General features: G+C 69.1%; 48 protein-coding genes, 1 tRNA gene and 1 pseudogene (1 of these 50 only partly in view). 24 read left to right on the top strand and 26 right to left on the bottom strand.

Annotated elements, in window-relative coordinates:
• The 4 genes and pseudogenes from TU34_RS23850 to TU34_RS03040 all read right to left on the bottom strand — a co-directional run.
• A pseudogene (locus TU34_RS23850) lies at positions 1–735 on the bottom strand (hypothetical protein); the annotation flags it as partial.
• A gap of 61 nt (positions 736–796) precedes the next feature.
• Entirely contained in the window at positions 797–2335 is a 1539-nt protein-coding gene (locus tag TU34_RS03050) for a flavin-containing monooxygenase (protein ID WP_045821391.1), read from the bottom strand.
• Positions 2336–2340: 5 nt separating this feature from the next.
• Positions 2341–3240: an SDR family NAD(P)-dependent oxidoreductase gene (locus tag TU34_RS03045; RefSeq protein ID WP_045821364.1), complete on the bottom strand. Its 900-nt coding sequence runs from the start codon at positions 3238–3240 to the stop codon at positions 2341–2343.
• A gap of 1 nt (position 3241) precedes the next feature.
• Entirely contained in the window at positions 3242–4213 is a 972-nt protein-coding gene (locus tag TU34_RS03040; protein WP_045821363.1) for an alpha/beta hydrolase, read from the bottom strand.
• 102 nt (positions 4214–4315) lie between these two features.
• Here TU34_RS03040 and TU34_RS03035 point away from each other — a divergent pair, with 102 nt between their 5' ends.
• The gene (locus TU34_RS03035) at positions 4316–5035 is read left to right on the top strand and encodes a MerR family transcriptional regulator (protein WP_045821362.1); all 720 of its coding nucleotides are present in this window, start codon (positions 4316–4318) and stop codon (positions 5033–5035) included.
• Between the two features lie 2 nt (positions 5036–5037).
• On the opposite strand, the gene TU34_RS03030 is transcribed toward TU34_RS03035, so the two are convergent.
• The 5 genes from TU34_RS03030 to TU34_RS03010 form a co-directional block, all read right to left on the bottom strand.
• The gene (locus TU34_RS03030; protein WP_045821361.1) at positions 5038–6393 is read right to left on the bottom strand and encodes a UDP-glucose dehydrogenase family protein; all 1356 of its coding nucleotides are present in this window, start codon (positions 6391–6393) and stop codon (positions 5038–5040) included.
• A gap of 110 nt (positions 6394–6503) precedes the next feature.
• Positions 6504–7073 carry a dCTP deaminase gene (gene dcd, locus TU34_RS03025; protein WP_045821360.1) on the bottom strand — a complete coding sequence of 190 codons (570 nt, stop codon included), beginning with the start codon at positions 7071–7073 and terminating at the stop codon, positions 6504–6506.
• A gap of 22 nt (positions 7074–7095) precedes the next feature.
• On the bottom strand, positions 7096–8568 hold the full coding sequence (locus TU34_RS03020) for an HNH endonuclease signature motif containing protein (RefSeq protein ID WP_052688670.1): 1473 nt from the start codon (positions 8566–8568) through the stop codon (positions 7096–7098).
• Between the two features lie 117 nt (positions 8569–8685).
• The gene (locus TU34_RS03015) at positions 8686–9732 is read right to left on the bottom strand and encodes a PHP domain-containing protein (protein WP_045821359.1); all 1047 of its coding nucleotides are present in this window, start codon (positions 9730–9732) and stop codon (positions 8686–8688) included.
• Positions 9733–9785: 53 nt separating this feature from the next.
• Complete coding sequence (locus tag TU34_RS03010) at positions 9786–11339, bottom strand: carboxylesterase/lipase family protein (RefSeq protein ID WP_160298500.1); 1554 nt, start codon at positions 11337–11339, stop codon at positions 9786–9788.
• Positions 11340–11546: 207 nt separating this feature from the next.
• Between TU34_RS03010 and TU34_RS03005 the strand changes: the two genes are divergently transcribed.
• A tRNA-Gly gene (locus TU34_RS03005) sits at positions 11547–11620 on the top strand.
• A 440-nt stretch (positions 11621–12060) separates the two neighbouring features.
• Here the strand turns inward: TU34_RS03005 and TU34_RS03000 are convergent.
• Positions 12061–12330 carry a hypothetical protein gene (locus TU34_RS03000; RefSeq protein WP_045821358.1) on the bottom strand — a complete coding sequence of 90 codons (270 nt, stop codon included), beginning with the start codon at positions 12328–12330 and terminating at the stop codon, positions 12061–12063.
• A 162-nt stretch (positions 12331–12492) separates the two neighbouring features.
• Between TU34_RS03000 and TU34_RS23845 the strand changes: the two genes are divergently transcribed.
• The 3 genes from TU34_RS23845 (at position 12493) to TU34_RS02985 (ending at position 16883) form a co-directional block, all read left to right on the top strand.
• On the top strand, positions 12493–13725 hold the full coding sequence (locus tag TU34_RS23845; protein ID WP_160298499.1) for a hypothetical protein: 1233 nt from the start codon (positions 12493–12495) through the stop codon (positions 13723–13725).
• A gap of 253 nt (positions 13726–13978) precedes the next feature.
• Positions 13979–15322, top strand: a complete 1344-nt coding sequence (locus tag TU34_RS02990) for a lipase family protein (protein WP_238981145.1) — start codon at positions 13979–13981, stop codon at positions 15320–15322.
• Between the two features lie 295 nt (positions 15323–15617).
• Entirely contained in the window at positions 15618–16883 is a 1266-nt protein-coding gene (locus tag TU34_RS02985; protein WP_045821356.1) for a hypothetical protein, read from the top strand.
• Here the strand turns inward: TU34_RS02985 and TU34_RS02980 are convergent, their stop codons facing one another.
• Positions 16884–17870, bottom strand: a complete 987-nt coding sequence (locus TU34_RS02980; RefSeq protein WP_045821355.1) for a GlxA family transcriptional regulator — start codon at positions 17868–17870, stop codon at positions 16884–16886.
• Between the two features lie 70 nt (positions 17871–17940).
• On the opposite strand from TU34_RS02980, the gene TU34_RS02975 reads away from it, so the two are divergent.
• Both TU34_RS02975 and TU34_RS02970 read left to right on the top strand, forming a co-directional pair.
• Positions 17941–19281, top strand: a complete 1341-nt coding sequence (locus TU34_RS02975) for an MFS transporter (RefSeq protein ID WP_045821354.1) — start codon at positions 17941–17943, stop codon at positions 19279–19281.
• 8 nt (positions 19282–19289) lie between these two features.
• Complete coding sequence (locus TU34_RS02970) at positions 19290–19721, top strand: SRPBCC family protein (RefSeq protein ID WP_045821353.1); 432 nt, start codon at positions 19290–19292, stop codon at positions 19719–19721.
• 68 nt (positions 19722–19789) lie between these two features.
• Here TU34_RS02970 and TU34_RS22190 read toward each other — a convergent pair whose 3' ends face one another.
• The 3 genes from TU34_RS22190 to TU34_RS02955 all read right to left on the bottom strand — a co-directional run bounded on the left by TU34_RS22190 (position 19790) and on the right by TU34_RS02955 (position 24107).
• Positions 19790–21043 carry a PE-PPE domain-containing protein gene (locus TU34_RS22190; protein WP_052688666.1) on the bottom strand — a complete coding sequence of 418 codons (1254 nt, stop codon included), beginning with the start codon at positions 21041–21043 and terminating at the stop codon, positions 19790–19792.
• Positions 21044–21183: 140 nt separating this feature from the next.
• Complete coding sequence (locus tag TU34_RS02960) at positions 21184–22884, bottom strand: cellulase family glycosylhydrolase (RefSeq protein ID WP_150116361.1); 1701 nt, start codon at positions 22882–22884, stop codon at positions 21184–21186.
• Between the two features lie 650 nt (positions 22885–23534).
• A complete protein-coding gene (locus TU34_RS02955) occupies positions 23535–24107 on the bottom strand; it encodes a nucleotidyltransferase family protein (protein WP_238981144.1) in 573 nt (190 codons plus the stop codon).
• Between the two features lie 190 nt (positions 24108–24297).
• Between TU34_RS02955 and TU34_RS02950 the strand changes: the two genes are divergently transcribed.
• Genes TU34_RS02950 through pucL form a run of 4 tightly spaced genes read left to right on the top strand, consistent with a single transcriptional unit; the run spans position 24298 to position 28054 of the window.
• Positions 24298–26277, top strand: coding sequence for a solute carrier family 23 protein (locus TU34_RS02950; protein ID WP_045821351.1), 1980 nt, complete (start codon positions 24298–24300; stop codon positions 26275–26277).
• A gap of 2 nt (positions 26278–26279) precedes the next feature.
• Complete coding sequence (uraD, locus tag TU34_RS02945) at positions 26280–26801, top strand: 2-oxo-4-hydroxy-4-carboxy-5-ureidoimidazoline decarboxylase (RefSeq protein WP_045821350.1); 522 nt, start codon at positions 26280–26282, stop codon at positions 26799–26801.
• 10 nt (positions 26802–26811) lie between these two features.
• On the top strand, positions 26812–27135 hold the full coding sequence (uraH, locus tag TU34_RS02940; protein ID WP_045821349.1) for a hydroxyisourate hydrolase: 324 nt from the start codon (positions 26812–26814) through the stop codon (positions 27133–27135).
• 10 nt (positions 27136–27145) lie between these two features.
• The gene (gene pucL / locus TU34_RS02935) at positions 27146–28054 is read left to right on the top strand and encodes a factor-independent urate hydroxylase (protein ID WP_045821348.1); all 909 of its coding nucleotides are present in this window, start codon (positions 27146–27148) and stop codon (positions 28052–28054) included.
• Between the two features lie 97 nt (positions 28055–28151).
• Here the strand turns inward: pucL and TU34_RS02930 are convergent, their stop codons facing one another.
• On the bottom strand, positions 28152–29543 hold the full coding sequence (locus TU34_RS02930; protein ID WP_045821347.1) for a guanine deaminase: 1392 nt from the start codon (positions 29541–29543) through the stop codon (positions 28152–28154).
• Positions 29544–29589: 46 nt separating this feature from the next.
• Here TU34_RS02930 and TU34_RS02925 point away from each other — a divergent pair, with 46 nt between their 5' ends.
• From TU34_RS02925 to TU34_RS02915, 3 genes are read left to right on the top strand one after another with little or no spacing between them, the layout of a single operon-like run.
• Positions 29590–30969 carry an 8-oxoguanine deaminase gene (locus TU34_RS02925; RefSeq protein ID WP_045821346.1) on the top strand — a complete coding sequence of 460 codons (1380 nt, stop codon included), beginning with the start codon at positions 29590–29592 and terminating at the stop codon, positions 30967–30969.
• A gap of 7 nt (positions 30970–30976) precedes the next feature.
• On the top strand, positions 30977–31786 hold the full coding sequence (locus TU34_RS02920) for an FAD binding domain-containing protein (RefSeq protein WP_045821345.1): 810 nt from the start codon (positions 30977–30979) through the stop codon (positions 31784–31786).
• Entirely contained in the window at positions 31783–34440 is a 2658-nt protein-coding gene (locus TU34_RS02915; RefSeq protein ID WP_045821344.1) for a molybdopterin-dependent oxidoreductase, read from the top strand. Before TU34_RS02920 ends, TU34_RS02915 begins: the two co-directional genes overlap by 4 nt.
• Positions 34441–34546: 106 nt before the next feature.
• Here TU34_RS02915 and TU34_RS02910 read toward each other — a convergent pair whose 3' ends face one another.
• From TU34_RS02910 to TU34_RS02890, 5 genes are all read right to left on the bottom strand, one after another.
• The gene (locus TU34_RS02910; RefSeq protein ID WP_045821343.1) at positions 34547–35101 is read right to left on the bottom strand and encodes an HdeD family acid-resistance protein; all 555 of its coding nucleotides are present in this window, start codon (positions 35099–35101) and stop codon (positions 34547–34549) included.
• A 162-nt stretch (positions 35102–35263) separates the two neighbouring features.
• Positions 35264–38668: a pyruvate carboxylase gene (locus TU34_RS02905; RefSeq protein WP_045821342.1), complete on the bottom strand. Its 3405-nt coding sequence runs from the start codon at positions 38666–38668 to the stop codon at positions 35264–35266.
• Positions 38669–38677: 9 nt separating this feature from the next.
• Positions 38678–39562 (bottom strand): aldo/keto reductase, encoded by an 885-nt coding sequence (locus TU34_RS02900; RefSeq protein ID WP_045821341.1) that lies wholly within the window; start codon positions 39560–39562, stop codon positions 38678–38680.
• Between the two features lie 19 nt (positions 39563–39581).
• Positions 39582–40298: a response regulator gene (locus TU34_RS02895; RefSeq protein WP_045821340.1), complete on the bottom strand. Its 717-nt coding sequence runs from the start codon at positions 40296–40298 to the stop codon at positions 39582–39584.
• 64 nt (positions 40299–40362) lie between these two features.
• Positions 40363–41979, bottom strand: a complete 1617-nt coding sequence (locus tag TU34_RS02890) for a sensor histidine kinase (RefSeq protein ID WP_045821385.1) — start codon at positions 41977–41979, stop codon at positions 40363–40365.
• Positions 41980–42125: 146 nt separating this feature from the next.
• Between TU34_RS02890 and TU34_RS02885 the strand changes: the two genes are divergently transcribed.
• Genes TU34_RS02885 through TU34_RS02875 form a run of 3 tightly spaced genes read left to right on the top strand, consistent with a single transcriptional unit; the run spans position 42126 to position 44184 of the window.
• Positions 42126–43523, top strand: coding sequence for a cation:dicarboxylate symporter family transporter (locus TU34_RS02885; protein WP_045821339.1), 1398 nt, complete (start codon positions 42126–42128; stop codon positions 43521–43523).
• Between the two features lie 55 nt (positions 43524–43578).
• A complete protein-coding gene (locus TU34_RS02880) occupies positions 43579–43782 on the top strand; it encodes a hypervirulence associated TUDOR domain-containing protein (protein ID WP_045821338.1) in 204 nt (67 codons plus the stop codon).
• Positions 43783–43791: 9 nt separating this feature from the next.
• Entirely contained in the window at positions 43792–44184 is a 393-nt protein-coding gene (locus TU34_RS02875) for a PPOX class F420-dependent oxidoreductase (RefSeq protein ID WP_045821337.1), read from the top strand.
• 13 nt (positions 44185–44197) lie between these two features.
• Here TU34_RS02875 and TU34_RS02870 read toward each other — a convergent pair whose 3' ends face one another.
• Positions 44198–45535 (bottom strand): YibE/F family protein, encoded by a 1338-nt coding sequence (locus TU34_RS02870; protein WP_150116366.1) that lies wholly within the window; start codon positions 45533–45535, stop codon positions 44198–44200.
• 119 nt (positions 45536–45654) lie between these two features.
• Between TU34_RS02870 and TU34_RS02865 the strand changes: the two genes are divergently transcribed.
• Genes TU34_RS02865 through TU34_RS02850 form a run of 4 tightly spaced genes read left to right on the top strand, consistent with a single transcriptional unit; the run spans position 45655 to position 49161 of the window.
• Positions 45655–46167 (top strand): hypothetical protein, encoded by a 513-nt coding sequence (locus TU34_RS02865; RefSeq protein ID WP_052688665.1) that lies wholly within the window; start codon positions 45655–45657, stop codon positions 46165–46167.
• A gap of 35 nt (positions 46168–46202) precedes the next feature.
• Positions 46203–47492, top strand: coding sequence for an MFS transporter (locus TU34_RS02860; protein ID WP_082079777.1), 1290 nt, complete (start codon positions 46203–46205; stop codon positions 47490–47492).
• Entirely contained in the window at positions 47489–48325 is an 837-nt protein-coding gene (locus TU34_RS02855) for an acyl-CoA thioesterase domain-containing protein (RefSeq protein ID WP_045821336.1), read from the top strand. The genes TU34_RS02860 and TU34_RS02855 overlap by 4 nt, the downstream gene beginning before the upstream one ends.
• Complete coding sequence (locus tag TU34_RS02850; RefSeq protein WP_045821335.1) at positions 48322–49161, top strand: alpha/beta fold hydrolase; 840 nt, start codon at positions 48322–48324, stop codon at positions 49159–49161. The genes TU34_RS02855 and TU34_RS02850 overlap by 4 nt, the downstream gene beginning before the upstream one ends.
• Positions 49162–49164: 3 nt before the next feature.
• Here TU34_RS02850 and TU34_RS02845 read toward each other — a convergent pair whose 3' ends face one another.
• Positions 49165–50337, bottom strand: a complete 1173-nt coding sequence (locus TU34_RS02845; protein WP_045821334.1) for an ATP-grasp domain-containing protein — start codon at positions 50335–50337, stop codon at positions 49165–49167.
• Positions 50338–50476: 139 nt separating this feature from the next.
• Here TU34_RS02845 and TU34_RS02840 point away from each other — a divergent pair, with 139 nt between their 5' ends.
• Entirely contained in the window at positions 50477–51433 is a 957-nt protein-coding gene (locus tag TU34_RS02840) for a hypothetical protein (protein ID WP_045821381.1), read from the top strand.
• 21 nt (positions 51434–51454) lie between these two features.
• On the opposite strand, the gene TU34_RS02835 is transcribed toward TU34_RS02840, so the two are convergent.
• Genes TU34_RS02835 through TU34_RS02825 form a run of 3 tightly spaced genes read right to left on the bottom strand, consistent with a single transcriptional unit; the run spans position 51455 to position 53680 of the window.
• Positions 51455–52021, bottom strand: coding sequence for a DUF305 domain-containing protein (locus tag TU34_RS02835; RefSeq protein ID WP_045821333.1), 567 nt, complete (start codon positions 52019–52021; stop codon positions 51455–51457).
• A 52-nt stretch (positions 52022–52073) separates the two neighbouring features.
• Entirely contained in the window at positions 52074–52493 is a 420-nt protein-coding gene (locus TU34_RS02830) for a hypothetical protein (protein WP_045821332.1), read from the bottom strand.
• A complete protein-coding gene (locus TU34_RS02825; RefSeq protein ID WP_082079776.1) occupies positions 52490–53680 on the bottom strand; it encodes a phosphatase PAP2 family protein in 1191 nt (396 codons plus the stop codon). Before TU34_RS02825 ends, TU34_RS02830 begins: the two co-directional genes overlap by 4 nt.
• Positions 53681–53852: 172 nt before the next feature.
• Here TU34_RS02825 and TU34_RS02820 point away from each other — a divergent pair, with 172 nt between their 5' ends.
• Both TU34_RS02820 and TU34_RS02815 read left to right on the top strand, forming a co-directional pair.
• Complete coding sequence (locus TU34_RS02820; RefSeq protein ID WP_045821331.1) at positions 53853–54791, top strand: alpha/beta fold hydrolase; 939 nt, start codon at positions 53853–53855, stop codon at positions 54789–54791.
• Between the two features lie 10 nt (positions 54792–54801).
• Positions 54802–56400, top strand: a complete 1599-nt coding sequence (locus TU34_RS02815; protein WP_045821330.1) for a GMC family oxidoreductase — start codon at positions 54802–54804, stop codon at positions 56398–56400.
• 1 nt (position 56401) lies between these two features.
• On the opposite strand, the gene TU34_RS02810 is transcribed toward TU34_RS02815, so the two are convergent.
• Positions 56402–57344: the 3' portion of a WS/DGAT/MGAT family O-acyltransferase gene (locus tag TU34_RS02810; RefSeq protein WP_045821329.1), read on the bottom strand. 461 nt of this gene lie beyond the right edge of the window; the window shows 943 of its 1404 coding nt (coding positions 462–1404); its start codon lies beyond the right edge, outside the window; the stop codon is at positions 56402–56404.

Genomic DNA, 57344 nt, shown 5'->3' with positions numbered 1-57344 from the left:
GTCGAGGGGAGGCGCCGCGGGGACAGAGGTGTCGAGGGGAGGCGCCGCGGGGACAGAGGTGTCGAGGGAGGGCGCGGCGGGGACAGGGGCGTCCGGCGATTCGTCGTCCCTGCGGCGCCGGGCACCGATGGCGGGGACCTCGGCCGCGGGTCCGGGGTCCCGCAATGCGACGGCCGGTATCGGGGCGAGGTGCGACAGCGTCGGGAACAACCCCGGCCACTGCTCGTGCTCGGGCATGAAGACCAGGGCACCGACCGGCGGTGCGGAGTTGAGAGCCACTGCCTGCCACAGACTCTGGGCCGCCAGCAGGTGCGGCTGCAGTCCTGCGTAGTAGTCGCGTCGCGACACGCGGAACATCGCGACGTGGCGCGCGCCCATCGCGAACGCGCCGTCGGTGACCGCGAGCCGTGCGCGGATGTCGGGCATCAGGTCGATCAGCTCGGTTGCCCATTCGAACGACGCCGGACGCTCGACACGACCTGACCGCACCAGGTGGTCGGCCATCGACAGATCGAGCATGCGGGGACAGAGTTTGCCGTCACCGCGCTCGACGAGGCTCGCGCCGGTCGAGCTGTCGACGACGGCGGTCCGCAGGCCACCCTCGTTGAGTTCGACCAGCACGAATGCGGCGCAGTCGGTGATGCCCGAGGCGGCGAGCGTCCGCTGCACCTCGTGCAGCAGCGACTCGTCGAGCATGACCGCACCGGAATGCGGCGCGCGTTGCGCAGTGGACATCTTCCCCCCGAGACACGACCGTCGCCATCCCCACGGCGCCGATCGCGTTCGAGATTATCACTCAGACGCGGGACACCCGGGCGTGTGATGCGCGGTCGTCGAGGGCGACCGCCGTGAAGTCCCGGGTCAGGTCGACCCCGCGCATCTGTGCGACGTACTGGGTGGCGAAACCCGGGTACATCGTCGCGTTGAAGCCGTCGGCGGTGAGATACCAACTGCTGCATCCGGAGTTCCAGGTGGTCTTCGTCAGGCGACGCTGGATGTCGGCGTTGTGCCGATCCTGGGCGTCGCGCCGTACGTCGAGCACCGCGAGTCCTCGCCGCAGCACGGTGGTGACGGCCATCGTGATCGCGTCGATCTGGGCCTCCATGTAGACCAGGGCCGAGCTGTGCCCGGGGCCGGAGTTGGGGCCGAAGGTGAAGTAGAGGTTCGGGTATCCCGAGACCGCGAAGCTCCGGTAGGCGTAGGCGCCGCGCGCGAACTCGTCGCCGAGCACCCGTCCCTCGCGACCCGTGATGGGGATCGGTGAGCCCTGCTTGGACACCTCGAAGCCGGTCGCGAACACCAGGCAGTCGAACTGGTGCTCCACACCCTCCACCGTGCGCACACCGCGCTCGCTGATGCGGGCGATGGGCCAGGTGATGAGGCGGCAGTTGTCCTTCTGCAGCGCGGGGTAGTACTTGCTCGTCATCAACAGGCGCTTGCACCCGGCGCGGAAGTCGGGGGTGAGCTGGCGTCGCATCCACGGATCGCTCACCTGCGCACGCATGTTCGCCTTCGAGACCGCCTCGACGACCCGGGTGAGCGGCGAGTTCCACACGACACCCAGCGCGACCGACTCGTGCCCCCAGTACCAGGCGGTGCGCGCGGCCGACTGCAGGAGGGGGATCCGCTTGTAGGCCTTGCGGGTTCGTGAGCTCACCGCCGGGTTGAGGCGCGGCAGCACCCAACCGGGGGTCCGCTGGAACACCGAGACCTGCGCGGCGCGGTCGACCAGTTCGGGGATGATCTGCACCGCGCTGGCGCCGGTACCGATCACACCGACCTTCTTGCCCGTGAAGTCGTAGTCGTGGTCCCAGTCGGCGCTGTGCATGCGCGTGCCCGCGAACTCCTCGATGCCGCGGATGTCGGGGTACCCCGGTGTCGACAGCGGACCCGACGCGACGACGACCGTGCGCGCGAAGACCGGATCGGCACCGGCGATGGCCACCTCCCACACACCGTTGGGCTCGTCGAACACGACGCCGGTCACGGTGGACCGGTAGCGGATACGGCGGTCGAGATCGTGGTCGGCGACCATGCGGTCGATGTAGCGCAGGATCTCCTCGCTGCCCGAATAGGTGTGTGACCAATCGGGATTGGGCGCGAACGAGAACGAGTAGAGGCGCGAGGGGATGTCGCACGCCGCACCGGGGTAGGTGTTGTCGCGCCAGGTGCCGCCCGGTCGGGTGTCGCGCTCGATGAGCACGAAGTCCTCGACGCCGGCCTGCTGCAGCCGGATCGCCGTACCGATGCCGGCGAACCCCGCACCGATGATGACCGTCTCGTAGACGGGTGAGTCCACGAGATCGCGGGGGTTGGTGGTCGAATCGTCGGCCATGCGGGTCACACTCCTGGGGCGGTGGTCGTGGATGTCGGTTGTGTCGCGAGCGCGGTGGGCGCCGTGGTGGGGGCGACCGCCGGCAGCAGACGGTTCAGCAGGCCCGCACCGGCGGTGTAGGTCCGGGGCAGATGACGTTTGGCGGCCCAGATGGCCTTGGCGTCGAGCTGCGGGACGACGTAGAGCTGCCCGCGGTCGTGGGCGTCGAGGGTGCCGCGGGCGACCCGCTCGGGCGACAAGCCGGTCCAGCGCATGAGGGTGCCGGCGAGGCGGCTAGCCTCGGCGGTGATGCGGCCGTCGACGGCGACGTTGGTCTTCACGAACGTCGGGCACAGCACGGTGACCGCGAGGCCTGTCCCGCCGAGTTCGGCGGCGATGGTCTCCGACAGGGCCAGCACCCCGGCCTTGCCGACGTTGTAGGCGGCCATACCGGGGGCGGCGGAGAACGCCGCGGTCGAGGCGACGTTGATCAGCCCGCCGCGACCCGCGCGTCGCAGCTGCGGGACGAACTTCTCCGAGCCGTAGACCATGCCCCAGAGGTTGATCCCCAGCGCCCACTGCCAGTCCTCGAGACCGATCTCCCCCACCGGCTTGCCGCCGATGCCGACACCGGCGTTGTTGATCATCAGCGAGGTAGGTCCGCCGAGCAGTTCCTCGGCGCGCTCGGCGAGGGCGTCGATGTCGTCGGTGCGCGAGACGTCGCAGAACACCGCGTGCGCCGTTCCCGACCCCGCGCGCTCGATCATCTCGACGGTCTCGGCGATGCGGTCGTGATCGATGTCGGAGCAGACGACCTGGCCGCCGCGGCGGGCGAGTTCGAGGGCGAAGGCGCGGCCGATGCCGCTGCCCGCGCCGGTGACGACCGCGCGCGCCTGGCGCGTGCGGGGGGTGGTTCGGGGACTCATGTCATGCACTCCGTCGGTGTCCGGTGGTCGAGTGGTCGCGTCGTAGCGCGGTGGTGAGGAAGACCGCGGCCGCTGCGACGGCGCGGTCGGCCTCGGGGATGAGGCGGTCGAAGGCCTGGAAGACGTGCATCTGACCGGGCCAGATCTGCAGTTCGCACCGTCCGCCGGCCGCGGTGACCACCTCGGCGACCTTGCGCGCGTCGGCGCTCAACATCTCGGCTCCACCGGCCTGCACCAGCATCGGCGGCAGCACCGACCCCTTCGCCAGGTCGAGTCGCAGTCGCGGGCCGTCGTGGTCGGCGCCGCGCGTGTAGTGGCCGACCAGGCGGGCCGCGGCGTTCGCCGAGATCATCGGGTCGCGGCGTACGCGTTCGCGCTCGGCGGCCAGCGCCAGCGTGAGATCGAACAGCGGCGACATCATCACCACCGCACCGGGCTGGGGCGCGTTCTCGCGGGCATTGCAGGCCAGCAGGTCGAGGATGAGGTGACCACCGGCGGAGTCGCCGGCGAGGACGATGTCGGCGGGTTCGTGTCCGGTGGCGATCAGCCATCGGTAGGCCGCGGCGACGTCGTCGGCGGCGGCCGGGAAGAGATGCTCGGGGGCGAGGCGGTAGTCGACGCTGAACGCCGCGATCCCCGACGCCTTCGACAGTCGCGCCACGAGCGCGCGGTGGGTGGCCGCCGAGCAGATGGCGAACGCCGAGCCGTGGACGTAGAGGATGACTCGGCGGGTGTCGGTGACGCGGCGGTGGCGCACCCACTCGCCGCGGACCGGTGACCCGTCGTCGGTGGCGGTCCGGACCCGGTCGACCTGGGTGCCGGCGGGCACCCGCCCACCGAGTCGCATGGTGGTGGCGACGAGTCGTCGGGTGAAGCGCACGCCCTGCGGCGTGGCGGGGACGCGCTCGGCGAGCGGCGGCAACCACAGCGCGGTCGAGGTGACCAGGGCGCGTGATCGGAGGGAGCTTCTCACGCCGACGAGATCACCACAGATGGTTACACTTGTCAATGTCACGTTTGATCATGAGACAAACGCAAATGGCAGTGGTCGACCTGGCGGTATGCTTCTGCGCTGATGACTGAGTATCGGATCGACGACCTGGCCCGCGCCGCCGGGACGACCACGCGCAACGTGCGTGGCTATCAGGACCGGGGGCTGCTACCCCGTCCTGCGAAGCGTGGTCGGATCGCGATCTACACAGACAATCATCTCGCCCGTCTGACCCTGATCAACAACCTCCTCAAGCGCGGTTTCACCGCGCGCCACATCGCCGATTTCATCCGCGGGATGCAGCGCGGCGACGGCCTGGCCGAGGTGCTCGGCATCGAGGAGATCCTCGCCGAGCCGTGGGCGAAGACCCCCACCGAGCGGATCTCGGCCGAGGCACTGGAGTCGATACTCGGTTCCTCCGAGGCCGCCGACTACGCCGCGATGGTCGATCTGGGCCTCATCGAGCGCGACGGCGACGACTACATCCTGCTCGACCGCGACACCGTCTACGGCATGGGGCGACTGATCGAGCTGGGTCTCGCGCTGCGCTCGCTGGTCACGGTGTTCGGCAAGCTCGACGAGAACCTCGACGGCGCCGCACAGACCCTGATCTCGGCGGCGCGCGACGAGTTCGTGGCCCGGCGCGGCGACGGATGGATCCCGCGCGGCGACGAGGAGTCGGAGTGGGCTGCGGTGCTCGTCACCGAGATGCGCGCGGTCGCCACCAAGACCGCGCACAACGCGCTCAACCGTGCGCTCGATCGCACGCTGAAGGAAGAGCTGAAGGACTACCTCGGGAGCTGAGGTCAGCGGGTATGCGACGACGGGGCGACGACGCGCGGCGTGCCGCCCAGGCCGTGGTACTCCCAGCCGGCGTTCATCCACACCGCCGGGTCGAGGCAGCGCCGCCCGTCGATGATCACCTTCTTGCGCACCACCGGTTCCAGATCGGCCGGCTTGAGTTCGAGGAACTCCGCCCACTCGGTCAGCACCAGCACCGCGTCGGCGAGGTGGCAGGCCTCGCGCGCGGAGTCGGTGTAGTCCAGGGTCGGGAACAGCTTGCGCGAGTTCGCCATCGCCTTCGGGTCGTAGACGCTCACCGCGGCGCCCTTGAGCTGTAGCTGTCCCGCCACGTTGAGGGCGGGTGAGTCGCGCACGTCGTCGCTCTCGGGTTTGAACGCCGCTCCGAGCACTGCGATGTTCGACCCCAGGAGGCTCCCGCCGCACGCCACGGTCGCCAACTCCACCATCGCCGTGCGACGCCGCATGTTGATCGAGTCGACCTCACGCAGGAACGTCAACGCCTGCGACGCACCGAGTTCACCGGCACGCGCCATGAACGCCCGGATGTCCTTGGGCAGACACCCGCCACCGAAACCCAAGCCCGCGTTGAGGAATCGGCGTCCGATGCGCTGGTCGTAGCCGATGGCGTCGGCGAGGGTCGACACGTCGGCCCCGGCGGCCTCGCACACCTCACTCATCGCGTTGATGAACGAGATCTTCGTGGCCAGGAACGCGTTCGCCGACACCTTCACCAGCTCGGCGGTCGCCAGATCGGTACGCAGAAAGGGAGTTTCGGCCGCGAGGATCGGTGCGTACACCTCCTCCACCTTCGCCACGACGGCGTCGGGATCGCCGTCGGGGTCGAGCCCCAGCACGATGCGGTCGGGCCGCAGGGTGTCGGCGACCGCGAAGCCCTCGCGCAGGAACTCGGGGTTCCAGGCGACGGAGATGTCGGCGGAGGTACCGGTCGCCGCGATCCGCTTCTTGATCTCCACCGACGTACCGACGGGCACCGTCGACTTGCCGATCAGCAGGTGCGAGCCCGTCAGACGCGCCGCGAGTTCGTCGACCACCGAGAACACGTACTTCAGATCGGCGGCGTACTCACCGCGCTTCTGCGGCGTACCGACACCGAGGAAGTGGACGTCGGCGAACGCGGCCGCCTCGTCGAAGTCGGTCGTGAAATGCAGCCGACCCGACTCGAGGCTGCGGGCGAGCACCTCCGGCAACCCCGGCTCGTAGAACGGCACCTCGCCGCGGGCGAGCATGGCGACCTTCTCGGCGTCGACGTCCACACCGAGGACGTCGTGGCCCAGCTCGGCCATACAGGCGGCGTGGGTGGCACCGAGATAGCCGCACCCGAAGACAGTCATCCTCATGAACCGCGACTGTACAAGGCGAATCTCGTTGGTCGCCAACCCAACAGTGCGGTGTGGAACGTACGCGTGAACGCGATCCGACGCCGGCGTTACCGGCGTGTGTCATCGGGTCAGGAATTGCCGAAGTTCAGATATGCCTTCGATGGGGTGGGGCCGCGCTGGCCCTGGTACTTCGATCCGACCGAGGCGCTGCCGTACGGGTTCTCGGCGGGGCTGGAGAGTCGGATGAGGCACAGCTGGCCGATCTTCATCCCGGGCCACAGGGTGATCGGCAGGTTGGCGACGTTCGACAGCTCCAGCGTGATGTGGCCGGTGAAGCCCGGGTCGATGAAGCCTGCCGTCGAGTGCGTCAGCAGTCCGAGGCGCCCCAGCGACGACTTGCCCTCGAGGCGCCCGGCCAGATCGTCGGGAAGGGTGCAGACCTCGAGTGTCGATCCGAGGACGAATTCGCCGGGGTGCAGGACGAACGGTTCGCCCTCGGGCGGCTCGACGAGGCTGGTCAGCTCGTCCTGCCGCTGCGCCGGGTCGATGTGGGTGTAGCGGGTGTTGTTGAACACCCGGAACAGCCCGTCGAGGCGCACGTCGACGCTCGACGGCTGCACCAACGCCGGGTCGTAGGGGGCGAGCGCCAACCGGCCGCTGTCCAGCTCGGCACGGATGTCTCGATCGGAGAGCAGCATGCGCACGAGGTTAACGCAGCGGTCAGGTGACCCACGGGTCGCGCCGTGCGGGACCGGCACGGTCGTCGCAGACGCGTTCCCACGCCTGCGCGAGCAGCTCGTCGGGGTGATGGGCGTGGTTGATGCGCGGCCGTCTCTGAGGGTCGATCGATGCGGGCGGGATCCATGCGACCCGGCCGCGGTATCGCCCCTCGGTGACCAGCTCGGTGCGCCACTGGTGGGGCTCGTCGCCGGCCATCGGGTGGTGGTCGAAGCATGCGGCGCCGAGATTCGTGATGTCGGTGGGCCCGCCGTTGCGCCACTCGTCGAGGTGGTGGGCCTGCGTTCGGGTCTGTGCCACCCGGCATCCCGGGAAGGTGCAGCCCCGCGACCGCAACCACTCGGCGATCCGCTGAGCCACCGTGGCCAGTCGCCGTGTACGACCGAGATAGAGCGGCATCCCTGTCGGATCGAGGATGCCGAGCAGCGCGTTGTTCTCCTTCGCGAGGTCCACGAGGTCCTCGACCGGCATCTGCGACGCGGTCATCGTGTCGGCGACACCCGACATAGCGATCAGTTCGTCGAGTGTCATGGTGGCGACGACCTGGGCGGGCGAACCGCCGTGCGAGCCGAGGGTGCCGGTCGCGATCACGCGCGACAGCATCGCCGAGAGTGCATCGTGCCGTCGCTGCGGGGCCGAGCGGGTGTCGCGTCCGGCGGCGGCCTCGGCCAGGTCCCGATCGGTGTCGGGGTCGGTGCGTGATCCGGCCGGCGACGCGGGGTCGTCGGGGTTGTTCATCCCGGGCGCGGCCCAGGCATCGAGGAGGACGTCGAGCATCGCGCGGGTCGCGGGGTCGAGGGTGGCGGTGAGCTTCGACATCAGCGCGGCGTCCTGAGCCGACACCGACAGCCCACGCTGCAGCGCACGGTCGCCGTCGCCGGTCAACGAACCGTCGGGATCGAGGTGGGCAAGTAGTCGGTCGCCGACACCGCTGACCTCTCGCGGTGAGAGGTCACGGGCGAGCTCGACCATCGTCGCCTCGGCCGAGACACGGACGTCGTCGTCGACCGCCGAGGGGATCTTGTCGAGGACGGTCAACACGGCGTCGGCGCTCTGTTCCGACAACGTGCCGTCGTAGATCCCCATCGCGACATCGAAGTGGCGCGGTTCGGTGACCTCGCCGGTGATGCCTGTCGTGGGGCAGGTCGCGGCAGCCACGCGGACGCGCCGATGCGCCTCCGCCGACGACAGATGGAGTTCGCCGGTGAGCATCGATGTGACCCTGCGATAACCCCATTCGGAGTAGGAGCCCCGCGAGGCGACCTCGGTGACCACGTTGTGCGATACGACTCCGAGCTTGCGTCCCACCCGCTCCACGCTGTGCATCAGCTCGCGCAGCTCGGCGTCGGCCAGGGCCGACATCGGTGCCGACTGCATCTCCTCGACCGTCTCCTCGAGCGCGCGGAGCATGTCCGAGACCGCGAAAGGTTCGACAGGCCAGGCGATCACCGACATCTGTCCACCCCTTCCCGACCGGAACCGCTCCCCCGAGCGACTCCCATCAGTGTAGAAGAGGGGTCCGACAACACCCGAAAACCGTTGCTCGGCCTGTGGACAACGCCGATCGGTGCACTACCGATCCGATGCCCACTCGCGTACCCGTTCCACCGGCCAGGTGGTGACGATACGCTCGGCCGGGATCCCGTGCTGCTCGGCCCGTTCGCATCCCAGCGACTTGAAGTCGAGCTGCCCCGGCGCGTGGGCGTCGGAGTCGATGGCGAACAGGCACCCGAGGTCGCGCGCGATCTCGATGAGGTCGTCGGGTGGGTCGACGCGTTCGGGTCGGGAGTTGATCTCCACCGCGGTACCCGTCAGCGCGCAGGCCTCGAACACCACGTGCGGATCGAAGCGCGATTGCGGTCGCTGGCCGCGCCCGCCCGTGACCAACCGCCCGGTGCAGTGGCCGAGGACGTTGACGTGCGGGTCGCTCACCGCGGTCAGCATGCGTCGGGTCATCGGTCCGCGATCCATCTTGAGGTTCGAATGGACTGATGCGGTGACGATCTCGAGGCGGTCGAGCATGTCGTTGGTCTGGTCGAGGGCGCCGTCGTCGAGGATGTCGACCTCGATGCCGGTGAGCAGACGGAAGTCGTCGTCGCGGGCGGCGTTGATGTCGGCGACGACCTCGATCTGGTGGGTGAGCCGTTCGGCCGAGAGTCCGTTGGCGACCCGCAGCCGCGGCGAGTGGTCGGTCAGGGCCATCCATTCCTGGCCGAGTGCCGCTGCCGCATCGACCATCTCGTCGATCGACGCTCCGCCGTCACTCCAGTTCGAGTGGGCGTGGAGATCGCCGCGCAGCGCCTCGTAGAGGTCGGCACCGCCCTCGGCGAGTGGGGCGGTCTCGGTCTGCAGGGTGTGCAGGCGGGCCGGCACCTTCCCGCGTATCGCCTCGTTGATGACCGTTGCCGTGGACGTTCCGATCCCGCTGATCTCGCCGATCGCGTGACGCTCCACCCGCGCGCGGGTCTCGTCGAGGCCCAGCTGCGCCACGATCCCGGCCGCCTTGCGGAACGCCTCGACACGGTAGGTGCTCGCACGGGCACGCTCCATGTGGAACGCGACCCGCAGCAGCGCGTCGTACGGCGTCATGGGGGCGGTCAGGTCGGAGACGGGCCTCATGCGTCCAGTCTCCCACCGCCCTCAGACGTGGTGCGCTGCCCTCGTCCGGGGATTCACGCTCCCCAGACCCCGCAGTGGTGCAGCGCGTCGAAGCCGGTGCGCATCGACGACGCCGAGGTGTCGATCGAGAGGAATCGCCCGTCGGGCGTCCACGAGGGCAGACCGGGACCGTTGGGCCGGCCGGTGCGGGCGAAGGTCGTCCACTGCGCCTTCATCTGTCGGGCCAGGGCCGCCGAGGCCCCGGTCCACGGGATCGGCACGCCGCCGAGGCGCGAGAACAGGAACGGGATCTCCGAGGCGTGGAACGCCCCCGACAGCAATGGATTCGACCGGCCGAGGGGCGCTGCGGTGAACCGGTACTGCCACACCGTCGCGCCGACCGCGCGTGCCGCGGCGGTGGTCGCCGAGGCGGCGCAGGCGAACAGGGAGTCGGTGTAGACCGCGGCCAGCGCGTCGGCCGGTGTGCGGTATCGCGAGAGCGGGTAGGCGGCGAGTACGGCATCGGCGCGATCGGGGTACACCGTGCGCACCGTGGAGCGGAAGCTCTCCGCCGTCGGGATACGACCGTTCGCGTAGTCGAACAGCGCCACGAACAGGCGGCCCTCGTCGGCGTTGCTGCCGATGATCAGCGGGATGTCGGCCGCTGCGCCGTTGCGCAGTGCCTCGTCGGGGGTGGTGGTCAACACGACGTCGTCGATGAACGGCGTCCACGTGGCCAGCGGCGAATCGAACTTCGTCGTGGGCGAGTCGAGGAGTTTGTCGATCGGCAACCTGCGCAGGCACGCGAGGCGGGTGCGCGGGTCGGTGCAACCCGTGCTCGCCGCGTACTTCTCCGAACGCTGGTAGCCGATCTCCTTGCGGGGCGGCACGAGTGGGCTGCGCACACACGGACCGCTCTCGATGATCGCCTTCTGAAACAGTCCGCGCGATCCTGGTGCCGAGATCTGGGTGCACACGCTCATCGCACCGGCCGATTCCCCGAAAAGGGTCACATCGTTCGGGTCGCCGCCGAAGCGGCCGATGTTGTCGCGCACCCAGCGCAGCGCGAACTGTTGGTCCTGGGTGCCGTAAGTACCGGTGGCGCCGCCGGATTCGGCCGCGAGTTCCGGTAGGGCCATGAAGCCGAACGGTCCGAGTCGGTAGTTGGGCACGGCGATGATGACGTTGCCGGTGCGGGCCATCTCGGCGGGCGAGTCGTACTGCTGGTTGGAGCCGAGCACGTAGGCGCCGCCGTAGAGGTAGACCATCACGGGGAGTCGTTGCGTCGCAGCCGAATCAGGTACGTAGAGGTCGACGCTGAGGCAGTTCTCGCTGTTGGTGAACGGCGACAACGCCGGCGGGATGCCCCCCGGCAGCGACTGCGGGCACTGTGGGCCGTGGGTGGTGGCGCGCCTGACCCCGGGCCACGGCGCCGCAGGGCGCGGTGCAGAGAAGCGCGCCGCCTGGGCGAACGGCACCCCGAGGTACTGCGTGATGCCGTCGACGCGGGCGCCGCTCACCGCGCCTCCGGCCACCGACACCACCGGCGTGCGCGCGGATGCCGCCGGCGCGACCAGGAACGAACAGATGACGGCGGCCACCAGGGCCACATACAAGCGAGTGCGCACGCTGCCTCCATAGGCGTTGAGTTCGTCCATCAAGCCATGGGGACACTCCTTGTCGGCATGGTTTTGTGGTGAAACTACTACCGGTCACACTTCCGCTGCCACCGCTTGTCACATCGCACAGTCGGCCCGGACCGCCCGCCTGAGCAGCGCGATCGCCGACCGCCACCCCGGGCTTTGCTAGGCTTTCACCGCGCGGTCACCGCGCACGCCGATGTAGTTCAATGGCAGAACATCAGCTTCCCAAGCTGAATACGCGGGTTCGATTCCCGTCATCGGCTCCAGGTTCATCCCAGCCCGGCGCCTTCCACTCGCCGTCACCCCGATGCGCGCGCGGCTCGATGCATCCGCGCGGAAGCGACACGCTCGACGAGCTCAGCGAGGGTCCGTGGGCTCACGAGAAGGTGCGAATGACTCCGGTCTGCGGATCGTCTACAGGTGGGATATCCGCGTCGGCCGCGCACGGTGTCGCGTCTTGAGTGGTCGAAGTCGGGATCACATCAGGAGGCATTTTCCTCCAGCGCGCGGGGGTCATGGTCATGTCGCTCAATCTCTTCTTCGGACACAGCACCCGCTCTCCTGTTCCTCTGGCCTGACCGACGCTACGCGCTCCTCATCGCAGGTGGGCGATGTGTTGAACCGCTCCCCACCCAACCCGATTCGGCGCGACAGGCCGGAACGGGTGCGGCATTCGCCCCGCCGCCTCGAGATGCGGCGTCACCGTTCACGCGCGATGCGGATTCCGACGGCCGATCACGAGACGCGCTGCAGTGGCGAGCAGAACGAGCACACCGAGGACTGCCACGACGATCCCTGTGCTGCTGGGGTCGTCACAGTTGGCCAGAACCGACGCTCCGGAGAAGCGATTGAGATCGGGTGCGAGGCATCGGTCGTGCTCGCGCACCGCAGCAACGCGGAGCGCGACACCGACGACCACGAGCACGACACCGGCGGTCGTCCCGATCGCGAACGCGATCCGACTGTTCGTCGTCACGGCTCGCAGGCCGCCTTCCTGTGGATGTCATCCGAACGCGCTAATAGCTGCTGACCGCCGCTTTCGCTGAATATGCCTGTATTTCGATTTTAGGTACTACCGCGTACTAACGGTGCTACCTTCCGCTCGCCCCCCAGGTCAGAGCGAAAGGTCCCCCTCCCCATGACTGCCATCCTCCGAAGCCGTAGGACACTCGTCCCCCTTGCCGCCGCAGCTGCCGCCGGCGCCATCCTGTTGCCCGCCGCGATCCCCGCATCCGCCGCCAGTGGCTTTGCCACACAGGTGGTCTCCGAATCCCGGGCGCTCGTCGGATCGGCGACCAACACCGTCGTCACGTCGGCGGCGAGCCTCATCGCCGAGACGCCCACCCTGCTGCGCACACTCCCCCTAAACGACACCGCCAGCATCATCGCCGCGCCGACGAACCGCGCACTGCTCGGCCCGGCCCTCGCCGCCGCATCCGACCCGACGGCCGATCTGATCGCCGCACTGCAGTCCGCGATCACCAAGCTCGGCACGGCGCTGTCGGACGCGCCGCGCAACCTCACCATCACGGCCGGACAGCTCCTCGACGGCAATGTCCGGGCGGCGCTGCAGACGTTCTCCAACATCCTGATCCAGCCGATCGTCCTGATCGGACTGCTCGACCTGCCCAACATTGCCTCGGCGTCCTCGCAGCTCAACCCGTTCCTCGCGCCGGTCTTCAACGCGCTGCCCAACATCGCGATCAACATCGTGGTGACCGCGCTGCAGCTGTTCACCAACGCCCGCGAGGGCGTCGCCACCATCTACGAGGGCATCCGCGACGGACTGAAGGCCGGCGACATCGGCGCGGCGGGCGCCGCCATCACGACCGGGATCTCGAACATCCTGGCGCAGGGCAGCACCGATCTGTTCGGCGAGAACGGCGTCATCGCCGCCCTCAAGCAGTCGGGCGACGACTTCCTCAACGCGATCGGCCAGCTCGGCAAGCCGGCACCGACCGCCACGAACTTGCTGCGCGCCACGAGCAACGCCGCCGTCGCCCCGAGCACCACCCCGGCGACAGAAGCGTCCGCGCCGGCCGAGACCACCTCGACGACATCGAAGGCCGCCGACACCACGTCGACGGTGACCGCGCCGGCCACCACCGCGCCCGAGACGACCACGTCGACGCCCGCGACCTCGACGCCGGAGGCCACCACGCCGTCGACGTCCGGCACGGCGCCCGCCGAGAGCACCTCGACCCCCGTGGCGGCCGAGTCGGGTACGGCAGCAGCCGCGTCCGGCACGGCTACGTCCGGTGACGCCGCGGCGGGGTCCACCGCCTCGGCGACCTCGCCCGAGTCGGCCGCGCCCGCGGCGTCGAAGGCGGGTGCTTCGGCACCGGCTGCGTCCGCGTCGACGTCCCACTGACACCTTCTCGTCCGGTCTGACACGACACGACACCGACCGCGGCGTCGTCCGCCCGCGTGGGAACGTCCCCACGTGCGGCGGGCGGCGCCGTGTTCGTCGTTTGTGACCGGTTCCCAAGCGATCTCGCGAACCGCTGTTCGGTGCCACCACAGGGCGCCGGTTCCTCCATGACACGCCACACACAGGCCGTGAGCCTGTCTTATAGTCAGCGCGAAATCTGCAGACCGCTGACGACGTGAGGGATCACCCCATCGTGACCGACGATCGACTCCTGCTCCGACGAGCACGCACCGCATGCCTGGCCATCATGACCGCGACCGCGCTCACCACAGGCGTGGCGGGTGTCGCGCAGGCGGCCCCGGCTCTGGCCCCCGCACCCACCCCGGCCGCCTCGCCGGTGAACGACTCCTTCTTCACCCCGCCCAGCCCGCTCCCTGCGGGCAAGCCCGGAGACATCATCCGGTCGGAGAACCTGCCCACCGCGATCACCATCCCGAGTCCCGAGGGAGCGGTGCCCGCGAAGGCGACTCGCATCATGTACCTGAGCATCGACGCGAACGGCGAACCGATCGCCGTCACCGGTTACTACCTGCAGCCGGTGAGCGAGTGGAAGGGCCCCGGCCCGCGTCCGGTCGTCGCCTACGCGGGAGGCCTGCACGGCCAGGGCGACCAGTGCGCCGCCTCGAAGTTGTTGCAGGAAGGCGTGACCTTCTCGTTCCCCGGCGGGCCGATGGCCGAGATCGAACAGATCGTCACCCTCAATCTGGTGAAGCTGGGCTACGGGGTCGTCTCGAGTGACTACATGGGTGGCGGCACCCCCGGCACGCACACCTTCGGCAACCGCGTCGATCAGGCACACGCCGTCATCGATGCGGCGCGTGCCGCCCTGCATCTGCCCGAGGTGTCGCCGGACGCGAAGGTCGCCCTCGCCGGATACTCCCAGGGCGGCGGGGCGACCGCGGCCGCAGCCGAACTCGTCGATTCGTACGCCCCGGAGCTCCCGCTCGTCGGCATCTACACCGGCGGCGTCCCGGCCGACCTCCTGCGCGAGATGAACTACCTCGACGGCAACCGGCTCGGCGGCGTCATCGGTTACGCACTGAACGGCGCGAGCTACCGCTACCCCGAGTTCAAGGAGCGCGTCTCCACGGTCCTGAACCCCTACGGCAAGCAGACGATGGCGCAACTGTCGGGGGAGTGCATCGTGCTGACCTCGGCACGCGGCAAGCCCAGCACCCGTGACTGGACGGTGTCCCACAAGTCGTTCGGGCAGCTCGTCACCGAGGACCCCATCCTCAGCAAGTACGTGCACATGCAGGACATCGGGAACCTCAAACCCACTGTGCCGGTGCTGCTCACGGGAAATCCCGATGACCCGACCGTGCCGATCGTCCAGGAACGCGAGCTGTACTCGAAGTGGTGCGCGAAGGGCGCGACCTCGCTGCAGTACGAGGAGATCCCCTTCCCCATCCGACTGATCGGTGGTTCGACGTTCGGCCATGTCGCCGGTGGGATCAGCGGCTTCCAGCGCGCGGTGTCGTGGTTGTCGGATCGCTTCGCGGGCAAGCCCGCGGTCACCGGCTGCTCGCGGGGCTGACGTCCTCGCGGAGACCTCTCCGCCCGACCGGTGATGTCTGCCGACCGTCGTCTCGAAGATCAGCCGCGATCGTTAATCGACGTGATCACTGGTTAGGCGCGAGAAGCCCGGGGGCACAGGCTTTCCCCCGTTCCGTGGTGTCGGCACCACCCACCGGGATGTCTTGCTACATTTCCGCGGGAACGGACGCGGGGTCCGGTCATCGCAGTCGGGAGCGCACGTGGCGTCGTCAGTGTCAGCAGGTAGGAACCGTCGGTCGAAGGGACGCCATCGCGTCCACACGCAGTCGACCGCGGTGACCGCCGCGGCGTCGGCCGCCGTGGTCGCCGGGCTCGTCTCCGGGGGCGGGACCACCGCCACGGCGGCGCCCTACCAGCTCGTCCAGGACTGTGTCGCGGGAAGCAACGCGGTGACGTCGAACGTCGACTGCTCGGGATCGACCGCTCCGGTCATCGGCACGCTCGTCAAACAGCTGGTACCCGCGCAGGTCTCGCAGATCCTCACCACGCTCGGCATCGGCGTCGACAGCAAGGCCGTCGTCGCGTTCGGCAACGGCACCGCGTCGATCAAGGGCAGCGGATTCACGATCGCCGCGAACACACTGTCGGGCGGCCTCATCTTCCCGACGGGCGGAGCCGCGAAGGCCACCGCGGTCGATCCGTTCAGCGGCGCCGTCGCCATCAGCACGGGCAGCGGAAACGCCACGTCCACCGGCATTCTCGGCGTCGCGATCACTGCAGCGGGCTCGGACCAGACCGCGAACGCGTTCGCCCTCGGGGGCCTGGCGAGCGCGATCAACGTCACCGTCCCACTGCTCTCACCGGTCACCAACGTCAGCTGCCTCGCGGTGTTCGGCCATGCGAGCGCGAGCGGCGTCGGCAGCTGCACCAGCGTCCTGTTCATCTTCACCCAGACCAACGCCGCCGGATCGCCCATCACCTACTTCTCGATCGCCGACCCGACGTCGTTCACCCTCGGCGACGGCGTCATCCCGATTCCGCGGTTCACCCGCGACCTCGTCCGCATCGGCGTCGGCGGCCCGAACGGCATCACCGTCGAGAGCGGCGCCGCACCGCAACTCGGCACCGGCGGAGGCACCCTCTCGTCGTCGCGCAAACTCGTCACACTGTCGGCGCCGCAGGCCCTCGGCAAGATCAGCACCACGAACCTCCGAACGGCCATCGCGCCTGCGGCGCAGAGTGCATCGCCGGTGGACACCCAGAACGATCCGGTGCCCGCAGCCGACGACTCCACCGCGTCGACCGACACGACCACCGAGACCGGTCCGGTCCTCCCGGCATCGGTCACGCCGCCGCCGGCCCAACCGTCGTCGATCACCCCAGGGCCCCAGACAGGGACCGTCGCCACCACACAGACGACGGACTCGACGACGGGGACCCACCGCAAGCCCGACACCGACACGTCGACGGGCTTCAGCATCACTCCCCCGAGCACCTCTCCGGGACCCGCGACGGCGCCGAGCAGTTCTGCCGCAACGGGTTCGGGCACCACCGGTGGCACCTCGACCATCACCGCATCGGCGTCGCAGGCCCCGGCCTGATCAGCCGACGCCGGTGAAGGTGCGACGGTAGGCCGACGGCGACATCCCGATCCCTCGGCGCAGGTGGTGGCGGAGGTTGTCGCCGCTACCGAGGCCCGCGAGGGTCGCGACGGCGTCGATCGAGAGGTCCCTGCGCTCCAACAGCTCACGGGCGCGGTCGATCCGGCGTTTCCGGACCCAGGTTCCCGGTGCGTCGCCGGTCTCCTCGCGGAAGCGCCGGTTGAAGGTGCGGGTGCTCATCTGTGCGTGCGCGGCGAGCTGGGACACGGTCAGGGGTTCGGTGAGGTTTGCCAGGGCCCATGCGCGTGTCGCGGCGGTCCCCTGGTCACCCGGGTCGGGCATGGGAGCCGAGATGAACTGCGCCTGACCACCTTCCCGCCACGGTGGCACCACGCAGTAGCGTGCGACATCGTTGGCGACGGCGCTGCCGTGGTCGGCGCGGATGATGTGCAGGCACAGATCGATGCCGGCGGCGAGACCGGCCGAACTCAACACGCGGCCGTCGTCGACGAACAGGACGGCCTCGTCGAGGTCGACGTCGGGATAGACCGCACGGAAGTCGGCCGCGGCACGCCAGTGGGTGGTCGCGCGGCGGCCGGCGAACAACCCGGCCGCGGCCAACACGAACGCGCCGGTGCAGATCGACACGATGCGCGCGGTCGACGGGACACGTGCCAGAGCGGCAGCGAGTTCCGGTGAGAGGACGCCGTCTCGGCGCACCGAGGGATAGCGCGTCCCCGGGACCACCACGGTGTCCGCGTTCGCCAGCAGTTCGGGACCGCCCGTCGGCATGAGGCCGTATCCGGTGGTGGTCGCCACCGGACCCTCATCGAGTCCACAGGTCGCCACGTCGTAGAGCGGATGGCCGGAGGCGTCGACCGCCTGACCGAACAGCGCCGAGGGGATGGTCGCGTCGAACCCGACCGCAGGGGCGAGAAGCAGGACCACCACACGGTGCGGGGCCGGGGGATGCGGATCGACAGTCATGGCACGATCTTCACACATTGTGGCATTGCTGCCAATGGCGCGGTGGAGGGCCGTGGCGCATATTTGTCCGATGACGTTCACTCCTCGACGGTCGATCGCACCGGGCCGACCCCGCCTGCACCGGGCGTGGATCGTGGCCGCGGTCAGTTTCGTCGCCATCCTCGGCGCCGCCGGATTCCGCGCGGTCCCCAGCGTGATGATGGACCCGCTGCACATGGAGTTCGGCTGGTCGCACGCCACGGTCGGCGCCGCGATGTCGGTCAACATGATGTTGTTCGGTCTCACGGCCCCGTTCTCGGCTGCGCTGATGGACCGTTTCGGGGTTCGACCCATCCTCGCCGTCGCGCTCGTGCTGATCGCGACGGGCACCGGGGTCGGCACGGTGATGACGGCGAGCTGGCAGATGCTGCTGTTGTGGGGCGTGCTCGTCGGTCTCGGCACCGGATCGATCTCGATGGGCTTCGTCGCCACCGTCTCGACGCGGTGGTTCGTGGAGAAGCGCGGACTGGTCACCGGCATCCTCACCGCCGCCAGTGCCACCGGCCAGCTGATCTTCCTTCCGGTGGTCGCCGCGGCCACCGACCGCTTCGGATGGCGCTGGGCTTCGCTGATCGTCACCGGAGCCGCACTCGCCGTCGTCCCCCTCGTCCTGGTGTTCATCCGCGACCGACCGGGCGATGTCGGGCTGCGCCCCTTCGGCGCGACGGCCGACGTGGCACCCGCACCGCTCGCGGCGGGGAGCTTCTCGGCGGCGTTCAACGGTCTGCTGCGCGGCGCCCGGGTCCCGGTGTTCTGGCTCCTGGCAGGGAGTTTCGCCATCTGCGGGATGACCACCAACGGCCTCATCGGGACGCACTTCATCCCCGCCGCGCACGATCACGGCATGCCCACCACCGTCGCCGCCGGCCTTCTGGCCACCATCGGCGTCTTCGACGTCGCAGGCACCATCTTCTCGGGCTGGCTCACCGACCGCGTCCGACCGCAGGTGCTGCTCGTCGTCTACTACCTCGGCCGCGGGGTGTCGCTGATGCTGCTGCCCGCACTGTTGTCTCCGCACGCCGAGCCGAGCACCTGGGTCTTCATCATCTTCTACGGCCTCGACTGGGTCGCGACGGTGCCGCCGACCATCGCGATCTGCCGCGCCTGGTTCGGCGACGCGACCCCGGTGGTGTTCGGCTGGATCTTCGCCGCACACCAGATCGGTGCTGCCGTCGCGGCTTTCGGGGCCGGCGCGATCCGCGACGCCCACGGCGACTACGATCCCGCGTTCTGGGTGGCCGCCGGGTTGTGTGTGGTCGCCGCGGCCGCGTGCCTGGCCATCCGCATGCCGAGCGTCGACGCAGACGACCACGACGAGATCGGGACGACAGGTCCCACGAAAGCTATGTATCGCTCTACGTTGTCACGTTAGGGTGACGCATGGTCAGCGGACACAGCAGTATCGACATAGCAGCCCCTATTCCCGAGATCCTCGACGCGATAGCCGATCTCGAGTCCTACCCGTCATGGTCTCCGATCCACAAGGAGGTCGAGATCCTCGAGCGCGACGACAACGGACGGCCCGCGAAGGCGCGGATGACGGTGTCGTTGATGGGCATCAACGACGAGCAGGTGCTCGCCTACACGTGGTCGGACACCGGCGTCAGCTGGGATCTGGTGGAGGGCACCCAGCAGAAGGCCCAGCACGCCGAGTACTCGCTCACCGAGTCCGACGGCGAGACCCACGTCGAGTTCGAGATGAGCCTCGACCCGAAGATCCCGGTGCCCGGGTTCCTCATGAAGAAGGGCAAGAAGACCATCATCGACATGGCCACCGTCAGCCTGCAGGAGCAGGTCGCGAGCCGCGCCTGAACCACGATCGGCCCCGAATCACCCTTCGACGCACCAGATCCCCGCAGACGGTCGTCCCGCCCCGCCACTCAGGCGGCCGGGGCGACCGTTCGCGTCGGTGAGGAGTCGTCGTCCGACGACCCCGCGCCGGACGTGCCCGACGTCGTCGGGGTGGACGGACGGGTGGTCGTGGCCTTGGTCGACGCCGACGTGGGAGTCCCCGAGGTCGTGGTGTCCTCGCCGCCCGGCGACGTGGTCGTCGAGGTCGAACTCGTCGTCTCGGTGGTGGCGGAGGGCGAGGTCGCCGAGGTGCTCGACTCCGTCGACGACGCCGGTGTGGCCGACGTGGACGTCGTGGTCGACGTGGATGGGGTGGTCGACGCGGAGGCCGTGGTCGACGCCGTCGACAGCGACGACACCCGGCGCGCCGCGGTCACGGTGGAGACCACCGGCACCGAGCGGTCGTAGGCCTTCTCGATCTCCGAGCGCAGGAAGCTGTCGAGTCCGCTCAGCAACTGCGGTGGGATGCCGAGGCCGTAGAGCCCGGCGAGCAGCGGCAACGAACTCTTGAGCGTGACGTAACGGGTGTTGCCCTCGGTGTAGTCGCTGACGATGTTGTCGGGATTCGACGGGTCGGCGTCGTAGTAGAAGCCGTGCAGCGTCACGATGCCGATCAGCGCGTTGACGACCGCGAGCAGGTTGCGGGTGTCCTTCGGGAAGTCGGCATAGCCGTCGTACTGCCACGCGATGTCGGTGACCTTGTAGTTCGAGGGGGCGCTCTCACCGTCGAAGGTGATGTCGAACGGGAACGGGATCTTCAGTCCGGCGAAGCGGCCGAGCAGACCACCGGTGGGGCGGTTGGGGTTGCCGAACACCAGGAAGCTGACGTTCGCCGGTGACGGGGTCCCGGGCGTGCCGCTCTCGGCCTGGAGCTTGCGCACCAGCTTGGTGATGACGTTCGCGCTCGACGAGTACCCGACGACCACGATCTGACCCTCGGGGTCGGCCGCGAGGGTGCGCGCGATGGCGGCGGAGATCTTCTCCACGCCGTCGGCCTGCGAATCGTCGTAGGTCTTGCCGCCGAAGAGCAGGGAGACACCGCCCGACGTCGCGGTCCACGGGACCTTGGTGAGCGTGTAACCGGCGTACGGGGTTCCCTCGGCTCCGGAGAAGTAGCCGCTGAGCTCCTTCTCCATGTTGGCGCCGCCGCCGTTGTCGTTACCGCCCATGACCAGCAGGGTGTTGGCGCCGGCGGAGGCTCCGAGCACCGTCTGCAGCGCGAGGAGGAGTGTCGCGGCCAGGGCGACGAGGGTCAGTCCCGCTGTCCGTACGAATCGCTTCATCGGTTTCCCCCACCGTTCGATCCCCGCGCGACATCAAGGATGCGTCGCGACTGATCGAATATGTCACAACTCGGGCCTGCTCATTTACATATGAGCAGGCCCGAGCTGTGAATCCGTGCGATCGGGGGACAGATGGCGCGTCAGGACACCGGGGTCGTGGCGGCCACCTTTCCCGAGGTCGACGCGCCGGCGGTCGACGGTGCACTCGTCGACGGCGTGCCGGTGGAGGCGGCCGTCGTGGGCGAACCGGTCGCGGTGGTCGCCGCGGTGGTCGCCGCGGTGGTCGCCGCGGTGGTCGCCGGGGTGGTCGCCGGCGGGGCCGAGGTCGTCGTCGCCGTGGTGGTCGGCGAGGACACGGAACGCTGCGCGGTGGTCGTCGCGGTGGTGGGTGCCACCGCGGCGGTCGTGCTCGACGGGGTGGTGCCCGACGGTGCGGTCGACGACGAGGGCGTGCTCGACGAGGTCGGCGCGGTCGAGGCGGCCACGGTGGGCGTCGACGTGGAGGTGATCGCCACGGTGTTGGCCGTCGCGGTCGCCACGGTGGTCGCCGGTGCAGCGGCCACGGTTGCGGTCGGCGGTGCGAACGCTGCGGCGAGGGCCGCCGCGAGTGCCTGCAGCCACTGCTGGAGCGCGGCCCCGAGGGCAGCGGCCAACGCATCACCCGGGTTCGCCGGCGGGGTCACGACCGGCGGCGTGGTCGGGGTCGTCGGATGCGCGGCGATCCAGTCCTTCACGACCTGGGCGGCGGGCTTCATCGTCCAGTCGTCGCGGTAGAGGCCGAAGGTGGCCTCACCGTCGGTGGTGTTCGACGACGACCGGTCGACCGTGGTGTAGAGGAAGGCCTTGCCGGCGTACGACAGTGAGTTCCAGGCGTCGAGGAAGTCCTTGATGTAGCTCGCCTGCTGGGCCTCGGCGGCCGGCATGCTCGGGTTGATGGTGCCGGTGGGCAGACCGTACTCGGTGGCCCAGATCTTCTTGGCCGCATCACCGTTGCCCTCCATGAGGGCGCGGATCGCGTTGAGCTGGTTGAGCGGCGACTGTCCGAGAGTGGCTCCCTGGGAGAAGGGCGTCGTGTACTGGTACGGGTGGAACGACAGGGCGTCGAAGTACCCTGCGGCACCCGCGGCGTACATGCCCTTGACGAAGTCCACCGGGTTCACCGAGAAGCCGCCCCACGAGATGACCGAACCGAGGACGCCGCCGATGACGGTCGCCTTGGAGTCGGCGGCCTTGATCGCGGTGTAGCCGGCCTTGAGCATCTGGGTGTAGAGCGCCGGGTCGGGGTTGCTCAGTCCGAGTGCCGAGTTGGGCTCGTTCCACACCTCATAGGCCGAGACCTGGCCGGAGTATCGCTTGGCCAGCACCGACATGAAGTCGCCGTAGTCGGAGATGTTGGCCGGCGGCGCGTAGTAGTCGCCGTACCAGGTGGTGGGCCGCGCCCAGGCGGGCGTGGTCGTGACCACGCCGAGGATGGTCATCCCGCGCGCCTTGGCGGCGTTGACCATGTTGTCGATCGACGACCAGTTGTACTGCCCGTTCGCCGTCTCGGTGAGGCCCCACGGGATGACGATGCGCACGTCGTTGACGCCCAATGCCTTCATCGCATCGAGGGATTTGGCGACCTTGGCGGGGTCCTGCGCCTCGAGGAAGAGGTCGGAGTCGGAGATGCCGACGGTCAACGACACCTGCTTGATGGCCGCGACCTCGACGCTGGTGTACCGCACCTCCGACTTGGCGAGGAACGCCACCGAGGTGAAGGCGCAGACCATGGCGGCGAGCACGACCAGAACCGTGAGTTCCAGCCGGGACATCCGGACCGAGGAGAGAATTCGACGTCGCACTGTGTTTCTCCGTTCATCGACGTCGGACAGGGCTGATCGCCGCGTCCGGATTCCCCCCGGTTGCGTTGTTCAGGTCATCAAAAGCGCACGATTCGTCGGAAGAACCCTCGACGTCTCGTCATCGACGAGTGAGCCGAACGGTTGCCCCGTGAACCGTTGGATAAGGTGTGTCGGCGTGCGTGGAGAGCCGCGCCTGCGATCGCGGTGCCGCTATTTCGACTCTATAACGCTCGCTGTGGGGAATCGTAACCACAAATTCCATAACTCGGCAAACAATGGCGAAATTCGCCCAGACTTCACCAAATGACGTGAATGTGATTCGATCGGCCACCCAGGGAGTCGTGGCGCCCTGAACTGGGCCGAAACAGGACATGGCGCCCTGGAAAGGGCGTGACAGAAGGTCTGCGATCACTTACTCGGTCATCCGTCTCGTCGCTTTCGACAATGCCGCCGGGTGCATCACGGCGCCTGCCGGACTGCAAAACATCTGAACGGTTAGGGCCATTGTTGATCTTTTGCTCAGCCCAAATTTTCGTTACACGAACCGATACACAATTCATTACAGACTGGAATGTAATTACTGAATCGATGCCGTCCGATTCACCGGATATCACCGGAGAAACAATTGCGGCACGATGCCGAGGGGGCGATCAGCGATCGATGTCGTGGCCGTCGGAGAGGTCGCCGCACTCGACATCGACGACGTCGCCGCGTCCGGCCAGGAATGCCCCGGCACCCCGGTCACCGGCGAGACCGGCGCGCACCGCCGCGAGGTGGTGCGCGCCGAGGTAGACCGGATGGCCGGGCCGGCCGCCGAACACGGCGCGCGCCAACGAGTCCGGGTGGCGCCGCGAGGCGGCGAGCACCCTCCGCACGTGGTCGGCACGTGTGTCGGGAGTGTCAACAACGAGTAACACCACGCCGGTGTCCGCACCCTGCGCCACGGCGGCATCGAGCCCCGCGCGTACCGACGCAGACAGGCCTTCGGCCCAGTCACCGACCACCACGGATATGGCCGGGTGGGCCACGTCCACCACCGCCGCCCCGAGGGTCACCACCACACGGTCGCACCCCCCGTCGACCAGTGCATCCACGGCAGTCCGCAACCATCGACCTTCGGCCGCAAGTACTTTCGGACCGCCGAAGCGCGTGCCGGCACCGGCGGCGAGGACCACGCCGACCACCTGACCGCCGCCGCGAACCCCCCGTCCGGGAGCGCTCACGACGGCACCGCGGCGCGGCACCACGGAGACGGCAGAGACGATGGACGTTCGCGGCCGCGGCGAGTTAACACGCGGGCGTCCATGGCACGCCATTGTGCCGCCCACCGCGCGCGAGCGGCGTGATCGGTCCATCCTGATCTCGGAGTCGAGGTGACGTCAGGGGTGCGCCACCAGATCGGGAGGTACGACCATGACCAGATCCGGTGCCGGGACGAAGCCGACCGCGCGCACGAAGCGTGTACACCCCGTCGATCAGGTGCCCCCCGCGGGCAAACTGTTCACCCTCGGCCTCCAGCACGTCATCGCGTTCTACGCCGGCGCCGTGCTCGTGCCCCTGCTGATCGCCAACGCGATCGACCTCGACGGCGAAGCGCTGACCATGCTGATCACCGCCGACCTGTTCACCTGCGGCATCGCCTCGTTGCTGCAGGCGGTCGGAATCTGGAAGATCGGCGTGCGACTCCCGCTGCTGCAGGGCATCACGTTCGCGACCCTGGCTCCGGTCATCAAGATCGCCAACGACCACGGCGGTGGCCGCGTCGGTCTGCTCACCGTCTACGGCGCGGTGATCTCGGCGGGCGTGTTCACCTTCCTCATCGCCCCGTTCTTCGCCCGCCTCATCCGCTTCTTCCCGCCGGTGGTGACTGGGACGCTCATCACCATCATCGGGATCTGCCTCATCCCGGTCGGCGCCGGCGACGCGACGCGCGACCCGGCGAGCCACAACCCCGATCCCGGCAACGGTCGGTGGCTGCTCTACGCGATCGGCACGATCGTGATCATCGTGCTCATGCAGCGGTTCTTCCGCGGCTTCTGGGCGACGATCTCGATCCTGCTGGGCCTCGGCGTCGGCACCGTGATCGCGTGGGCGGTGGGCGACACGAACTTCGACAGGGTCGGTCAGGCGGGCTGGGTCGGGTTCACCAACCCGTTCGCCTTCGGCTGGCCGCGGTTCGACGTGATCGCGATCGTCTCGATGATCGTGGTGCTGCTGGTGGTGGCCGTCGAGTCGACCGGCTCGGTGTTCGCGACCGGTGAGATCGTCGGCAAACGCATCCGCAAGGAGGACATCGCCGCGACCGTGCGCGCCGACGGCCTGGCGACCATCATCGGCGGATCGTTCAACTCGTTCCCGTACACCGCGTTCTCCGAGAACGTCGGACTGGTGCGCCTCACCGGCGTGAAGAGTCGATGGGTGGTCGCCGCGGCGGGCGGCATCATGATCGTGCTCGGTGTGCTCCCCAAGACCGCGAAGATCGTCGAGTCCATACCGTCGCCCGTCCTCGGCGGCGCGGCGCTGATCATGTTCGCCACGGTGGCGATCGTCGGCATCCAGACGTTGACGACCGTCGACTTCACCGACCACCGCAACCTCATCATCGCCAGCACGTCGGTGGCCATGGGCCTCTACGTGCAGTTCTCCCAGGCCGCCGCACCCGCGACGGTGCTCGAGAACGGCGCCGAGGTGAAGGTGCCCGCCCTGCCAGGCGTCGACGAGGCCGTGCCGGGACTGCTGCAGATCCCGTTCAGCACCGGCATCACGATGGGTGCCATCACCGCGATCCTGTTGAACCTGTTGTTCTTCCACACCGGCAGCCGCGGGCCGGCGGTGGCCGGCCGCGGATCGATCCGACTCGCCGAGGTCAACGAGATGACGATCGAGCAGTTCCGGTCGACGTTCGGCGGCGTGGTCCAGGGTGCGGGATGGGTGGTCGACCGCGCCTACGCCCAGCGCCCGTTCGAGACCGTCAACGACCTGCGCGCCTCGTTCCAGGAGGCCATGCTCACCGGCAGCGACGACGAGCAGTTGACGCTCATCAACGCGTTCCCGGATCTCGGTGCCGAGGACGAGTCCGGCGACCCGATGGCCGTGGACCACACGGGGCTGTCTCATCTCGACGAATCCGAGCACGCCGACGTGGTCGCGCTGGCAGCCGCCTATCGTGAGCAGTTCGGCTTCCCGCTCGTCATCTTCGCCCGCGAGGCCGAACGGTACGAGAGGGTGCTGCGGAACGGATGGACACGCATGGACAACTCACCGGCCGGCGAACGCGCGTTCGCGCTGATCGAGATCGCCAAGATCGCCAACCGCCGCTTCGACGACCTCGTGGCCGACGCCAACCCCATCGCCACCGCGCGGTTCAGTCGCTTCGACGAACTGGTGCGCTGAGGATGCGTCGCCCCAACTGGCGGGGGATCGACAGCTTCAACGACCTCACGCAGGCGCAGGCGGTGCATTCGCTCTACGAGTGCTGCTCTTCGCGCATCTGGTCGATCCGGGTGGCGGCCGCGCGCCCCTTCCCCGACGCCGAGAGCCTCCTCGACGAGGCCGATCTCATCCTCGCCGAGCTCACCGACACCGACCTCGACGAGGCACTCGAGGGGCATCCGCGCATCGGCGAACGGTCGACGAGTGTGGCGTCGACCCGCGAACAGTCCGGGGTCGTCGGCGCCGACGCCGATGTTCTCCGGGAACTGCGGGTCTCGAACGCCGAGTACGAGAACCGCTTCGGCCACGTCTATCTCGTGTTCGCCGACGGCCGGCCGGCCGAGGTGCTGCTCGACATCCTGCGGCAGCGTCTGCACAACGATCCCGAGACCGAACGTCGGGTGATGCGCGGAGAGTTGGCGAAGATCAACCGCAGTCGGCTGACGCGCATGCTGAGCCCGGTGTCGGAGGGCAGCCTGCAGTGAGAGAACAGTCGTGAGCACGCTGAGCACCCACGTCCTCGACGCCGTCGCCGGTCTGCCCGCGGTCGGTGTCGCGGTCTCGCTCACCGGCGCCGGCGGCGACCAGATCGCCACGGGCACCACCGATTCCGACGGGCGGATCGCTGCGCTGGCCGAGGGCCTCGAGGCCGGCGTGTACCGGATCACCTTCGACACCGGAGCGTGGTTCGCCGAGCACGGTGTCGACGGCTTCTACCCCGAGGTCGTCATCTGTTTCACCGTCGTCGACGTCGCCAGGCACCACCACGTTCCGGTGCTGCTGAGCCCGTACGCCTATTCCACCTACCGCGGGAGCTGAGAGGGACACCATGGGAATCCGCCTGGGCGAGAACCAGTACGGCAAGGCCGAGAACCGGGTGGTGCGGATCTACCGTGACACGCCGCGTCACGAGATCGTCGACATCAACGTGGGTACCGCTCTGCGTGGGGATTTCGAGGCCGCGCACACCGTCGGCGACCAGGGCGCGGTGCTGCCCACCGACACCCAGAAGCAGACGTGCTACGCGTTCGCCAAGGAGAAGGGCATCGGCACGATCGAGCAATACGCGCTCGATCTCGCCCACCACTTCGTGGACGAGAACGACCCGGTGCACGGCGCGCGGATCGAGGTGGAGCGGTACGGCTGGGAGCGGGCGACCGTCGACGGCGCCGACCACGACCACACCTGGGTGCGCAGCGGCGCGGAGGTGCGCACCGCCGACATCACCTTGGAAGGAAAGGGATCCGATCAGACGACGTGGGTGATCGGCGGGCTGAAGGACCTGACGATCCTCAAGTCGACGGGGTCGGAGTTCCACGGCTTCCCCACCGACCGCTACACGATCCTCGAACCGACCACCGACCGAGTGATGGCGACGTCACTGGTCGCGAAGTGGCGGTTCACCACGACCGATGTCGACTGGGATGCCGTGTACGCCGACGTGAAGCAGCTGATGGTCGCCGCGTTCGCGACGCTGCAGTCCCTGGCGCTGCAGCAGACGCTGTACGCGATGGGCACCGCGGTGCTCGAGGCTCATCCGGAGATCGCCGAGGTCCGCCTCTCGGCACCGAACAAGCACCACTTCGTCTACGACCTGGCCCGCTTCGGCATCGAGAACCACAACGAGGTCTTCCACGCCGACGACCGCCCGTACGGCCTCATCCAGGCGTCGGTGATCCGCGACGACGCCCCCGACGCCGGACCGGCCTGGACCATGCAACGCGGCTGGCTCGCCTGACCCACCCTCACCCCCACCCCGCCAGTTGGGCACGTAACGACCCCTGTTGGGCACGTAACGACCGCAGGTGGGCACGTAACGACTGCAGCGGGGCACCTCAGGCGACGACACGACGGCCGCGGACCCACACCTGCGCGATCGCCGGTTCGCGGATCCCCATCAGCAGGGCGAACAGCGTCTGCGCGGTGGCGGTCTCGGTGTCGTCTGCGCGGATCCCGAACTCCAGTGTCGCGGCCAGCGGTTCCCATCCCTGCGGGTCGATCACGACGAAATCGGCGTCCTTGCCGACGTCGAGGTTGCCGAAGTCGGCCTCGCGGTCGAGTGCGCGGGCTCCGGCCAGTGTGGCGGTGAACAGCAGCTCGGCCGGGTGCAACGACACCCCCGCGTCCCCCGGCTCGGACATGTGGACCCCGAAGCAGTCCGACGCCACCTGTGGGATCAGCCATTCGTCGCCTGCGCCGATGTCGGTGCCGAGTGCCACGGTCACGCCCGCCGCGACGGTACGGCGCCACGGCATCGTGCCCGAGCCCAGGAACAGCTGCGACGTGGGGCAGTGCGCGATCGAGGTACCGGTCTGCGCCATCCGCGCCAGTTCGGCGTCGGTGCAGTGCACCGCGTGGGCGAGGATGCTGCGTCGCCCGAGCAGTGACGCACCGCCCCGCGCCGATCCCGGCAGGAACCGGCCGTCGTAGGTGTCGAGGTAGCTGTCGGTGCCGTAGGCGGCCTTCGTGGCGTCGACCTCGCCGGTGCCCGGTCGGGCGTTCTCGTTGAGGTGCGAGTGGAAATAGACGCCGCGGTCGCGGACGGCGTCGTAGAGCTCGCCGAGCGCCACGAAGGTGTCGGGGGTGACCGACAACGAGAACCGCGGGACCACGGCGACATCGACGAGTTCCCGCCCGTGCCAACGGTCGATCTCGGCGGCGCTGCGGGCAATGGCGGTGTCGATGTCGGTGACGAGGTCGGCGGCCGCCGCACTGCCGACGGTCTGGATGCCTCGCCCCGACACCATCCGCAGGCCGACCCGTTCGGTCTCGGTGAACAGGGCATCCTGGGCGTCGGGGAACGCTGATCCGAACACCATCGCCGCGGTGGTGCCGGCGGCGATCCGCCGACGACAGAAGTCGATCGCGGCGCGGCGGGCGAAGGCGGGGTCGCGGTAGCGGGCCTCGGCCGGGAAGATGCAGTTCTCGAGCCACTCGAGCAGTTGGCCACCGCCGTACGCGTCGGTGGCGTACGTCTGCGGGAAGTGGATGTGGGTGTCGACGAAACCCGGCAGGATGAACCCGCCACGGTGATCGAGCTGCGCCCACTCCCGTTGTCCCTCAGGCAGATCAGCGATCGGCCCGGAGTACACGATGCGCCCTCCGGCATCGACGGCGAGCGCACCGTCGGGCACCGACACGAGGTGCTCGCATGCGCTCTCGATCGTCGGCGCACCACCGATGTGGAACAGGTGCGCCCGGTGGACGACGCCGGGTTCGGTTCCCATGACTGTCCATCCTGCCCCGAGAACGCATCGGAAGTACGGTGAGGAGATGGACCCGTCCGGCGCCCTGACCGTCATCTCCCACGCCCACGTGGTGACGATGGACGCCGCGGATCGCGAGTGGGCCGACGCCACGGTGGTGCTGCGGGACAACCGGATCGTGGCCGTCGGCGACGCTCGCGAGGTCGATACCGCGGCATGGCCCGACGCCGTGCACGTCGACGGCCGTGGCTGCGTGCTCACCCCCGGCCTGGTCAACACCCACCACCACCTCTACCAGTGGATCACCCGGGGGCTCGCCGCCGATCACACGTTGTTCGAGTGGCTCACCACGCTGTACCCGGTGTGGGCCGGTATCGACGCCGCGGGTGTGAACGCCGCCGCCCGAGGCGCATTGGGAGTACTCGCGACGTCGGGGTGCACCACGTCGACCGATCATCACTACGTCTTCCCGGTCGGCGCCGGCGACCTCCTCGCGGCCGAGATCGAGGCGGCGGCCGCGGTGGGTCTGCGTTTCCACCCCACGCGCGGATCGATGGACCTCGGTCGGAGCGACGGCGGGCTCCCTCCCGACGCGGTGGTCGAGTCGATCGACGACATCCTCACCGCGAGTGCCGATGCCGTCTCCCGCTGGCATGACCCGTCACCGGACGCGATGCTGCGCATCGGCCTCGCCCCGTGCTCACCCTTCTCGGTCACGTCGGATCTCCTGGTCGCCTCGGCGGCGCTCGCCCGCGACCTCGGGGTGCGTCTGCACACCCACCTCGCCGAGACCGAGGACGAGACCGCTTTCTGCGCCGAGCGTTTCGGTTGCACTCCCCTGCAGTACATGGAACGACTGGACTGGCTCGGCGACGACGTGTGGTTCGCCCACGGGGTGCACTTCACCGACGACGCGATCACCGACCTCGCACGGACCGGGACGGCGATCGCACACTGCCCCACCTCGAATGCGCGACTCGGTGCCGGCGTCGCACGTACGCGCGATCTCGTCGCGGCCGGTGTGCCCGTGGGTCTCGGTGTGGACGGCGCCGCATCGAACGAGTCGTGTCGGATGCTGGAGGAGGCACACATGGCGGTGATGATGGCCCGGGCGGTCGGTGGTCCCACCGCGCTCACCACACGACAGTCACTGCGCCTGGCCACCACGGGCGGCGCGCGGGTGCTCGGACGCGACGCCGAGTTCGGGTCGATCGAGGTCGGGAAACTCGCCGATCTGGTCCTGTGGGACCTGACCACGCTGGCCCACAGCGGGATCGACGATCCGGTCGCGGCCCTCGTCCTCGGCGCGCAGCCACCGATCCGCCGCTCCTGGGTCGACGGACGCGTCGTCGTCGCCGACGGACACTGCACCACCGTCGACGCCGGGACCGTCGCCCGCGATGTGGCGGTGGCGCATCGACACCTGCTGGCCAAGGCCGATCGGTGACGGGCTGATGGACCAGCACTGGGTGACCGAGGTCCTGGCGCCACGCACGCGCGCCGACCTCACCGGGATCGTCGACACCGACGGCGTGTTGGCCGGCGGCACCTCGTTGATGAGCGAACCGAATCCGGGGATGACACGCCTGATCGACCTGGCCGCCCTGGACTGGCCCGACCTCGTCGTGCGCGACGACGGTCTCGAGATCGCAGCGACGTGCACCATCGACACCCTCATCCACGCCGACCTCCCCCGAACCTGGATCGCCACAACGCTGTTCGATGCCGCGGCGCGCGCCCTGCTGGCGTCGTACAAGATCTGGTACTCGGCGACCGTGGGCGGCAACGTCTGTCTCGCCCTACCCGCCGGTGCGATGACCGCGATGTGCGCCGCCCTCGACGCCCGCCTGCTGATCTGGCGGGCCGACGGCACCAACGCACTGCTCACGACCACCGACGTCGTGGTCGGCAACGCGGAGAACTCCCTCGGCGTGGGTGACGTGCTCCGCTCCATCCACCTGCCCACCGGGGCTCTCACCCAGCGGGTGTCGCTACGAAAGGCCTCCTACGCGCACCTCGGCCGCAGTGGTGCGGTCGTGGTGGCGCGGTCCGACGGCGAGTCGGTGGTCGTGACGGTCACCGCCGCCACGGTCGCCCCCGAGGTGATCACCGTCGCCTCCACAGATCCCGAGCAGGTGGCGCGCGACGTGCTCCGCTCGATCCCACCGGAGCATTTCCACACCGATGCCCACGGCACCGCCCGGTGGCGCATCGCGGTCGTCGAGTACCTCGTCGTCCAGGCCGTGCGGGACGTGATCGCATGAAGGTCAACGGGATCGACGTCACCACCACGCCGCGGCCCGGCCAGTGCCTGCGCACATACCTGCGCGAACACGGCAACGTCGAGGTGAAGAAGGGATGCGATTCGGGCGACTGCGGGGCGTGCTCGGTCATCGTCGACGGGCGGGTGCAGCACTCCTGCCTCGTCCCGGCGTTCCGCGCCACCGGCGCCGAGGTCACCACCGTCGCCGGGCTCGTCACCGCCGAGGAGACCCATCCGCTGCAGGAGCGGTTCGTCGGCGCCGGCGGCTTCCAGTGCGGCTTCTGCACCGCCGGGATGATCGTCACCGCATCCACCTTCGACGCCGCCGACATCGACGATCTCGAGTCGTCGCTCAAAGGGAACCTGTGTCGCTGCACGGGGTATCGGCCCATCCGCGCCGCGATCGCCGATGCCGCACCCGACGCAACACGTGACCCACGATCGGCGCCCGCACCCGCGGGCCCCGCGATCACCACGGGCGCCGAGCGCTACACCATGGACGAGATCCCCACCGACGCCGGGCACGTCGCGGTCCTGGGCAGTCCACACCCGCACGCGGTGATCACCGCCATCGACATCACCCGCGCACAGGCGCTGCCCGGGGTCCGTGCGGTCCTCACCCACCACGACGATCCGGGTGTCGCGTTCTCCACCGCGCGCCACCGGGAGCGCGTCGACGATCCCGACGACAGTCGCGTCTTCGACACCCGACTTCGATTCGTCGGCCAGCGGGTCGCGGCGGTGGTCGCCGACGACCTCGACACCGCGCGGCGCGCAGTCGATCTCGTCGACGTCACCTACGAGGTCCTGCCCGCGGTGTTCGACCCGGTGCAGGCGCTCAGCGAGGGGGCACCGACGGTCCACGGGGACAAGGACGGACCCGCATCACGTATCGCCGACCCGACCCGCAATCTCGTCGCCGATCTGTACGGCGAGGTCGGTGACGTCGACGGCGCGGTCGCCCACGCCCGTACCTCGGGTGGCGCGGCGGTACACGGGGTGTGGCAGACCGCGCGCGTGCAGCACGCGCACCTCGAAACCCACGGCACCGTGGGCAGTCTGGACGAGGACGGTCGCTACATCATCCGATCCAGCTCGCAGGTGCCGTTCCTGGTCCGCGACGAGCTGTGCCACATCTTCGGCCTGTCGCCGGACCGGGTGCGCGTGTACGCGCCTCGCATCGGCGGCGCCTTCGGCGCGAAGCAGGAACTCATCACCGAGGACCTCGTGCTGCTGGCCGTCCTCCGCACCGGGCGGCCCGTCGTGTACGAGATGACGCGCACCGACCAGTTCACGATGGCCCCCTGTCGCCACCCGATGCGGGTGGAGGTCACCGCCGCGGCCGACGCCAGCGGCACGCTGACCGCTCTCGCGATCGATGTCGTGTCGGATGCGGGCGCCTACGGAAACCACAGTCCCGGTGTCATGTTCCACGGGTGCAGTGAGTCGATGGCGCTGTACCGCTGCGCGAACAAGCGCGTCGACGCGCAGTGCGCCTATACCAACAACCTGCCCTCGGGCGCCTTCCGCGGGTACGGCCTCGGCCAGGTGGTGTTCGGGATCGAATCGGCGCTCGACGACCTCGCCCGCGAGCTGGGTGTCGATCCCTTCGACTTCCGACGGCGCAACGTGGTGGTGCCCGGCGACGACTTCGTGACCTGGGAGGTCGAGGAGAGCGACCTCGAGTTCGGTAGCTACGGCCTCGACCAGTGCCTCGATCTCGCCCAGGAGGCGCTGGCCGCCGGCGCCGCCGACCCGGCACGCAACGGGGCGGAACTCGAGGGCGACCCCGAGTGGCGTATCGGATCGGGGATGGCGCCGGCGATGATCGCCACCATCCCGCCTCGTGGCCACTTCGCCGATGTGCGTGCCGAACTCACCGTCGGCGGGCGGTACGTGGTGTCGGTGGGAACCGCCGAGTTCGGCAACGGCACCACCACGGTGCACACGCAGATCGCCGCCGACGCCCTCGGCGTCCGGCCCGAGTCGATCGTCGTGCGCCAGGGCGACACCGACGTCGTCACCTACGACACCGGCGCGTTCGGGTCGGCGGGGACGGTCGTCGCCGGCGCCGCACTGCAGCGGGCGTGTGTGGACCTGCGGGCCGCGGTGGTCGCCGCCGCGCACGACAACGGCATCGACGCCGACGATCCCGTCGCGGTCGGACGCGCGACCGGTGGTCTCTCGGCCGCCGGGCGACACGGGGGCACGCCGCGGTCGGTCGCGTTCAACGTGCACGCTTTTCGGGTGGCGGTGCACCTCCCGACAGGCCGCGTGCGGATTCTGCAGTCGATCCAGTCCGCCGACGCCGGTGTCGTACTCAACCCCGCGCAGTGTCGGGGTCAGGTGGAAGGTGGTGCGACACAGGCGATCGGCTCGGCGCTGTTCGAGCAGATGCTCCTCGACGACGGTGTCGTGACCACGCGCGTGTTCCGGAACTATCACATCCCGCGGCTGTCGGATGCCCCCGAGACCGAGGTGTACTTCGCCGACACGTACGACCGGTTGGGTCCGTCGGGCGCGAAATCGATGAGCGAGTCGCCGTACAACCCGGTGGCACCGGCGCTGGCCAACGCGATCCGCGACGCCATCGGGGTCCGCGTCCACGAACTCCCGATGAACCCCGCCCGCGTCTGGGCCGCCCTGCACCCCTGACCCCAGTTGGGCACGTAACGACCGCAGTTGGGCACCTAACGACCGCAGTTGGGGACGTAAATTCCGCAATAGGGCACGTAACGCCCGCAGTTGGGCAGTCGGAACGTCAGACCTTGCGCGGCAGCGTCAGGAGGTTCACGACGCTGACGATGATCAGCAGGATCGCGCCGAAGGTGATGAACGTGCTGATGGCGAAGCCCGGCAGCGTGATCACGACGATGCCGGCGATGATCGACACGATGCCCGAGAGCACCAGGACCCAGCGGGGCACGTTGTGGGTGCCCGCGCGGTCCGACATCAGGTCGTGCACGCCCTGGAAGATCCAGCCGACACCGATCACGATCGCGAGCAACACGAGTGACTCGGCCGGATCGAAGAGACAGAGCACACCGGCGACGAGGATGATCGCGCCGATGACGCCGAACACGACGCGCAGTCCGGTCGGCAATCCCCTGGCCGAGAACGCGATCGACAGCCGGTAGGCCCCGGTCAGGATCAGCGAGATGCCGAACAGCACCGCGACGACCAACAGGGTCGGTCCAGGCCACACGAGCGCGATCACACCGAGGACGATGCCGAGCACCGACGTCGAGATGAGTCCGGCGCGCACGGCGTTGCGGATCTGGTCGGGGAAGTGTGGCGTGGTGATCGGCGTCGTCATCGCACCACCATATCGCCGCGCGTAGTCGGCTTCGGCGCGTCATCAGGCGCCCAACTGGCGTCGTTACGTGCCCAACAGGCGTCTTTACGTGCCCAACTGCGGTCGTTACGTGCCCAACTGCGGTCGTTAGGTGCCCAACTGGCGGGGTGGGGTCGAGAGGGATCAGACGTCGGCGCGATCACCGACGGCGACGACGGCGATGAGGTCACCGCCCTCGACCTGGGTGACCCCGCTGATCGCGACACGGGTGACCGTGCCCGCCCGGGGCGCGGTGATCGCGGCCTCCATCTTCATGGCCTCGATGGTCGCGATGGTGGCGCCGGCCTCGACGCTGTCGCCCTCGCCCACCACCAGGGTGACCACACCGGAGAACGGTGCCGCGACATGCGACGGGTCGGTGCGATCGGCCTTCTCCAGCGTCGGGACGTCGGCGGTGATCGAACGATCGCGCACCGACACCGGTCGCAACTGGCCGTTGAGGATGCACATGACCGTGCGCATACCGGCCTCGTCGGGTTCGGAGATCGCCTCCAACCCGATGAGCAACTCGACGCCGCGCTCCAGCGAGACGCGGTGCTCCTCCCCCTGGCGCAGACCGTAGAAGAACTGGTTCGCCGACAGCGACGAGGTGTCGCCGTACTGCTCGCGGTGGGCGAGGAACTCCGACGTCGGGCCGGGGAACAGGAGTCGGTTCAACGTGGCGCGGCGACCGGTCGAGTCGGCACCGAGGAGCTGCTGATCGTGCTCGGAGAGTTCGACCACCGCGCGGGCCTTGCCGCGGCCCTCGAGCGCTTTGGTGCGGAACGGTTCGGGCCACCCACCGGCGGGGGTGCCGAGTTCGCCACGTAGGAAACCGATCACGGAGTCGGGGATGTCGAAGCGTCCCGGGTCGGCGGCGAACTCGTCGACCGACACCCCGGCACCGACGAGGTGCAGCGCGAGGTCGCCCACCACCTTCGACGACGGCGTCACCTTGATGACGCGACCCAGCAGGCGGTCGGCGTCGGCGTAGGCCGATTCGACGAGCTCGAACTTGTCGCCGAGACCCAACGCGATGGCCTGCTGGCGCAGGTTCGACAACTGGCCACCGGGGATCTCGTGGGTGTAGACGCGCCCGGTCGGTGACGGCAGCCCGGACTCGAACGGCGCGTACACCTTCCGCAGCGCCTCCCAGTACGGCTCGAGGTCGCAGACTCCTGCCAGGTTCAGGCCGGTGTCGCGGTCGGTGTGCGCCGCGGCGGCGACGATCGCCGACAACGCCGGCTGCGACGTGGTGCCGGCCATCGCCGCACTCGCGCCGTCGACCGCGTCGGCGCCGGCCTGCCATGCCGCGAGGTAGGTCGCGAGCTGGCCACCGGGGGTGTCGTGGGTGTGCACGTGGACCGGAAGGTCGAAGCGAGATCGCAACGCCGACACCAGGGTCGTCGCGGCGGGGGCGCGCAGCAGCCCGGCCATGTCCTTGATCGCCAGGATATGGGCGCCGGCCTCGACGGCCTGCTCGGCCAGACGCAGGTAGTAGTCGAGGGTGTAGAGATCCTCGTTCGGGTTCGCGAGATCGCCGGTGTAGCTCATGGCCACCTCGGCGACCGCGGTCCCGGTCTCGCGCACCGCGTCGATCGCGGGTCGCATCTGCTCGATGTTGTTGAGCGCGTCGAAGATCCGGAAGATGTCGACGCCGGTCGCCGCGGCCTCGGAGACGAACGCCGACGCGACGGTGTCGGGGTACGGCGTGTATCCGACGGTGTTGCGGCCACGCAGCAGCATCTGCAGACAGATGTTCGGCACGGCCTCCCGCAACGCCGCGAGTCGCTCCCACGGGTCCTCGTGCAGGAACCGCAGTGCCACATCGTAGGTCGCGCCACCCCACGCCTCGATCGACAACAACTCCGGGGTGAGGCGAGCGACGTGCCCGGCCACACCCAGCAGCCCGGTGGTGCGCACGCGCGTCGCGAGCAACGACTGGTGCGCGTCCCGGAACGTGGTGTCGGTGACGGCCAACGCCGACTGCTCGCGCAACGCACGCGCGAAACCCTCCGGTCCGAGCTCGGTGAGCCGCTGCTTGCTCCCCGACGGCGGCGGGACACCCAGGTCGATGTCGGGCAGCTTGTCTTTCGGGTACACCGCCGACGGCCGCTCGCCGTGCGGCTTGTTCACCGTCACGTCGGCGAGGTAGGTCAGGATCTTCGTCCCGCGGTCGCTCGAGGCGTGCGCGGTCAGCAGAGACGGGCGCTCCTCGATGAACGACGTCGTCACCTTGCCCGCCCGGAAGTCGGGGTCGTCGAGGACGCTCTGCAGGAACGGGATGTTCGTCGACACACCGCGGATACGGAACTCCGCCAGCGCCCGCTGGGCGCGGGCGACGGCACCCTCGAAGGTCCGGCCACGGCAGGTCAGCTTCACCAGCATCGAGTCGAAGTACGCCGAGACCTCGGCACCCAGGGTGGTGCCCCCGTCGAGGCGGATGCCCGCGCCACCGGGGGTGCGGTAGGCGGTGATGCGGCCGGTGTCGGGGCGGAACCCGTTGGCCGGGTCCTCGGTGGTGATCCGGCACTGCATCGCCGCACCGCGGATCGCCATGTCCTCCTGGCGCAGACCGAGATCGGCCAGCGACTCGCCCGCGGCGATCCGCAGCTGCGACTGCACGAGGTCGACGTCGGTGATCTCCTCGGTGACGGTGTGCTCCACCTGGATCCGGGGGTTCATCTCGATGAACACGTGCCGACCCTCACGGTCGACGAGGAATTCCACGGTGCCGGCGCACGAGTAGTTGATCTGCTTGGCGAACGCGACCGCGTCGGCACAGATCTGCTCGCGCAGAGCGGGATCGAGATTCGGGGCGGGTGCGAGCTCGATGACCTTCTGGTGGCGGCGCTGCACCGAGCAGTCCCGCTCGAACAGGTGCATCACGTTGCCCTGGGTGTCGGCGAGGATCTGCACCTCGATGTGGCGGGGCTCGATCACCGCCTGTTCGAGGAACACCGTCGCATCGCCGAACGCCGATTCCGCCTCGCGGGCGGCCGCCTCGATCGCCTCCCGCAGCGCGTCGGGGTCGCTGACCCGGCGCATGCCGCGACCACCGCCACCGGCGACGGCCTTGACGAACACCGGGAACGTCATCGACTCCGCCGCGGCGAGCAACTCCTCGACATCGGTCGACGGCTCCGACGACGACAGCACCGGCAGGCCCGCGGCCTTCGCCGCCGCGATCGCCCGCGCCTTGTTGCCCGTCAGCTCCAGGACATCGGCCGAGGGGCCGACGAAGGTGATGCCCGCTTCGGCGCACGCACCGGCGAGATCGGGGTTCTCCGAGAGGAATCCGTAGCCCGGGTAGATCGCGTCGGCACCGGTGCGCCGGGCCGCGTCGACGATCTCCTCGACCGACAGGTACGTGCGGACGGGGTGGCCCTCGATACCGATCTGATACGACTCGTCGGCCTTCGTGCGATGCACCGAGTTGCGGTCCTCGAACGGGTACACCGCGACCGTCGCCACCCCGAGCTCATAGGCGGCTCGGAACGCCCGGATCGCGATCTCGCCACGGTTGGCCACCAACACCTTGGAGAACATGAGCGCAGATTATTCCGGTGCGCCGATGTTCATCTCGTCGGGATGCGCCCCGACGCGGCCGCCCGGATCGGCCAGTCGCGAGATCTCCAGGATGTCGTCGGCGTCGAGATCGAAGTCGAACACGTCGATGTTCTGCGAGATGCGTTCTTCGTGAACCGATTTGGGGATCACGATCAACCCGTTGCTCAGATGCCACCGGATGATGACCTGCGCGATCGACTTGCCGTACTTCTCCCCGATGCCCGCCAGGATCGGATCGTCGAGCAGCGTGTTCGGCTTCGAGGCCCGGCCCCATCCCGAATTGCTGGTGCCGCCGAGCGGGCTCCACGACTCGACCGCGATCTCCCGGTCGACGGCGAACGCGCGCAGATCGTTCTGCGGCAGGTGCGGGTGCAGCTCCACCTGATCGACCGCGGGCACCGTCTCCCCGTGGCCGCAGATCGTGTCGAGGTGGTGGGGCTCGAAGTTGCAGACGCCGATCGCCTTCGCCTTCCCCGACTCGGCGATGGCCTCCATCGCCTCCCACGTGCGCTTCATTCGGTCGCTGTCGAGCAGCGGCCAGTGCACGAGGTAGAGATCGACGTAGTCGACGCCGAGCTTGCCGAGGCTGGTGTCGCACGCGGCGATCGCCGACTCGTATCCCTGGTCGGCGTTCCACAGCTTGGTGGTGAGGAAGACCTCCTCTCGTGCCACGCCGGAGGCCGCGATACCGCGGCCGACGCCCTCCTCGTTGCCGTAGGCGGCGGCGGTGTCGATGTGTCGGTAGCCCGCCGCGTCGAGCGCGTGGGCCACCGCGTGCTCGGTCTCGTCGTTCTCCGCCTGCCACACACCGAGACCCAGTTGTGGGATGGACGTACCGGAATTGAGGTCGATCATCGCAACCGCGGGAGTCATGGGTGTCAGGCTAGCGACTTCACTGCGTTCGCGAACCAGGTCCGCGGACGGGCCAGGTGTAGCGCACCTGAGGGCGCCCGGCGCGGCCGTATTCGGTGGTGCGGTCGAGCACCCGGTCATCGGCCAACCGCTCCAGATACCGCCACGCCGTCACCCGCGAGACGCCGGCCGCGGCGGCCACCTCACCGGCGGTGAGGCCGGCCTCGCTGTCGCGGATCTGTCGCGCGATCTGTTCGGTGGTGTGCGCCGAGGCCCCGGCCGGCGCGGCCGCCTTCTCGTCGGTTGCCCGCAACAACGCCATCGCGCGGTCGACCTCGGCCTGTCCCGCCGCGTCGGTACCCGCGGGCAACGCCTCGCGATACTCGCGGTAGCGCTCGAGCTTGTCGCGGAACGCCGCGAACGTGAACGGCTTGAGCAGATAGAGCAGCACGCCGTGCGCGACGGCCGATCGCACGACCGACAGATCGCGCTCGGAGGTGATCGCGATGATGTCGGGCTCGGGACGCTGCCCCGACAGCGCCGACGCCAGTTCGATACCGCTGGCGTCGGGGAGTCCGATGTCGAGGAGCACCACGTCGACCGGATCGCCGTCGGCGGCGCGGCCGGCCACGATCCGCAACGCGGCCTGCGCGGTGCCCGCCCTCGCGACGACCCGGAACCCGGGTAAGCGGCCCACGTACTCCTCGTGCGCCTGGGCGATCAACGGCTCGTCCTCCACGATGAGAACGGTGATCATAGGGCGCGCCTCCGGCACGGGATCGCGACGGCGGTCGGGAACGTCGTCACGGCGACACCGCCGCTCACGATTCCGCCGTGCGGGGCACCGTCACGATGACGACCGAGCCGTAGGTGACCTCGGCGGTGATCGTGCCGCCGTGGCGCTCCACCGTCTGCGACACCAGCGCCAGCCCCAGACCGCGTCCGGGGTCGAGCGCGCCCTCGACGGCGGTCTTGGTGGAGTACCCGCGGCGGCGCGCACGGGCGAACTCCTCGGCGTCCATGCCCGGCCCGCTGTCGGCGACGCGGATCGATAGACCCGACGAGTCCTCGTGCACGGTCACCTCCACCCACGGGTCGTCGCGATCACAGGCATCGAGTGCATTGTCGATCAGATTGCCCACGACCGTGACCAGTTCGGCGCTGCTGAGCACCGAGTCGGTGTCGAGCGACGAATCCCCTGTCGGAGACAGGTTTGTCTCATCGGTCACGGTGAGCTCGATCCCGCGTTCGTTGGCCTGCGCGCTCTTGCCGAGCAGCAGCGCGACGAGTGCGGGTTCGCCGACCGCGGCGGTCAACCGGTCGACGAGGTGTTGGGACAGTTCGAGTTCGGTGGTCGCGAAGCGCACCGCCTCGTCGCCGCGGCCCATCTCGACGAGCCCGACCACGGTGTGCAGGCGGTTCGCCGATTCGTGGGCCTGACTGCGCAGCGACTCGGCGAACAGTCGCATCGAGTCGAGTTCGCCCATGGCGCCCTGCAGCTCGGTGCGGTCGCGCAGGGTGATCACCGCACTCGTCGTCTGCGCCGCACCGCCGCCGTCACGATCGACGCCCGATCCGCTCACCCCGGAGCGGTTGACCACGAGCACCCGGTCGCCGGCGAGATACAGCACGTCTCGTAATTCCTCGGCGGTACCGGCGAATTCGGGGAGACCCTCGAGTGCTACCGGGCCGTCGCCGAGATCGAGGAGGCGGCGGGCCTCGTCGTTGACGAGCGCGACCCGTCCGTGGTCGATGACGATCAGTCCCTCCCGGACCGCGTGCAGCACCGCGTCGTGATGCTCGTACATCACGCGCAACTCCTCGGGCCTCAGGCCACGGGTCTGGCGGAGGAGGCGTCGGCGCACAGCCCAGGTGCCGGCCACCGACAGCAGCAACGCGATCACGGTGACCACCGCGATCGTCGGCAGCTGACCGAGCCACCGGTCGGCGAGCCCGGACAGCGTGATCCCCGCCGACACCAACCCGACGATCCGCCCGTCGGACGCGCGGACCGGGGCGACCGCGCGGATGGAGGGACCGAGTGTGCCGGTGTAGGTCTCGGTGAACACCCGGCCCGCCAGCGCGGGGCCGATGGTGCCGACGAACTTCCCGCCGATGCGGGCCGGATCGGTGTGGGTGAAGCGGGTCCGGTCGGGCGCCATGATGGTGATGAACGCGATGTCGGTGTCGGCGCGCACCGCCTCGGTGACCGGTTGCAGACGCGCGGTGGCCGAGCCGGAGGTGATGGCCTCGGCCGTCGAGGACGAGTCGGCGAGCGCGACGGCGATGGCCACGACCTGGTCACGGGCCGACCGCTCGGAGTCACGGCGGGCGTCGTAGGCGGCCAACGACCCCGCGACGATGATGAGCACCAGGATCGCGACGACCTGCAGGAGGAACGCCTGCCCGGCGAGCGTGCGCGGGACGAGCCGTCGCATCGCACCCCCCGCCGTCACCGCCACCTCGTCACCGCACCGCCTGAACGTAATGAAACTAATCGTGACGCCAGTCACATCGACCGTCCATGATCCTCACAGACCGCTTCCGGCGCCACCGGAGACGACATCACCACCTGGAGGATCCCATGACCACGACCGACGACCGACCCCCGACGATCCCCGATCCGCCGACGGACACCGCGACGAAGCCCAAGCGCGACCGCACGCACTGGCTCTACATCGCGGTGATCGTGGCCGTGGTCGCCGGCGTCGCGGTCGGCATCCTCGCCCCGAGCTTCGGCAAGGAACTCGGCGTGCTGGGCACGATGTTCATCAGCCTCATCAAGATGATGATCTCGCCGGTCATCTTCTGCACCATCGTGTTGGGCATCGGCTCGGTCCGCAAGGCCGCGACGGTCGGCAAGGTCGGCGGCCTCGCCTTCACCTACTTCCTCGGGATGTCCACCGCGGCACTGGGTATCGGCCTGGTGGTCGGCAACCTGATCCAGCCCGGCAACGGTCTCAACATCACCCCCGAGGTCGCGGGCAAGGGCGCCGATCTCGCCGAGAAGGCGCACGAGTCCGGCGGCACCCTCGACTTCATCCAGGGCATCATCCCCGACACCCTCGTGTCGTCGCTGACCGCGGGCAGCGTGCTGCAGACGCTCTTCGTCGCCCTGCTCGTCGGCTTCGCCATCCAGGCCCTCGGCACCCAGGGTGAGCCGGTGTTGCGCGGTGTCGCCAGCATCCAGAAGGTCATCTTCAAGGTGCTCTCGATGGTGCTGTGGCTCGCCCCGATCGGCGCGTTCGGCGCGATCGCCAACGTCGTCGGCCAGACCGGCTGGAGCGCGGTCACCCACCTGCTGATGCTGATGGTCGCCTTCTACCTGACCTGCCTGGTGTTCGTCTTCGGCATCCTCGGCACCCTGCTGCGCTTCACCGCGGGCGTCTCGATCTTCAAGCTGGTCCGCTACCTGGCACGGGAGTACCTGCTGATCGTGGCCACCTCGTCGTCGGAGTCGGCCCTGCCGCGACTGATCGCGAAGATGGAGCACCTCGGTGTCGAGAAGTCGACCGTCGGCGTGGTCGTGCCGACCGGCTACTCGTTCAACCTCGACGGCACCGCGATCTACCTGACGATGGCGTCGCTGTTCGTCGCCGAGGCGATGGGCAACCCGCTGAGCCTGGGTGAGCAGATCAGCCTGCTGGTGTTCATGATCATCGCCTCGAAGGGTGCAGCCGGCGTCTCCGGCGCCGGACTGGCCACGCTCGCCGGAGGCCTGCAGAGCCACCGCCCCGAGCTGCTCGACGGACTGGGACTCATCGTCGGCATCGACCGGTTCATGTCGGAGGCCCGCGCGGTCACCAACTTCTCCGGCAACGCCGTCGCCACGCTGCTGGTCGGCACCTGGACCAAGACGATCGACAACGCGAAGGTGAAGTCGGTGCTCGACGGCAACGATCCGTTCGACGAACTCAACATGGTCGACTCGCACGACTTCGACAAGTCCGAGGCGGTGTCGATCACGAAGGCTCCCGCCTGACGTCGGCGCACCAACGCACGGTTCCTCCACGGGCCCTGCGGGTAACCTCGAGACCATGTCGATCAGCAAGGGCGACGCGGTTTCCTGGAACACCCCGCAGGGCCCGACCCATGGGAAAGCCGTCGAGAAGCGCACGAAGGAATTCGAGTTCGACGGCCAGAAGTTCAAGGCCAGTGACGACGAGCCCTACTGGATCGTCGAGTCGGACAAGAGCGGCGCGAAGGCCGCGCACAAAGAGTCCACGCTCGAGACGAAGTAGGTACCGGTGATGAGCAGTGGCGGCGCGAACCCGTTCGGCGACATCGGCACCGCGAAGTACGTCCAACTCACCACCTTCACCAAGTCCGGCGACGCCAAACCGTTGCCGATCTGGGCGGCGCTCGATCAGGGTGAGCTGCTGATGTGGACTCAGGCGTCGTCGTGGAAGGTCAAGCGGATACGCAACACCCCACGGGTGATGCTCGCGACCTGCGACCGCGCCGGCAAGAACGTCGGCCCCACGATGGAGGCCACCGCCCGGGTCCTCGACGAGGCCGGCACCGCACGCACCCGCGACGCGATCAATCGCAAGTACGGACTCGTCGGTCGCTTCGCGACCACCGCGAGCAGCCTGTTCAAGGGCAAGAGCTCGACCATCGGGATCGCGGTCACCGCGAACTGACGGCCCTGGCGGATCAGTCGACGCGCGAGTGCCTGCCCGGCTTCTCGTCGCGGTGACCGGGATGGATCGGGACATGCGGTTCGCCGGCGCGGACGTTGTCGGGCCGTTCGTGTCGGTGCACGAGCGCGACGGCGATGGCCGTGGTGAGCGGGACCGACAACGCGATCGCGATACCTCCGACGAACGACCGCCCCAGCTCGACGGCGACGGTGTCGGTGGTGACGAGGTTCGAGAACGACTGCCCGGCCACGGAGAACAGCAACAGCAGCGGCAGTGCACTGCCCGCGTAGGCGAACACGAGCGTGTAGACGGTGCTGGCGATGTGGTCGCGACCCACACGCATGGCCGCGGCGAAGGTGGCGCGTCGGCTGCGGCCGCCCGCCGCGAGTTCGAACACCGCCGAGGCCTGGGTGATGGTGACGTCGTTGAGCACGCCCAGGGCGCCGATGATGAAGCCCGCCAACAGGATCCCCTGGGTGGAGATCCCGTTCTGGTACACCTGCAGGTTCGTGGTCTGCTCGCCCGACAGACCCGTGATGTTCATCGTGTGGATCGACACGTACGACAGCACCGCGGCCACCGCCAACGACGACAGCGTCCCCAACAGGGCGGCACTGGTGCGCAGACTCACCCCGTGCGCGAGGTAGATGACCACCAGCAGGATCGCCGCCGACGACGTGATGGCCACCGCCACCGGCGATTTCCCGTCGAGGATCGCCGGGAGGGTGAAGCCGAGCAGCACCGCGAAGGCGATCACCAGTCCGATCACCGACCGCAGGCCGCGCCAGGAGGCGACCAGCACGATCGCCACGACGAACAGCAACGCCCACACGATGGTCGACGTCCCGCGGCTGTAGTCGTAGAACCCGTAGGTCGTCGCCCCGTTGTTACCGGGCGCCACGGCGAGCCGGATCTTGTCGCCGACCTTGAGGTCGGGCTGTCCCGGTTGCGGACGACCGAGCTGGTCGGCCGACAGGTTCTGCGTGACCGCACCCGGCGCGGTGCCCGACTGCGCACGGTTCGTCGGTACCTCGATGAGCGTGTTGGCGTCGGCGTCCTTACCGGAGGTGATCGCGACGGTGCTCTCGATGCAGGGGCCGTCGGCGACGGGGGTGACGTCGGCGGCACCGCCGAACACCGATCCCGACGCGCGGTTGAGGCACTGCGCACGCGCCTGCGCGATCACGGTGCCGGTCGCGGTCTCGAGCTGGCCGTTCGCCGCGGCCGACTGGAACTGGATCGGGACCTGGTGCTGACGCTGCGACGGCCACAGCACCACGGCCCCGATCGCGACGGCCACCGCGACGGCGACGAGCACCCCGACGACGATGCGGGCCGCCATCGGACGCATCTGCACCGCGATCGCGGCCGGTGAATGCGTGTGGGTGTGCGGTTGTGACTGCTTCACGGCCGCAACTGTATGCGGCCAAACGCCGGTGTCGCCGCCCTGGCGTGGGTCATCATGATCGGGTGATCGACGAGTTGCAGGAGGAGGCGACCGCCGCGCTGGCGGCCGGCGACTACACCCGTGCCCTCGCCGAGTTCAGCGTGCTCCGCGAGATGCGGTCGCGCCGCGACGGCCCGTACTCGGTGCACTACCTCGCGAACCTGCACGACGCCGTCCGGTGCATGTGCCACCTGCAGCGATGGTCGGACTCCGAGCCGCTGTGCCGTGAGCTGTACGGCAAGTACCGACGCACGCACGGCCCCGGCGACTGCGACACCGTCGACGCCGCCAAGTTCTACGCCTGGGCGCTGGTCCACCTCGACAAGGCCGATCCGGCCGCCGAGCTGTACCTGACCACCGCCGATGCCCTGTGGACCCTCGGCGACCGCGAGCAGGCCCTGACCCTGCTGGGAGCCGCGGTGACGCAGCGCCAGGACCTCTGCTTCGACACCCTGCGCAATCGTGTCGATCTCGCCGCCGCTGCCGTCGCCCTGGGCGTCGCGTCGTCGATGAGTCTGGTGTCACCCCTGGCCTGACCGGGTGCGACGGCCCCGGGTGGCGGGGTGGTTCGATGAACGACATGTCCGACACCCCCGCCGCCGCACCGCAGGTGACCGCCGCCGACCCCTCGGCCGCCCGCGGTGCCACCGGCCGGTGGTGGGGTGTCGCGGCGGCGATGTTCGCGATCGCGTGGGGCGGGAACGAGTTCACCCCGCTGTTGGTGATGTACAAGAGCGATCACGGACTGTCCGGCCCGGTGGTCGATGCGCTGCTGTTCGCCTACGTGCTCGGCATCGTGCCCGCGCTGCTCATCGGCGGCCCGCTGTCGGATCGGTTCGGACGTGCGCGGTTGATGCGCCCGGCCCCGGCGGTGGCCGCGATCGGGTCGATCATCCTCGGGCTCGGCGCCGACCACGTGGCCCTGCTGGTGATCGGACGCATCGGCAGCGGCATCGCACTGGGCCTGGCGATGGCCGTGGGCAGCAGCTGGATCAAGGAACTCTCGTCACCCCCGTTCGAGACCGACGCCTCGGGCAGTCGCGGGGCGCGCCGCTCGGCGATGAGCCTCACCGCGGGCCTCGGCATCGGCGCCGCGATGGCCGGCGTGCTGGCCCAGTGGGCGCCTCTGCCCGCGACGCTGCCCTACCTCGTGAACGTGGCGCTGTGCGTGGTCGCGACGGCGTGGGTGGTCCGCGCCCCGGAGACCGTGGTGCGCGCCGGGGCGCCGGGGCGTCTGCGCGACGATCTGCGCATCCCGGCCATCGGTCACCGACGTTTCCTGCGGGTCGTCGTGCCCGTCGCGCCGTGGGTGTTCGGGTCGGCCGCGGCCGCCTACGCGGTGTTGCCGACGCTGCTCGCCGACGAGGTCGGCGGCCTCGACATCGCCTACGCGGCACTCATCACGCTGGTGACGTTGGCCTCGGGGTTCGCCATCCAGTCGGTCGCGCGGCGCATCGACCGACCCGATTCGGCCCGCGGTTCGGTGGTGGCGATCGGATTCCTCGCGGTCGGCATGGGCATGGGCGCCTGGGCCTCGAGCACGCTGAACCCATGGGTCGCCCTCGCCGCCGGCGCGGTGCTCGGCGGCGGGTACGGCATGGCGCTCGTCGCGGGGTTGGCCGAGGTCGGGCGCATCGCCGGACCGAAGGACCTCGCCGGGCTCACCGCGGTCTTCTACTCGCTGACCTACCTCGGGTTCGCGGCGCCGGTGGTGTTGGCGCTGGTCCACCAGGCCGTTCCCGACCTGACCTACCCGGTGCTCTTCGGACTCGGCGTCCTGCTCGCGATCGCCTCGCTCGCGGTGGTCGCCACCGAATACCGCACCCGCCAGATCACGACAGCAGACAAGGTGACCCCATGACCCCTCCGACCCCGAAGGACCCGGACCGCAGGTACTTCATGTTCACCCTCGACGACGAGGGTCGATACGTGCCGTCGAAGTATGCGTTCGGTCGATGGGGTCCGGACATGCTCAACGGGCCCGCGGTGTGTGCCGCGGCCGCCCATGCGGTGGAGGCCGAGCACGGGTCGCCCGAGCTCGTGCCGGCCCGCATCACCATCGACCTGTTCAAGGCCGCCCGCGGCGAACCCCTCGTCGCACGCACACGGTTGGTGCGATCGGGACATCGGATCCGGGTGTCGGAGGTCGAACTGTCCCAGGGCGACACCGTCGTCGCCCAGGCCACCCTCGTCGCGCTGCGGCCGTCGCAGGAGCCGCCGGGTGAGGAGTGGCACTCCGAGCACCCCTTCGACCCACCGACCGACGACAGCCGCTTCCGCTGGTACGGCAGCGACGACATGGGGTGGACGCCGGTGATGAGCGAGCACCAGAACGCGGGCCGCAAACGGTTGTGGGCCACGATGATCCCCGTGATCGACGGGGTCGAGAACACGCCGTTCGTCACCACCGTGATGGCCGCCGAGGCGACGAGCCTGGTGACCAACTGGGGGTCGAAGGGCATCGGTTACATCAACTGCGATCTGACGGTGGCGATCTCACGTCTGCCGGTCGGTCAGTACATCGGCCTGCAGGCCGACACCCACATCACCGACGCCGGCCTGTCGGTCGGCACCGCCACCCTGTTCGACACCCGCGGGCCGATCGGGACCGGCATGGTCACCGCCGTCTCCAACGCCGCCGCGCAGATCGACTTCAGCGGCGCGTCGGACCTGCGCACCGAGGTGTCGCAATGACTCTCGTGGACGTGGGCAACGGCGTCTCCCTCGAGGTCACCCGGACCGGCGAGGGTCCGGCGGTGCTGCTCGTCGGCGGTCTGGGCCAACCCGCACAGGTGTGGGAGTACACCGGCGTCGTCGAGGCACTGACGTCCGCGGGATTCGAGACCATCACCTACTGCGCGCGCGGGGTCGCGCCGTCGTCGGCGCCCGAGCCGCCGTATGTCGTCGACGACCTGGCGTTCGACGCCCAATGTCTCGTGCAGACACTGGGACTCGAGCAGGTGCTCGTCGTCGCCTACTCGATGGGGTGCTACACCACGCAGGCCCTGGTGCGCCGGCAGCCGGGGATGGTGCGGGCCGCGGTGCTGCTCGCGGGCCTGCAACCCTCGCCGATCGGCGAACTCGTCGGCCGCATGGAACTGGGGTTGCTCGAGAAGTACGGCGAGATCCCCGCAGACGTCATGCTCTTCGAGCAGTTGATGACCACGCTGCAACCGTCGCTGCTCCAGGATCCGGCCTCGGTGGTGGGCTGGGAGCAGGTGCTGGGCGCCTCGGGTGAGGTGTGGACGAGCGCGAAAGGCATGAGAGGTCAACTCCAGGCGTCGTATTCGTGGATCACCGCGAACGAGCCGCTGCCCGAACACCTCGCGGCCTTCGATCTCCCGGCCCTGGTGCTCGCCTTCGAACACGATCTGTTCTTCCCCCCGCAGGGGTGTCGTGCGGCGGCGGGACAGATGCCGAACGCGGACTTCGCCCAGATCGACGGCGTCGCACACGGCGGACTGTTCACCGGTCAGACCGACACCGTCGCGCGCATCGTCGCGTTCTGCACCGCGCACCGTCCCGCCTGAGCGTCACGGCTCGATCGCGACGCCGTCCCACTCGTGGTCGTGCATGAACGCCTCGGCGAGGCCGACACGGTACTTGAGACACATGCGGGCGATGTCGAGGTAGGCGATCGGCATCATGAACGCGGGCAACCGGTCGTGGCGGTTGGTGATCACGTCGTCGTAGGCACGGAAGTCGCGCAGGAAGCCGCGGAACGTGTTGCCCTTCAGCGCCGATTTCTTCCAGCCGTAGAGCCCCATCCCGAAGCCGATCATCTTGCGGGTGCCCGGGTCCGGGGTGATCATCTCGGTCGTCTGGCCGGTGAACGCCCGGTCGACGCGGTTGTGCGGCTCGAACAGCATGATGCCGCTGGTTCCACGCGGGTTGCACTCGATGGTGAACAGGGCGCCCTCGTCGTCTTCGATGAAGTCGAACCCGACCTGTCCGGTGAAGTTCATCTGTTTCACGAACGAGGTGATCCAGTCGAGGATGCCCGCGTGCTCGATCGCGTCGAAGGCGATGCAGGAGCGTCCGTCGATCGCGTAGCCGACCGGATACACGGTGTGCGCCAACACCTCTCCGTCACGACACACCGAGTACGAGCAGTACGGCGTGCCCTTCATCCACTCCTGCGCGATCCAGGGGTTGGTGGGTGAGAACTCGATGTCGGTGGGCAGCTCGCCCGGGGTGACCTTGTAGACCTTCTGCGATCCCCGCGAGTAGCACTCCTTGAGCGCGAACGGGGTGTCGAAATCCAGGGCGTCGAGATCGGCCTGGGTGCGCACCTGCGCGAACTTCAGCGTCGGGATGCCGCGCTCGGCGAGCACCCGCTGGAACTCGTATTTGTTGTGCAGGTTGTTCTCGACCTCGAAATCGGAGAGGAACAGCTCGCAGGTGTCGGGGAAATCGGCGCGCAACATCGCGATGATGTCGGTCTCCTCGTGGACCGGGATGAGCAGGTCGATCTCGCGTTCGGTCACGATGCGCGCCAGCTCGCGGCAGTAGGCACGCGGCTCGAACGTGGGCGACGGCACCTTCTCGAAGGCCGAGATCGCGTTGGAGAAGCGGCTCACGGGCAGGGAGATGCTGTCGACGATGGTCACCTCGTGCCCGCCGGCGGCCATCAGGCGGGCGAGATCGAGCGTGAGAAAGGAACGACCAAACGTGATGAGCACGCGCTTGGACCCTGGGCGAGACATGGGACCCCGTTAACTCTGCACCGCAGATAAAGGACAGAACATCAAACATGGTAGCTTAGCCAACGGTTGGAAACCGACGGGAAAAGACCTGGTTAGGGCCTATTTCACAATCACCATAGCGCGCGTGGAGGAGGCTTCGATGTTCGTGATCGGCATCGTCTTCGCCTCGCTCGCCGCGGTCGGATACGGGTTGTCGTCGGTGCTGCGCGCCCTCGGCGCACGCCGCGCGGCCGTCGCCGCCCGTGACGCCGGTGGCGATCCCGCGGTCAACGCCGCCGGCGGACCCTCGGTCGGTGCGACCGCCGCGACCCTGCGTGATCCGGCCTTCCTCGTCGGTACGGCGCTGGTGGTCCTGGGCTTCGGCGGCGGGGCGATCGCGGCCCGTCTGCTGCCCCTGTTCCTGTCGCAGACCATCGTCTCGGCCAACCTCATCGTCACCGCCCTGCTCGGCACCGCGGTCCTCGGCATCCGGCTGCACACCCGCGACTGGATCGCGATCTGTGCGGTCATCGCGTCGCTGTGCATGCTCGGCGTCGCCTCCACGCGGCACAAGACCGAGGGCGCCGACAGCTTCGCCTTCCACTGGGGGCTCTTCGGTGGGACCGTCGTGATCGCGGTCGCCGCCGTCTACGCGATGTACCGCCTCGGTCCCCGTGCGGCGATCTTCGGCGGCGCGGCCGCGGGAGTGTTGTTCGGCGTCATCGCCATCGCGGTGCGCATCCTTCGCGGCATCGATTCGTTCGATCCGGTCGAGCTGATCACCGACCCGGCCGCGTGGACCATCGCGATCGCCGGCGCTGTCGGCTTCTATGTGCAGACCGTGGCGTTGCAGCTCGGCGCGGTCAACGGCGTCACCGCGGTACTCGTCGTCGGTGAGACCGCGATCCCGGGCATCATCGGGGTGCTCTTCCTCGGCGACAAGGCCGAACCCGGTCTGGGCTGGCTCGCCATCGTCGGCTTCATCGGTGCGGTGATCGGCGCCATCGCCGTGGCGTACTACGGCTCGGCCGAGGCCGACCACTTCGGCGAGGCGCCACCCACCGAGGGTGGATGGCGCCGTCGCCGACAGGAATCCGACCAGCTCGAGAAGAGCTGATCGGACCGCTGCAGGGCTCGCTCAGCCGGCGAGCATCGCGCGCATGCGGGTCAGTTCCGCCTGTTGACTGCTGATGATGCTGCGCGCCAACGCGATCGAGTCGTCGTCGAGCCCCGTGTCGACCTCGGTGCGTGCCATCGTGATCGCTCCGGAGTGGTGGTCGATCATCATCGTCAGCCACCGCTGGTCGAACGCCCGTCCCGACAACGACCTCAGCTCCGACATGTCGGCGTCGCTCATCATCCCGCTCATCGACATGTCCCCGGACTTGGGCATGGTGTGGCCGGTCCCGGTGGGCACCGGCTCGCCCCACGAGCGCAGCCGGGTGGTGAGCTGATCGATCTCGGGTTGTTGGGCGGCGGCGATCTGTCGTGCGAGGCCGGCCACCTCGGGATCGGTGCTGCGACCGGGCACCATCTGGGCCATCTCGACCGCCTGTCGGTGGTGGGGGATCATCTCGGTCGAGAAGGTGACGTCGGCCGCGTTGTGCGACACCGGATCGTCGGAGGCGCAGGCCACGCCGGTGACGGCGACGGCGGCCAGAGCCGCGACCGTGGCGACGGCGCGACGAATTCTGTTGTGGGACATGTGTGTGTACTCCTGGTGTGTGCTGAATCGGACCGGGCGGGGCGCGGTCGTGTCAGCGGACGATCACCGAGAGTTCGAGATGGCCGGGGATGGCCCAGGGCGGTGCGCGGCCCAATACCGACGGACGGCGTCGGATCCACACGCCCGACAGACGCGCGAGCGGCGCGATCAGGGTGACGGCCCCGAGGATCACGATGAGGTCGATGACCTCGCCGCGCAGGAACACACATCCGTGGTCGTGACCGGTGCAGTCGAGCGTGGAGGCGCCGACACGTTCGATGTGGTCGGTCGACGGCGTCATGACGGCGTGGTGCCCGGTCATCGGAGACGCCACCGATCCGGCTGCGGTGTGCCGGTCGCCGTGTGCGGTGCCACCGCAGAGCACGAGGATGTGCATCACCGCGACGGCGAGTGCGAGACCGAGGGCGGCCGCGACGATGCGGCGACGCGGGATCCCTCGGGCGCGACTCACGGTGTCGAGGATACCCCCGGGGCGTATGCGGGGGTCGTCTCGCGACCCGACCGCCGACGGATCCAGAGGCGTTGCGCGCCGATGACGCAGGCGGCGAGAGCCCACCCGAGCAGGATGTCGAAGACGTAGTGCTCACCGGTGTAGACGAGGGTGAACGCCATCACCAGCGCATATCCGACGAAGAGTGATCGGCCGAGCGCGCGCACCCGCGGCCACATGAACAGGGCCAACAGCATCGTCAGTCCGGCGTGCAGCGACGGGATCGCGGCGACGAGGTTGGCCTTCGACTGCCCGACGGTGAGCAACGTCGACGCGGCCCGCACATTGAGGACGTCCCAACCGCGCGCGGAGATGCGCTCCACGTAGGGCGCGGCACCCGGGTCCGACGGCGACACCGGGCCCAGGAGTCCCCCGGAGGCGGGCGGGATCTCGGAGTACATGCACGGCGGATCCCGCGGACTGTCGACGACCTGCGCGGCCGTGCAGCGCGCCGCGGCCCACGGCGGGGCACCGGGCACGAGCGTGTAGCCGACCAGGGCGAGGAACGTGGTGGCGACGAACGCGACCGCATACCGACGCCATGCGGTGCGATCACGCAGCCACAGCACCCCGGCGACCACGTAGGGCACCACGAAGTACGAGACGTAGACGATGCTGGTGATCACCTCCCACCACGGGGGCGACGCGTCCTTGATGTGCGACTGCAACCACACGGTGGGGTTCACGCCGAAGAGGAAGTGGTCCACATCGGGCGCGAGGTGCCAGTGCGTCGGCATCCCCATCCACTGCGCGACGTTGCGCGTGAGGTCGTAGAGCAGCAGCACACCGGCGAACGGCAACCAGTCGATGATGACGGTGATGACGCGACGACGGCCGATGCTCGCCGCGGCCAGACCCAGGCACATCCACAGGATCAGCCGGGTGCGGTCGAACGCCAGGCCCTGTTCGGTGAACTGCCACACCATGACCGCGAACCACACCGCGACCGCCGTCCACCGGTAGAAGCGCAGATCGCGGAATCGCGACGGGGTGCGTGTGTCGTCGAGCCCAGAGGTGTCCGGCCCAGAGGTGTCGGGCGGGGTGGTGAGGTCGGCCGACGGGGGCCGGGGCGGCTCGGACTGTTCTGCGCGGCCCGCCTCGGAAATCGTCAACCGGTCACCCTCCGCCGCAGTTCGCCGGGCGTTCATCGACCGGAAACCTCAGTTTGTCTGAGTTTGGTCGCCCCGTCACCTCGACTCGACGAAAATTCATCTTCGGCCTGCCGCCACCGGCCCGTGCGGTGGCGCGCGCAGCGTCACCGCACCGGGGGTCGATCGCTACCATCGGATCGATGAGCCATCGACGGGAACCGGGCATCCGATGGCGGTGACGATCGTGGACCGCCTCGCCGGCGGGGTGAGCCGCTTCTTCCGTACCCACCCCACCGCCGACGTGCCGACTGGCACGATGGTGCAGCTCGGCGACCGCGGCGCCACCTACGTCACCGACTCGGCGCGCATCGCCTCGGGTGGAATCGACGCGGCCGAGGCCGCGAAACCGCCGATCATCCTGTTGCACGCGGTCGTCACGACCGGCCTGTTGTCCTGGTACTCGGTGATCGACGACCTGCGCGCGGACTTCCGCGTCATCACGATGGATCAGCGCTGGCACGGTCGGGGGATCCGGTCGCCCCGCTTCACGCTCGACGACTGCGCCGACGACGTCGTCGCCCTCGCCGACGCCCTGGGGATCGACCGGTTCTTGGCGGCGGGGTTCTCGATGGGCGGCGGCACCGCCCAGCTGACGTGGCGGCGCCACCACGACCGGGTGTCGGGGCTCGTACTCGCCTCGACCGGACCGTATTTCGGTTCCTCGACCACCGGGCGCCCCCGTATCGACGCGATCACCCGGTTCGCCGCCCAGCGTTTCGCGACACCGGTCCCCGGCCTGGGGCCGCACGCCCTCGACGAACGCGGCCTGTCCGACGGCGCGTGGGCACTCCGCCAGGTCCGGTCGACGCGGTTGTCGCACATGGGCGAGATCGGTTACGCCCTCGGCCAGTTCGACTCGCGGCCGTGGCTCGGCGAGATCGACGTGCCGACCGCGGTGTGCGTCACCACGCGCGATCGGGTGATCCCGATCGCGCGCCAACAGCTGCTCGTCGACGGGATCCCCGGCGCGCGGCGGTTCGATGTCGCTGCCGGACACGCCTGTTGCGTACTGCAGTCGGAGATCTTCACCCCGGTGTTCGTCGAGGCGTGCGGCTGGGTCTGCACCCAGACCCCGGAATCGACCTCCCGCAGCAGCGCGCGTCCATAGGATCGACGTCATGGACGACTCCGCGGTGCCCGGCAGCGACTACGTCATCGTGGGGGCCGGGTCCTCCGGGGCGGTGATCGCCGCCCGCCTCACCGAGAACCCCGACACCCACGTCACCCTGCTCGAGGCCGGCGGCCCCGACAAGGACAAGTTCATCCACATCCCCGCCGCGTTCGCGCAGCTCTTCGGCTCCGAGGTGGACTGGAACTACTTCACCGCCGACCAGCCCGAACTCAAACAGCGCCAGATCTTCTGGCCTCGCGGCAAGACCCTGGGAGGGTCGAGTTCGCTCAACGCGATGATGTGGGTCCGCGGCTTCGCCGCCGACTACGAGGCGTGGGCCGCGGCCGCCGGCGACCAGTGGTCGTACTCCGAGGCCGTGAAGTGGTACCGGCGCATCGAGAACACCCCGTGGTCGACCGACCCCGACCACGGGCGCGGCGGACCGATGGAGATCTCCCGCCAGCGCAGCCCGAGTCCGCTCAACGACCTGTGCATGGCCGCGGCCGCGCGGCTCGGCTATCAACAGGCGCCGCCGAACGTCGCCACCCCCGACGGGTTCACCGAGACCGTGGTGACCCAGCGTCGCGGGGCGCGGGAGAGCACCGCCGACGCCTACCTGCGCGAGGCGATGAAGCGCCCCAACCTCACGGTGCTCACCGGCGCCCACGCCACCCGCGTGGTGTTCGAGGGAACCCGCGCGGTCGGGGTGGAGTTCGTGGAGGAGCGCACCACCCGCATGGTCACCGCGAAGCGCGAGGTCATCCTGTCCGGTGGTGCGGTCAACTCCCCTGCCCTGCTGATGCATTCGGGGATCGGCGACGCCGAACACCTGCGTGGCCACGGCATCGACGTCCTCGTCGACCGACCCGACGTCGGATCGAAGATGCTCGATCACCTGGCCGCGGGCATCACCCGCACCACCGACGAACCGACGCTGTACCGGGCGACGAAACCGAAGTCGCTCATCAACTACCTCGCCCGCCGCAAGGGGATGCTCACCTCGAACGTCGCCGAGACCTACGGCTTCCTGCAGACCGGTCTCGACGATTCCGGCCTCGCCGACATCGAGATCCTCTTCGTGCCCGCACCGTTCCTCGGTCAGGGACTCGTCGCGCCCGAGGAGGACGGCATCACGATCGCGGCGGTGCTGCTGCAGCCGCGCAGCGCCGGCACCGTGCGTCTGGCCTCGGCCGATCCGCTCGCCGCACCGATCATCGACCCGCGCTATCTCACCGATCCCGATGGGCACGACCGCGCGACGCTGGCCGCCGGCGTCGAGATCTGCGCGAAGCTCTTCGAGACCGCACCGCTGTCGAACGTCGTCGGGAACCGTTACCTGCGACCGGCTCTCGACGGCAACCCCTCGCTCGGCGAACTCGTCGACGCGGCGATCAACCTCGACACCCAGACGCTGTACCACCCGGTGGGCACCTGCCGGATGGGCACCGACGACGACTCCGTCGTCGATCCCGATCTGCGCGTGCGCGGCGTGCAGGGCCTGCGGGTCGCCGACGCGTCTGTGATGCCGGTGATCATCCGCGGGCACACGAACGCTCCGGCGATCATGATCGGCGAGAAGGCCGCCGAGCTGCTCGCTCAGGCGTGAGTCACGACGTGCATTCGGCGAGAAGTGCTTTCACGTCGTTCTCCATCGCGCGCATGAGGGGCCACGCGTCGGGCATCTGCTCCTTGCAGGCGATGGCGCCGAAGTTCATCTGACCGTCGCACGACATGACGGTGACGTTGAGCCCCATCCCGTGGGCGACGGGACCGAGCGGGAACAGCGCCCGGATCCGGGACCCCAGGAAGTAGAGCGGGAACGACGGGCCCGGCACGTTCGAGATGATGACGTTCACCACCGCCGGATGACGGTCGGCGAGGCGGTAGTTCGAGTACAACCGCGTCAACGCGCCCATCGTCATCGGCGGGATGAGCTGGGCCCACCCCCGCAGCAAGGATGCGTCGAGCGCATTGTGGTGCGACTTCGCCGTCGTGGACAGCTCCCGCATGGCCTCGATCCGCGCGACGGGATCGTCGACGTCGGTCGGCAGCGTCATCATCATCGCGGTCACCTGGTTGGTCCCCGCCACCACGAGCCGGTCGTCCTCCTCGCCGTGGGTCGACACCGGGACCGCGGCGATGAGCGGCCGGTCGGGCAGGTCGTCGGTGTCGGCCAGATACTTCCGCAGGCCACCGGCGACCACGGCCATCACCACGTCGTTGATGGTGACGTCGAAGTGGTTCTTGATCGTCTTGATGTCGTCGAGCGAGATCTGGGTGAACCCGATCGAGCGGTGCGGGGTGATGGTGCCGTTGAACGCGACGCGCGGGGCGCTGAACGGCGCCGGCATGGCCTCGTGCGACCGGGACCGACTCGCCCACTGGAACGGGACCCGCACGGTCTGGGGCAGCATCCGCGCGATCGAGATGGGGCGGCGGACGGCGAAGTTGACCAGACCGTCGGCCACCAGTGCCGGCAGTGACGCGCCGCCGGCCGAGGTGCCCACCTTCGCCTCGTCGAGGTCGGGGTCCTCGGGGGTCAGCGAGCAC

Source organism: Williamsia herbipolensis (assembly GCF_000964005.1).
Lineage (GTDB): Bacteria > Actinomycetota > Actinomycetes > Mycobacteriales > Mycobacteriaceae > Williamsia_A > Williamsia_A herbipolensis.
Note: the sequence above shows the minus strand (reverse complement) of the source record. Positions and strands in the feature narration are given on the sequence as shown.

Bases quoted from the DNA above. Each gene is read 5' to 3' on its own strand.
- TU34_RS02855 (WP_045821336.1), top strand. From the start codon at position 47,489: ATGACCCCTCCGACCCCGAAGGACCCGGACCGCAGGTACTTCATGTTC.
- TU34_RS02930 (WP_045821347.1), bottom strand. From the start codon at position 29,543: ATGGGAACCGAACCCGGCGTCGTCCACCGGGCGCACCTGTTCCACATC.
- TU34_RS02895 (WP_045821340.1), bottom strand. From the start codon at position 40,298: ATGATCACCGTTCTCATCGTGGAGGACGAGCCGTTGATCGCCCAGGCG.
- TU34_RS02845 (WP_045821334.1), bottom strand. From the start codon at position 50,337: ATGTCTCGCCCAGGGTCCAAGCGCGTGCTCATCACGTTTGGTCGTTCC.
- TU34_RS02950 (WP_045821351.1), top strand. From the start codon at position 24,298: ATGACCAGATCCGGTGCCGGGACGAAGCCGACCGCGCGCACGAAGCGT.
- TU34_RS02840 (WP_045821381.1), top strand. From the start codon at position 50,477: ATGTTCGTGATCGGCATCGTCTTCGCCTCGCTCGCCGCGGTCGGATAC.
- TU34_RS02890 (WP_045821385.1), bottom strand. From the start codon at position 41,979: ATGCGACGGCTCGTCCCGCGCACGCTCGCCGGGCAGGCGTTCCTCCTG.
- TU34_RS02970 (WP_045821353.1), top strand. From the start codon at position 19,290: ATGGTCAGCGGACACAGCAGTATCGACATAGCAGCCCCTATTCCCGAG.
- TU34_RS02860 (WP_082079777.1), top strand. From the start codon at position 46,203: ATGAACGACATGTCCGACACCCCCGCCGCCGCACCGCAGGTGACCGCC.
- TU34_RS03035 (WP_045821362.1), top strand. From the start codon at position 4,316: ATGACTGAGTATCGGATCGACGACCTGGCCCGCGCCGCCGGGACGACC.
- uraD (WP_045821350.1), top strand. From the start codon at position 26,280: ATGCGTCGCCCCAACTGGCGGGGGATCGACAGCTTCAACGACCTCACG.
- TU34_RS02820 (WP_045821331.1), top strand. From the start codon at position 53,853: ATGGCGGTGACGATCGTGGACCGCCTCGCCGGCGGGGTGAGCCGCTTC.
- TU34_RS02815 (WP_045821330.1), top strand. From the start codon at position 54,802: ATGGACGACTCCGCGGTGCCCGGCAGCGACTACGTCATCGTGGGGGCC.
- TU34_RS02825 (WP_082079776.1), bottom strand. From the start codon at position 53,680: ATGAACGCCCGGCGAACTGCGGCGGAGGGTGACCGGTTGACGATTTCC.
- TU34_RS02880 (WP_045821338.1), top strand. From the start codon at position 43,579: ATGTCGATCAGCAAGGGCGACGCGGTTTCCTGGAACACCCCGCAGGGC.
- TU34_RS02850 (WP_045821335.1), top strand. From the start codon at position 48,322: ATGACTCTCGTGGACGTGGGCAACGGCGTCTCCCTCGAGGTCACCCGG.
- TU34_RS23845 (WP_160298499.1), top strand. From the start codon at position 12,493: ATGACTGCCATCCTCCGAAGCCGTAGGACACTCGTCCCCCTTGCCGCC.
- TU34_RS03020 (WP_052688670.1), bottom strand. From the start codon at position 8,568: ATGTCGGTGATCGCCTGGCCTGTCGAACCTTTCGCGGTCTCGGACATG.
- TU34_RS02920 (WP_045821345.1), top strand. From the start codon at position 30,977: ATGGACCAGCACTGGGTGACCGAGGTCCTGGCGCCACGCACGCGCGCC.
- TU34_RS02980 (WP_045821355.1), bottom strand. From the start codon at position 17,870: ATGACTGTCGATCCGCATCCCCCGGCCCCGCACCGTGTGGTGGTCCTG.
- TU34_RS22190 (WP_052688666.1), bottom strand. From the start codon at position 21,043: ATGAAGCGATTCGTACGGACAGCGGGACTGACCCTCGTCGCCCTGGCC.
- TU34_RS03015 (WP_045821359.1), bottom strand. From the start codon at position 9,732: ATGAGGCCCGTCTCCGACCTGACCGCCCCCATGACGCCGTACGACGCG.
- TU34_RS03045 (WP_045821364.1), bottom strand. From the start codon at position 3,240: ATGAGTCCCCGAACCACCCCCCGCACGCGCCAGGCGCGCGCGGTCGTC.
- TU34_RS02905 (WP_045821342.1), bottom strand. From the start codon at position 38,668: ATGTTCTCCAAGGTGTTGGTGGCCAACCGTGGCGAGATCGCGATCCGG.
- TU34_RS02835 (WP_045821333.1), bottom strand. From the start codon at position 52,021: ATGTCCCACAACAGAATTCGTCGCGCCGTCGCCACGGTCGCGGCTCTG.
- TU34_RS03050 (WP_045821391.1), bottom strand. From the start codon at position 2,335: ATGGCCGACGATTCGACCACCAACCCCCGCGATCTCGTGGACTCACCC.
- TU34_RS03030 (WP_045821361.1), bottom strand. From the start codon at position 6,393: ATGAGGATGACTGTCTTCGGGTGCGGCTATCTCGGTGCCACCCACGCC.
- TU34_RS02910 (WP_045821343.1), bottom strand. From the start codon at position 35,101: ATGACGACGCCGATCACCACGCCACACTTCCCCGACCAGATCCGCAAC.
- pucL (WP_045821348.1), top strand. From the start codon at position 27,146: ATGGGAATCCGCCTGGGCGAGAACCAGTACGGCAAGGCCGAGAACCGG.
- TU34_RS02900 (WP_045821341.1), bottom strand. From the start codon at position 39,562: ATGACTCCCGCGGTTGCGATGATCGACCTCAATTCCGGTACGTCCATC.
- TU34_RS02925 (WP_045821346.1), top strand. From the start codon at position 29,590: ATGGACCCGTCCGGCGCCCTGACCGTCATCTCCCACGCCCACGTGGTG.
- TU34_RS02885 (WP_045821339.1), top strand. From the start codon at position 42,126: ATGACCACGACCGACGACCGACCCCCGACGATCCCCGATCCGCCGACG.
- TU34_RS02870 (WP_150116366.1), bottom strand. From the start codon at position 45,535: ATGCGTCCGATGGCGGCCCGCATCGTCGTCGGGGTGCTCGTCGCCGTC.
- TU34_RS02915 (WP_045821344.1), top strand. From the start codon at position 31,783: ATGAAGGTCAACGGGATCGACGTCACCACCACGCCGCGGCCCGGCCAG.
- dcd (WP_045821360.1), bottom strand. From the start codon at position 7,073: ATGCTGCTCTCCGATCGAGACATCCGTGCCGAGCTGGACAGCGGCCGG.
- TU34_RS02975 (WP_045821354.1), top strand. From the start codon at position 17,941: ATGACGTTCACTCCTCGACGGTCGATCGCACCGGGCCGACCCCGCCTG.
- TU34_RS02875 (WP_045821337.1), top strand. From the start codon at position 43,792: ATGAGCAGTGGCGGCGCGAACCCGTTCGGCGACATCGGCACCGCGAAG.